Origin of the sequence: Bacillus sp. M6-12 (assembly GCF_002860285.1) — a bacterium.
GTDB lineage: Bacteria > Bacillota > Bacilli > Bacillales > DSM-1321 > Peribacillus.
Genome location: NZ_PGVF01000030.1, coordinates 1 through 42,435, shown reverse-complemented (window position 1 = coordinate 42,435; position 42,435 = coordinate 1). Strand labels below are relative to the sequence as shown.

At 42.0% G+C, this 42,435-nt stretch carries 43 protein-coding genes, 5 pseudogenes and 1 riboswitch; of the genes and pseudogenes, 31 read left to right on the top strand and 17 right to left on the bottom strand.

Annotated elements, in window-relative coordinates:
* Positions 1-461 (top strand): annotated as a pseudogene (locus tag CVD28_RS25195) (divalent metal cation transporter); the annotation flags it as partial.
* A gap of 22 nt (positions 462-483) precedes the next feature.
* On the top strand, positions 484-1,275 hold the full coding sequence (locus CVD28_RS25190) for a putative hydro-lyase (RefSeq protein ID WP_101597424.1): 792 nt from the start codon (positions 484-486) through the stop codon (positions 1,273-1,275).
* 132 nt (positions 1,276-1,407) lie between these two features.
* On the opposite strand, the gene CVD28_RS28975 is transcribed toward CVD28_RS25190, so the two are convergent.
* From CVD28_RS28975 to CVD28_RS25180, 3 genes are all read right to left on the bottom strand, one after another.
* Positions 1,408-1,698, bottom strand: coding sequence for a sensor histidine kinase (locus CVD28_RS28975; RefSeq protein WP_257985976.1), 291 nt, complete (start codon positions 1,696-1,698; stop codon positions 1,408-1,410).
* 62 nt (positions 1,699-1,760) lie between these two features.
* Positions 1,761-2,684, bottom strand: coding sequence for a histidine kinase dimerization/phospho-acceptor domain-containing protein (locus CVD28_RS25185; protein WP_257985975.1), 924 nt, complete (start codon positions 2,682-2,684; stop codon positions 1,761-1,763).
* 263 nt (positions 2,685-2,947) lie between these two features.
* On the bottom strand, positions 2,948-3,436 hold the full coding sequence (locus CVD28_RS25180) for a hypothetical protein (protein ID WP_101597423.1): 489 nt from the start codon (positions 3,434-3,436) through the stop codon (positions 2,948-2,950).
* Between the two features lie 228 nt (positions 3,437-3,664).
* Positions 3,665-3,866, top strand: a riboswitch (cobalamin riboswitch).
* A gap of 647 nt (positions 3,867-4,513) precedes the next feature.
* Here CVD28_RS25180 and CVD28_RS25175 point away from each other — a divergent pair.
* From CVD28_RS25175 to CVD28_RS25115, 13 genes are read left to right on the top strand one after another with little or no spacing between them, the layout of a single operon-like run.
* Positions 4,514-5,497 (top strand): ABC transporter substrate-binding protein, encoded by a 984-nt coding sequence (locus CVD28_RS25175; protein WP_101597422.1) that lies wholly within the window; start codon positions 4,514-4,516, stop codon positions 5,495-5,497.
* Positions 5,460-6,518: a FecCD family ABC transporter permease gene (locus CVD28_RS25170; RefSeq protein WP_101597421.1), complete on the top strand. Its 1,059-nt coding sequence runs from the start codon at positions 5,460-5,462 to the stop codon at positions 6,516-6,518. Before CVD28_RS25175 ends, CVD28_RS25170 begins: the two co-directional genes overlap by 38 nt.
* A 7-nt stretch (positions 6,519-6,525) precedes the next feature.
* Complete coding sequence (locus CVD28_RS25165) at positions 6,526-7,989, top strand: adenosylcobinamide amidohydrolase (RefSeq protein ID WP_101597420.1); 1,464 nt, start codon at positions 6,526-6,528, stop codon at positions 7,987-7,989.
* A complete protein-coding gene (cbiB, locus tag CVD28_RS25160) occupies positions 7,986-8,951 on the top strand; it encodes an adenosylcobinamide-phosphate synthase CbiB (protein WP_101597419.1) in 966 nt (321 codons plus the stop codon). Before CVD28_RS25165 ends, cbiB begins: the two co-directional genes overlap by 4 nt.
* Positions 8,926-9,990, top strand: coding sequence for a threonine-phosphate decarboxylase CobD (gene cobD / locus CVD28_RS25155; RefSeq protein ID WP_101597418.1), 1,065 nt, complete (start codon positions 8,926-8,928; stop codon positions 9,988-9,990). The genes cbiB and cobD overlap by 26 nt, the downstream gene beginning before the upstream one ends.
* Positions 9,972-10,580 (top strand): bifunctional adenosylcobinamide kinase/adenosylcobinamide-phosphate guanylyltransferase, encoded by a 609-nt coding sequence (locus CVD28_RS25150; RefSeq protein WP_101597417.1) that lies wholly within the window; start codon positions 9,972-9,974, stop codon positions 10,578-10,580. The genes cobD and CVD28_RS25150 overlap by 19 nt, the downstream gene beginning before the upstream one ends.
* The gene (locus tag CVD28_RS25145) at positions 10,546-12,045 is read left to right on the top strand and encodes a cobyric acid synthase (protein ID WP_101597416.1); all 1,500 of its coding nucleotides are present in this window, start codon (positions 10,546-10,548) and stop codon (positions 12,043-12,045) included. Before CVD28_RS25150 ends, CVD28_RS25145 begins: the two co-directional genes overlap by 35 nt.
* Entirely contained in the window at positions 12,042-12,833 is a 792-nt protein-coding gene (cobS, locus tag CVD28_RS25140; RefSeq protein ID WP_101597415.1) for an adenosylcobinamide-GDP ribazoletransferase, read from the top strand. The genes CVD28_RS25145 and cobS overlap by 4 nt, the downstream gene beginning before the upstream one ends.
* Entirely contained in the window at positions 12,803-13,417 is a 615-nt protein-coding gene (locus CVD28_RS25135) for a histidine phosphatase family protein (RefSeq protein ID WP_180954309.1), read from the top strand. Before cobS ends, CVD28_RS25135 begins: the two co-directional genes overlap by 31 nt.
* Positions 13,369-13,806: a bifunctional adenosylcobinamide kinase/adenosylcobinamide-phosphate guanylyltransferase gene (locus CVD28_RS25130; protein ID WP_101597413.1), complete on the top strand. Its 438-nt coding sequence runs from the start codon at positions 13,369-13,371 to the stop codon at positions 13,804-13,806. The genes CVD28_RS25135 and CVD28_RS25130 overlap by 49 nt, the downstream gene beginning before the upstream one ends.
* Before the next feature lie 13 nt (positions 13,807-13,819).
* Positions 13,820-14,404, top strand: a complete 585-nt coding sequence (locus tag CVD28_RS25125) for a cob(I)yrinic acid a,c-diamide adenosyltransferase (protein WP_101597412.1) — start codon at positions 13,820-13,822, stop codon at positions 14,402-14,404.
* Entirely contained in the window at positions 14,405-14,890 is a 486-nt protein-coding gene (locus CVD28_RS25120) for an ECF transporter S component (RefSeq protein ID WP_101597411.1), read from the top strand.
* The gene (locus CVD28_RS25115) at positions 14,887-15,615 is read left to right on the top strand and encodes an ATP-binding protein (protein ID WP_101597410.1); all 729 of its coding nucleotides are present in this window, start codon (positions 14,887-14,889) and stop codon (positions 15,613-15,615) included. The genes CVD28_RS25120 and CVD28_RS25115 overlap by 4 nt, the downstream gene beginning before the upstream one ends.
* A 404-nt stretch (positions 15,616-16,019) precedes the next feature.
* Here the strand turns inward: CVD28_RS25115 and CVD28_RS25110 are convergent, their stop codons facing one another.
* The 4 genes from CVD28_RS25110 to CVD28_RS25095 are packed head-to-tail and all read right to left on the bottom strand — an operon-like array spanning position 16,020 to position 19,344.
* A complete protein-coding gene (locus CVD28_RS25110) occupies positions 16,020-16,880 on the bottom strand; it encodes a PhnE/PtxC family ABC transporter permease (protein WP_101597409.1) in 861 nt (286 codons plus the stop codon).
* Positions 16,877-17,677, bottom strand: a complete 801-nt coding sequence (locus tag CVD28_RS25105) for a PhnE/PtxC family ABC transporter permease (protein WP_101597408.1) — start codon at positions 17,675-17,677, stop codon at positions 16,877-16,879. Before CVD28_RS25105 ends, CVD28_RS25110 begins: the two co-directional genes overlap by 4 nt.
* A complete protein-coding gene (locus CVD28_RS25100; protein ID WP_101597407.1) occupies positions 17,670-18,428 on the bottom strand; it encodes a phosphonate ABC transporter ATP-binding protein in 759 nt (252 codons plus the stop codon). The genes CVD28_RS25105 and CVD28_RS25100 overlap by 8 nt, the downstream gene beginning before the upstream one ends.
* A 10-nt stretch (positions 18,429-18,438) precedes the next feature.
* A complete protein-coding gene (locus tag CVD28_RS25095) occupies positions 18,439-19,344 on the bottom strand; it encodes a putative selenate ABC transporter substrate-binding protein (protein ID WP_101597406.1) in 906 nt (301 codons plus the stop codon).
* Positions 19,345-19,635: 291 nt separating this feature from the next.
* Between CVD28_RS25095 and CVD28_RS25090 the strand changes: the two genes are divergently transcribed.
* On the top strand, positions 19,636-20,301 hold the full coding sequence (locus CVD28_RS25090; protein ID WP_101597405.1) for an SOS response-associated peptidase: 666 nt from the start codon (positions 19,636-19,638) through the stop codon (positions 20,299-20,301).
* A gap of 61 nt (positions 20,302-20,362) precedes the next feature.
* Here CVD28_RS25090 and modA read toward each other — a convergent pair whose 3' ends face one another.
* On the bottom strand, positions 20,363-21,139 hold the full coding sequence (gene modA, locus CVD28_RS25085) for a molybdate ABC transporter substrate-binding protein (RefSeq protein WP_101597404.1): 777 nt from the start codon (positions 21,137-21,139) through the stop codon (positions 20,363-20,365).
* Positions 21,140-21,609: 470 nt separating this feature from the next.
* On the bottom strand, positions 21,610-22,224 hold the full coding sequence (locus CVD28_RS25080; RefSeq protein ID WP_101597403.1) for a DNA-3-methyladenine glycosylase: 615 nt from the start codon (positions 22,222-22,224) through the stop codon (positions 21,610-21,612).
* 225 nt (positions 22,225-22,449) lie between these two features.
* Here CVD28_RS25080 and CVD28_RS25075 point away from each other — a divergent pair, with 225 nt between their 5' ends.
* Positions 22,450-22,911, top strand: coding sequence for a DUF1259 domain-containing protein (locus tag CVD28_RS25075; RefSeq protein WP_101597402.1), 462 nt, complete (start codon positions 22,450-22,452; stop codon positions 22,909-22,911).
* Between the two features lie 90 nt (positions 22,912-23,001).
* Complete coding sequence (gene proC / locus CVD28_RS25070; RefSeq protein WP_101597401.1) at positions 23,002-23,814, top strand: pyrroline-5-carboxylate reductase; 813 nt, start codon at positions 23,002-23,004, stop codon at positions 23,812-23,814.
* 299 nt (positions 23,815-24,113) lie between these two features.
* Here proC and ald read toward each other — a convergent pair whose 3' ends face one another.
* The 4 genes from ald to CVD28_RS25045 all read right to left on the bottom strand — a co-directional run bounded on the left by ald (position 24,114) and on the right by CVD28_RS25045 (position 28,505).
* On the bottom strand, positions 24,114-25,244 hold the full coding sequence (gene ald, locus CVD28_RS25065) for an alanine dehydrogenase (protein ID WP_101597400.1): 1,131 nt from the start codon (positions 25,242-25,244) through the stop codon (positions 24,114-24,116).
* A gap of 402 nt (positions 25,245-25,646) precedes the next feature.
* On the bottom strand, positions 25,647-26,465 hold the full coding sequence (locus CVD28_RS25055) for an EcsC family protein (RefSeq protein WP_101597398.1): 819 nt from the start codon (positions 26,463-26,465) through the stop codon (positions 25,647-25,649).
* A 281-nt stretch (positions 26,466-26,746) separates the two neighbouring features.
* Positions 26,747-28,012 carry a helix-turn-helix domain-containing protein gene (locus CVD28_RS25050; RefSeq protein ID WP_101597425.1) on the bottom strand — a complete coding sequence of 422 codons (1,266 nt, stop codon included), beginning with the start codon at positions 28,010-28,012 and terminating at the stop codon, positions 26,747-26,749.
* A gap of 166 nt (positions 28,013-28,178) precedes the next feature.
* Positions 28,179-28,505, bottom strand: a complete 327-nt coding sequence (locus tag CVD28_RS25045) for a winged helix-turn-helix transcriptional regulator (protein WP_101597397.1) — start codon at positions 28,503-28,505, stop codon at positions 28,179-28,181.
* A gap of 287 nt (positions 28,506-28,792) precedes the next feature.
* Here CVD28_RS25045 and CVD28_RS25040 point away from each other — a divergent pair, with 287 nt between their 5' ends.
* Complete coding sequence (locus CVD28_RS25040; protein WP_101597396.1) at positions 28,793-29,998, top strand: MFS transporter; 1,206 nt, start codon at positions 28,793-28,795, stop codon at positions 29,996-29,998.
* 50 nt (positions 29,999-30,048) lie between these two features.
* Complete coding sequence (locus tag CVD28_RS25035; RefSeq protein WP_101597395.1) at positions 30,049-30,891, top strand: aldo/keto reductase; 843 nt, start codon at positions 30,049-30,051, stop codon at positions 30,889-30,891.
* A gap of 207 nt (positions 30,892-31,098) precedes the next feature.
* Here CVD28_RS25035 and CVD28_RS25030 read toward each other — a convergent pair whose 3' ends face one another.
* On the bottom strand, positions 31,099-31,920 hold the full coding sequence (locus CVD28_RS25030) for a LysR family transcriptional regulator (RefSeq protein WP_101597394.1): 822 nt from the start codon (positions 31,918-31,920) through the stop codon (positions 31,099-31,101).
* Positions 31,921-32,026: 106 nt separating this feature from the next.
* On the opposite strand from CVD28_RS25030, the gene CVD28_RS25025 reads away from it, so the two are divergent.
* The 7 genes and pseudogenes from CVD28_RS25025 to CVD28_RS29410 form a co-directional block, all read left to right on the top strand.
* Positions 32,027-32,602, top strand: coding sequence for a DJ-1/PfpI family protein (locus CVD28_RS25025; RefSeq protein ID WP_101597393.1), 576 nt, complete (start codon positions 32,027-32,029; stop codon positions 32,600-32,602).
* A 230-nt stretch (positions 32,603-32,832) separates the two neighbouring features.
* Positions 32,833-33,111, top strand: a complete 279-nt coding sequence (locus CVD28_RS25020; protein ID WP_101597392.1) for a hypothetical protein — start codon at positions 32,833-32,835, stop codon at positions 33,109-33,111.
* Between the two features lie 48 nt (positions 33,112-33,159).
* Positions 33,160-33,882, top strand: a pseudogene (locus tag CVD28_RS25015) (alpha/beta fold hydrolase); the annotation flags it as partial.
* Between the two features lie 33 nt (positions 33,883-33,915).
* Entirely contained in the window at positions 33,916-34,425 is a 510-nt protein-coding gene (locus CVD28_RS25010; protein WP_180954308.1) for a GNAT family N-acetyltransferase, read from the top strand.
* Positions 34,426-34,524: 99 nt separating this feature from the next.
* Positions 34,525-34,671: a hypothetical protein gene (locus CVD28_RS28360; protein WP_180954307.1), complete on the top strand. Its 147-nt coding sequence runs from the start codon at positions 34,525-34,527 to the stop codon at positions 34,669-34,671.
* A gap of 14 nt (positions 34,672-34,685) precedes the next feature.
* Positions 34,686-35,176, top strand: a pseudogene (locus CVD28_RS25005) (GNAT family N-acetyltransferase).
* A 674-nt stretch (positions 35,177-35,850) separates the two neighbouring features.
* Positions 35,851-36,180: pseudogene (locus CVD28_RS29410) on the top strand (methyl-accepting chemotaxis protein); the annotation flags it as partial.
* A gap of 306 nt (positions 36,181-36,486) precedes the next feature.
* On the opposite strand, the gene CVD28_RS24995 reads toward CVD28_RS29410, so the two are convergent.
* Together CVD28_RS24995 and CVD28_RS24990 are read right to left on the bottom strand one after the other, a co-directional pair.
* Positions 36,487-37,485 carry an inorganic phosphate transporter gene (locus CVD28_RS24995; RefSeq protein WP_101597389.1) on the bottom strand — a complete coding sequence of 333 codons (999 nt, stop codon included), beginning with the start codon at positions 37,483-37,485 and terminating at the stop codon, positions 36,487-36,489.
* A 15-nt stretch (positions 37,486-37,500) separates the two neighbouring features.
* On the bottom strand, positions 37,501-38,121 hold the full coding sequence (locus CVD28_RS24990; RefSeq protein WP_101597388.1) for a DUF47 domain-containing protein: 621 nt from the start codon (positions 38,119-38,121) through the stop codon (positions 37,501-37,503).
* Between the two features lie 562 nt (positions 38,122-38,683).
* On the opposite strand from CVD28_RS24990, the gene CVD28_RS24985 reads away from it, so the two are divergent.
* Together CVD28_RS24985 and CVD28_RS24980 are read left to right on the top strand one after the other, a co-directional pair.
* A complete protein-coding gene (locus tag CVD28_RS24985) occupies positions 38,684-39,514 on the top strand; it encodes an aldo/keto reductase (RefSeq protein WP_101597387.1) in 831 nt (276 codons plus the stop codon).
* 578 nt (positions 39,515-40,092) lie between these two features.
* Complete coding sequence (locus tag CVD28_RS24980) at positions 40,093-40,353, top strand: GlsB/YeaQ/YmgE family stress response membrane protein (protein WP_101597386.1); 261 nt, start codon at positions 40,093-40,095, stop codon at positions 40,351-40,353.
* A 101-nt stretch (positions 40,354-40,454) separates the two neighbouring features.
* Here the strand turns inward: CVD28_RS24980 and CVD28_RS24975 are convergent, their stop codons facing one another.
* Entirely contained in the window at positions 40,455-41,375 is a 921-nt protein-coding gene (locus CVD28_RS24975) for an RluA family pseudouridine synthase (protein ID WP_101597385.1), read from the bottom strand.
* 209 nt (positions 41,376-41,584) lie between these two features.
* On the opposite strand from CVD28_RS24975, the gene CVD28_RS24970 reads away from it, so the two are divergent.
* Positions 41,585-42,001 (top strand): DUF5365 family protein, encoded by a 417-nt coding sequence (locus CVD28_RS24970; protein ID WP_101597384.1) that lies wholly within the window; start codon positions 41,585-41,587, stop codon positions 41,999-42,001.
* 249 nt (positions 42,002-42,250) lie between these two features.
* A pseudogene (locus CVD28_RS28970) lies at positions 42,251-42,435 on the top strand (IS3 family transposase); the annotation flags it as partial.

Here is a 42,435-nt window from a genome sequence, read left to right as displayed (position 1 = left end):
TGGTCCAGGGATTGCTAATTAATCCGAAAAATCCCCCTGCATCGGTTTTTCACCTGGCTGCCGGCAATTTTGGTTATAGAATTTTCGGAATCGTGATGTGGGCAGCTGCCGTAACCTCCGTTGTAGGGGCTGCGTACACGTCTGTTTCATTTATCAGAACCATCAGCAAAACTGTTGAGAAATATGAAAAGTGGTTCATTGTTGGGTTTATCGCAGTTTCCACATTAGTATTTGTACTAATCGGACAGCCAGTAAAGATTTTGGTACTGGTTGGTTCCTTAAATGGTCTTATTTTGCCGATTGCCCTGGGCGTTATGCTTGTTGCAGCCTATAAAACAAAGATTGTGGGTGACTACAAGCACCCGCTATGGATGACACTTTTCGGAATAGGCATTGTCATAGCGATGGCCTTTATGGGCGGCTATTCACTGATCAACGGGATACCGCAATTATTTAAATAAACAGATTGAGGGAGAGATGGGGATGTCTTTAATTTCAGAAATGAGTCCGATAGAGGCTCGGGAAATGATTCGAAACAATAAGTGGGTAAAGCCCACCTCAGGGATTTCACACGGTTTTATTCAGGCCAATTTAGCTGTTTTACCAAAAGACCTGGCGTTTGAGTTTCTTTTGTTTTGCCAGCGTAACCCAAAGCCGTGTCCAATCATTGATGTAACTGAACTGGGCTCAGGGATTCCTGCACTGGCAGCACCGCAAGCTGATTTAAAGACGGATATTCCAAAATACCGTGTGTACCGCAATGGTGAACTGGTGGAAGAAAAAACAGATGTAACCGGCCTTTGGGACGATAGCATGGTTGGCTTTTTAATAGGCTGCAGCTTTACATTTGAAGAAGGGCTTCTTAAAAATGGCATCCCAATCAGGCATATTGAAGAAAATTGTAATGTGCCAATGTACAAAACCAATATTCAGTGCATCAAGGCTGGGCGGTTCGAAGGCCCAATGGTCGTCAGCATGCGGCCAATGCCTGAAAAAGACGTGGTCAGAGCGGTCCAGGTAACAAGCCGATTCCCTTCCGTCCACGGTGCCCCAGTGCATATTGGAGATCCGGCCAGCATAGGGATCTCGGATATTAACAATCCTGATTTCGGTGACCGGGTTACGATTAAAGACGGTGAGGTACCAGTTTTTTGGGCGTGCGGTGTGACGCCTCAAGCAGTGGCAATGCATGTGAAGCCTGAACTGATGATCACACATGCACCGGGACATATGTTTATTACAGACCTGCCAAACGAGCGGTTTGCGGTTTTGTAAGATCTTCAAGAGGAGCTTAGGCCATTATGAAGCTCAGAAACCAACTTGAATTGGGCAGTGATTTGCAAATTCGCAGGGAGAATGGAGAAGCGTTTAAAATAGATAATGGGAACTGCATAGCTTCAGTCGAACTTAAAAGTCAGGAATATCTGAATCTACTTCAAGATATTTCGGAAATTGGATTGTAAACTTAGTTCCCTGTCCAACCTTGCTTTCTACCATAATATTTCCTTTCATAGACTGAATTAACTGATAAGAGATGGTCAGGCCGACTCCTGTCCCCTTTTCCTTTGTGGAATAGAAAGGGGTTCCAATCATTCTAAGCTGGCTTTCCGACATACCCTTTCCGTTATCAATAATTTCGACTATAACCATTCCTTTGTTTTCAAATGCATTGACAGTTATCTGTCCACCGGTTTCCATGGATTCAATGCCGTTTTTGGTAATATTGACAAGAACCTGTTTTACTTCATCTTTATTGCCTTTTATAAATAACGAGTCTTGGATTGAAGATCTAATGCGATGTTTTGAATATTGGAGTATGAGGTCATTAGTTCAAGCGTATTCTTTAGTTCGGATGAGATATTAATGGGAGCCAAGCCAGCTGTATTTGACTTGGCTAGTGAGAGATAATCATTTATGATGATTTGTGCGTGATCCAGCTCGTTTATTGCAATCTTTATATAGTTTCTTTGATTGTCATCCAGATTACCATCGTTGTTAATTAGCTGTAAAAAACCGCGAACTGCAGTCATCGGATTTCTGACTTCATGTGCAACAGAAGCAGCAAGCTGGCTGATTACATTCAGTTTGTCCGCTCTTTGCAGTTCCCTGCGGGTTACCTGCTGCTGATTTACATTTTCCATTATATAGACAACGGTTATCAAGCTTGTCCAGGTAATTGCGTAAAAGACAAACATGAATTGCAGCTGATCCAGCTCCGCCGTTTCCAAGAGAATGGTCCACTTTGATAATACCAAGGACAATAAGACAAAGCTTACAGCCAGAACCTTACGTTTTACTTGGAGTGCGCAAAATCTTTTCGTAATAAAAAGAAGGAGGACAGCAGCAATTGTATAGCTGATTAGGGTTAGAATAAATCCTGGTCCGCCAATAACAAAACGGTACAACATCAGAATGGAAACAGTAAGCAAGCCTGGAACAGTCCCTGCGTAAACAAACGCAATTATTACAGGTATGGCTCTAAAGTCATATCGATAACCGCCAGGGTATTCAAGTGGATAGGTCATCGTAAGAAGCAGCATGATGATCAGGATAAAAGTGAGCCTCCATGTAGTCTGGCACGGTTTACCGTTATTATTATTATTATTATTATAAAAGTGATAGAAGAGTATAGGAAATAATACTAGCAGGACATGGAATAATACATACCCAGTTGATTCGACCATTTTGGAAGCAATCCCCCATTGTATTTTTTAATGGTTGCTAGAATGGTAATTCTATAAAACTCTAAAAAACCCTTCTAATTTCCTGATTATAAAGAACTACTATAGGATTTCGGGCAATGATTTTTGATAGAAGAGATATACTCCCAATAACCAAATGATAATTAGAATCAGGCAAAATTCAGAAAGCCTCCGGCGGCATGGGCTGGAGCTTTCTTTCGTGATATGTTGGACTGGTCAGGTCCCTAGCCTAGCTTGTTTATATACTACTTTAAAATTTTTATAGTTGCGCGGATATCCTGGATTTCTTTATCGGTCATTTTTTTGCTGTTAACCCAGAAATCAAATGCACGTTTCTTTTTTGCATCCAGCAAAAAGCTGTGATAGAAACGATAATCCTCACTCTGGGTAAGATAACGGACGCAAGGGAGGGATGTGCCCTTTACTGTGCGCGAGTTAACCACGGTTTCATACTTTGGCAAAAGAGCTGTTGCTGGTTTTTTTGGATCATAAGACAAAAAGTTGATGCCCCCTACAACTTCACCCTTAGTTTTGAAAATCGCCTTCCCTTTTAGTGAACTGACTTCTACATTAACAGGGACTTTGTAGGTCAGTGTAGCTCCTTTAATTGTTTTCGTTTTCGAAACAATTTGAGCGGCAGCTTCCGCTGTAGTAGGCGCCGCGACTGCCGCTCCCAGTGAAAACAGGCAGGCAGCAGACATTAACAGCTTTAATAGGATGTTAGTTTTTTTCATTCGGAATTCCTCCTGGTAAACTTTTTTTATAAATATATCCAATAATTAAACGTTTATTTATGGCAGGATGTTACAAGTTTCTACAAAAATTTTTATTAGACTAATAAATTTGCTGTTTTTTCGAAAATTTAGTGTATAATCAGTGTAGCGAAAAATTTCATACATATTCAAAATCAGGTGAGAAAGATTTATTAGATAAGAAGGTATCAGTTTTCAACATAGATTACTGTCCAGCTCCAGCGCCCAGGCGCTTGCGCTTTTCTTGTAAGTCGGACTCTTAATAGGGAAGTTGGTGAAAATCCAACGCGGTCCCGCCACTGTAAATGGAGAGCAAGCTGCTTATGCTTAATGCCACTGTACAAAGTTGTATGGGAAGGCGCAGCAAGCGATGACCATGAGCCAGGAGACCTGCCTGATTTTGTGCACCAAAAACCTACGAGGATAGGAGGTGTGTGAAGCCAGCTTACGATTATTTTTCAAAAGCCATGCAATCACAACATCTCCTCGTTCTTAGTGGAGATGTTTTTTTATGAAATAAAAAGAATAACTTTTTTAACAAGTACTGATGTCTAGCTCCAGCGCCCAGCCCCGAAGCACAGGACGTGCTAGTGCCGACGTCGCCACAGGACGTGGCGGTTTAAGTCGGCCTCGAGGTCATAAGCCAATCACTTCCCAAGGCAAAAAGCGCCTTCTGTCAGCGCTCGTCTTATGCTTGTCGGGGCTGACCAGGGCGCTTCCGCTTTTCTCTGATGTCTAGCTCCAGCGCCCAGCCCCGGCGCACAGGATGTGCTAGTGCCGACGTCGCCACAGGACGTGGCGGTTTAAGTCGGCCTCGAGGTCATAAGCCAATCACTTCGGAAGGCAAAAAGCGCCTTCTGTCAGCGCTTGTCTTATGCTTGTCGGACTAGCACAGGACAAGGAACGCTACGGCAGCGACCCATCGCACGAAACAAAGCGGCAGCTTTGTGAGGATGTGCTGGCGTCGACGTTTGGCACAGGACGTGACAGACTTTAGTCGACGTTCCTTTTGCCAGGGCGCTTGCGCTTTTCTAATTCTACAAACCAGGAGGAACGAACATGAAGAAGTTATATTCACTATTATTTGCAGTGCTTTTATCAGCAGGTGTGTTGGCCGGCTGTAATACAGGCGATGAAAAAGAAAATGGTTCAAGTAAGCAAAACAATGAGCCTAAAACTGAGCAAAAAGAGGAAGCGTCATTTCCGGTAACGATTCAGGATGCTGCCAATAAAGAGGTTGTTATCGATAAGAAACCGGAGCGGATTGTCACACTGGTTCCAAGCAACACGGAAATAGCCTTTGAACTGGGGCTAAATAAAGAAATAGTCGGCGTTTCTGACCATGATAATTATCCTGAAGAAGCGACTAAAAAAGAAAAGGTGGGCGGAATGGAACTGAATGTTGAAAAAGTTCTTTCGTTAAAACCCGACCTGGTATTAGCACATGGATCGTCTGCTCAAAACTCGGAGCAGGGTCTGCAGCAGTTAAGAGATTCAGGTATTGATGTACTGGTAGTCAACGATGCAAAAACCATTAACGATGTATATGACTCTATCAGCATGATTGGCAAGGCAAGCGGACAAAGGGATGAAGCAGAGCAAACAGTCGAAACGATGAAGGCAAAATTCGAAGAAATTAAAGAAAAGGCTGCCGGCATAGGAGAAAGTGATCGTAAAAAAGTGCTGGTTGAAGTTTCACCGGAGCCAGAAATTTATACGACAGGGAAAAATACGTTCATGGATGAGATGATTACCATGATTAATGCAGAGAATATCTACAGTGACAGTGAAGGGTGGGTGAAAATTGATCCTGAGGCAACGATTCAGCGGAACCCGGATGTTATTATCACCACTTATGGTTTTTATACCGAAAAGCCGGTCGAGAAGGTTTTAGCCCGTAAAGCATGGCAAAACGTTACCGCGATTAAGGAAAAACAGGTAGTAGATGTCGATTCAGACATGGTCACACGCTCTGGCCCAAGGCTAGCTGAAGGAGTAGAAGAACTTGCAAAGGCTATTTACCCGGACATTTTTACAAAATAATAAGACCATTGCCTATTTTATCGCGACAGCTTTTCTTATGCTGGCTATGCTGCTCGGAATTTCAATTGGTACTGTGAATGTACCCATAATAGATATTATCAGGATTATCGGTTCAGAAATTTTTCGCCTATCACTAACAGAACCGATAGATCCGATGCACACTTCCATTGTGGTGGACATTCGATTACCGCGTGTTATTCTTTCAGGGCTTGTAGGGGCGTCTCTTGCAATTGCAGGAGCCGCCTTTCAAGGCCTTTTGCGAAACCCCCTCGCGGACCCATACACCCTTGGAGTATCTTCAGGTGCATCTGTTGGTGCAGTAGTTACACTGTTCTTTGGCATTTCACTTCCGGCAGCAGGATTATTTACGCTGCCGATTTTCAGCATTTCGGCTGCTATTGCCACCATTCTTTTTGTTTTATTCTTTTCCCGGGCAATTGACAGGGCAATGAGAGTGGAAACGATTATCCTGACAGGCATTATATTCAGTTCGTTTCTTGGAGCCTTAATATCATTAATGATTGCCCTTACTGGTGAAGAACTGATCCAGATCATCGGCTGGCTGCTGGGAAGTGTTTCAATGAGGGGATGGGAGTATATCGGCATTATGTTCCCATTTTTTATCGTTGGTTCCCTGTTGTTATTGATGAATGCCCGGGAATTAAATGCGCTGTCTTTCGGGGAGGAAAGAGCACAGCATTTAGGCGTGAATGTTGCGAGGCGGAAGTTGGCCGTTCTAACGGCAGGCTCTGTTCTAACCGGAGCAGCTGTAGCTGTTTCAGGTACAATCGGGTTTGTCGGTCTGGTTATTCCTCATTTGGTCAGGCTGCTATCAGGACCTGATCACAGACATTTGCTGCCGCTATCCATTATGGCGGGCGGAGGATTTTTGATAATGACAGATTTAATTTCACGGACGATTATTTCGCCGACAGAGCTTCCAATCGGAGTAATTACTTCCTTAGTAGGTGCCCCTGTATTTGCAGTAATTTTAGTGAAAAGGCGATTAGGAAGAAGGTGAATTCATCATGCTAACAGTCAATAAAATCTCAGGCGGATATATGGGAGAAAGTGTTGTACGCGACATTAGTTTTAAGGTGGAACAGGGAGAGCTGTTTGGAATTCTGGGGCCGAATGGGAGCGGGAAAACAACGCTTTTAAAAATAATCAGCGGTCTCCTGCCCAATTCCAATGGCCAGTTAACGCTAAAAGGCAAGCCTCTTTCAGACTATACTTCAATGGAGCTTGCACGTGTTATAGCCGTATTGCCGCAGCATACGGAACAATTTTTCTCTTATACGGTCAAGGAAACTGTTTCGCTTGGCCGTTACAGCCACAAAAAAGGCTGGTTTCAGGGATGGAGCGATAATGATGAAGAAACTGTTCACAAGGTAATGAAGCAAACTGGTGTAGAAGAATTTGAGCATCAATTAATACATGAATTATCCGGAGGAGAGCGGCAGAGAGTATTCCTTGCCCAGGCTTTGGCCCAAGAGCCGGAAGTGCTTCTTCTTGATGAACCGACCAACCATCTTGACCTTTCCTATCAAAAGGAACTGCTGGACATGCTGAAAAAGTGGACGAATGATCGAAAGCTTACAGTCATCTCCATTTTCCACGATCTAAATCTGGCAGGCCTATATTGTGACCGGATTCTTCTATTAGAGAATGGCGAAATAGCCAGCATCGATAAACCAAATGAAGTGCTAAAGGAAGAAAGAATTCGAGCTGTATATAATACAGCGATTCAAAAGCAATATCATCCAGAGGTTCCGAAGCCGCAGCTGTTTTTAATCCCCGAAGAGCCAGAGCACCAGAATGTCCAAATCGATGAGAGCTGTTTGCGGATAACCGATGAACATATTTCTCTGTCTTCTGAGGTTTTTCTAAAATGCATGTCTTCAGGTGTAACCGGATCTGGAACGGGATGGTTTCAAACGTTTGTTAACCGGCATGTGCCGAAGACGTATAGCTGCAGCAACCATTTGGAGGAAATGTCAGCATATTTAAGGGACCAGGGATTTGACCCTTCCGAAACGGTTGGTATGATGACTGCTGTCAAACTGGAAGACGTTTCATACGAATTGTTCCGGGAAGAGTCCTTCTCCGTATTTATTGTCGTTACAGCCGGGACTGGAAATGCTGTTGATGCCTCCTGCAGCAAACTGCACGAATACATGCAAACTCCCGGTACAATCAATACATGGGTTTTTGTTAATGGCAGCCTTTCAGAGGAAGCATTCATTCAAAGTGTAATGACTGCGACAGAAGCTAAGGTGAAGGTTATGCTGGAAATGAATATAAGAGATCGTGTTACAGGCACACAGGCAACTGGAACATCAACAGACAGCATTTTGATTGCCTCAACCCAGACTGGAGAGAAGTTTCAATATGCAGGAACAATTACACCTCTTGGCAGGCTTATCGGCCATGGGGTTTACACTTGTACGGCCAAAGCTCTTGTGAAATATATGAGAAGGGGTAAACAATGATCATTGCCCACCTTTCCTCAATAACGATTGCATACGTAATAGATCTGCTGCTGGGAGATCCCCCAAACTGGCCGCATCCGGTCAGATGGATTGGATCTTTAATTTCGCACTTGGAAAAGAAATTAAACCACGGAAAAAATCAAAAACGAAATGGAATTTTGATGCTCTCCGGGGTCCTGATTGTTGCGGGGGTACTTACTTTTATTACCGTCTATATCGCTTATGAAATTCATTTTATAGCAGGCATGGTCTGGGAAGCCATTGTTATATCCACTGCCATCGCACAAAAAAGTCTTAAGGGTGCGGCTCTAGAGGTCTATCGTCCACTAGATGAAAATGATATCACAACTGCTAGACGTAAGCTTTCCTATATCGTTGGCAGGGACACTGAAACCCTGGAAAAAAGTGAGATTGTCAGGGGGGCGGTTGAAACAGTTGCCGAGAATACGAACGACGGAATAACAGCCCCGCTATTCTGGGCTCTAATTGGCGGCGCACCGCTTGCAATGGTTTATCGGGCCATCAATACGTGTGATTCAATGGTAGGCTACAAAAATGAAAGATATCAGCAATTTGGCTGGGCGTCTGCAAAACTAGATGATGCGGCCAATTGGATACCGAGCCGGCTGACATCATTCATGATGATGGTCAGCATGAAGCCAAAGGCCAGCAGCCGGAAACAAGCATGGTCCATTCTTTTTCGAGATGCCAGGAGACATCCAAGCCCAAACAGCGGCTGGGGTGAAGCGGCTGTCGCATCCTTGCTGGGCATTCAATTAGGCGGCCTGAATTATTACAGGGGCATGGTTTCTGACAGGGCAAAAATGGGAGACCCCTTAATAAAACTTGATACTGTACATATAAAAATGGCCAACACACTGATGCATCGGGCTGTTTTTGGGTTTATTGTTCTTTTATGGATAGGAGGGATGCTAGTTGAAGCTGCCTTCTCATGGTTCTAATCCTCATTACTTATACAAATCGCTTGGGCTTGAAATGCCTGAAAACTATACAGATTTTAGTGCGAATATCAATCCGCTCGGTCCCCCGCCCGCCATGCAGGAGGAATGGAAGCATTCCTTCCGTTATATACAGGATTATCCTGATCCTCAGGCTTCCGTTTTAACAAAAAAAATAGCCGCAATGGAGGGGGTACCGGAGAAATCGGTATTGCTTGGCAATGGCGGTGCGGAAATCATTTCACTTGTAGCCCGCTGGCTTGCCGGGAAAAGAGTAATGATCATCCACCCAGCTTTCTCGGAATACGAAACTGCCTGTCTCGCCAATGGGTGCGAGATAACCAGGCATGTGCTTCAGGAAGGTGTTTGGGAGCTTGATTTTCCGCCATTAGATGGAATCAATGCGGTTTTTCTATGTACCCCGAACAATCCAACCGGTACAGAGTATTCACGGCAGGCAGTTCTCCATCTTTTGCAGGAATGTAAAGAACGGGGAGTATTTGTAATCATTGATGAAGCATTTTATGACTTTTTGGAAGAAGCTGCTACCTATGCTGCCCATTTGCATCATTACCCACATCTCATTATTCTTCGATCGCTGACGAAAATGTACAGCATTCCTGGTCTGCGCCTGGGTTATTTATTGGCTGCCCCTGAGATAGCGGGCAGGATCGCGGCATATCGGCCCCATTGGAGTGTAAATGCTCTGGCGCTGATGGCAGGTGAAATTTGTATCAATGCCGAAGAGCATGTAAAGAGAACAAGAGAGCTGATTAAGGCAGAACGATTGAAATTGAAAGACTACTATGATTCTTCCGGATTTATAATGTCTAAATCTAGCGTGAATTTCTATCTTCTTAAGGATTCTAATGACACAGATGCTTCAGGTCTGCTTCGCTTCCTGCTTGAAAATGGGATCGTACCAAGGCACACCTTAAATTTTCCTGGATTAACGGGAAGGTGGCTTAGATTTGCTGTAAAAACCGCCAGAGACAACTGCAGCTTAATGGAGGTGCTGCAAAGATGGCGGAAGAAAGAATGATTTTTATCAGCGGGGGAGTCAGAAGCGGCAAAAGCACTTATGCGGAAAAGATTGCAGTAAAGCTGGCAAATCAAACAGAAGGAAGCTTGCATTACATAGCATGTGGCCGTGCGTCAGATGAAGAGATGGCTTTGCGGATTAGCCATCATCGAGCAGGGAGGGAAAATAGCATACCGGCATGGACCACATGGGAGCAGAGCACGTCCATTCATCATTTAGCTTCCCGGTTTGACCAGCAGAGTTTTGTGCTGTTGGATTGCTTAACTACGCTATTGAATAACGAGCTTTTTTCCAGCAAAGAAGAAAAATGGAACGAAAAGAGCTTTCAGGATGAAGTGGTGAAAACAATTACCATAGGACTTGAAGAAATTGCTGCACACTGCAACTGCTTGCTTATCGTTTCCAATGAGGTGCTGAATGCTCCTTTATTAGATGGAGTTTCATTTGTATATGGAAGGATTCTTGGGAAACTGCACCAATGGGCAGTGGATAAGTCTGATTTTGCCATTTTAGTGGAGACGGGCCAGGCAATCATTAAGAAGGGAGAAATAGCAGATGAATGGAATTATGGTTCTCGGGACAGCTTCTGATACAGGTAAAAGCTTTATCGTAACTGCCATTTGCCGTCTGCTTGCCAATGAGGGTTATAAAGCTGCTCCTTTTAAATCTCAAAATATGTCCAATAATTCTTATGTAACGCTGGATGGCAAGGAAATCGGACGCGCCCAGGGAATTCAGGCGGAAGCTGCCAAAACAGAGGCAACCCAATGGATGAATCCAATATTGCTAAAGCCTCGGTCCGATATGCACTCAGAGGTTGTCTTATTCGGGAAAGCGATAAAAACATACTCCGGAAGGGATTATCGGGATTCCTTTTACGATCAGGGAATTGATGCTATTCTGTTTTCCCTGAAAAAGCTGGATGAATTATATGATGTAATTGTTATGGAAGGTGCAGGAAGCCCTGTTGAAATGAATTTAAAGCAACGGGAACTGGTAAATATGAAGGTAGCAGAGCTTGCCGATGTCCCAGCCCTTTTGGTTGCTGACATCGATCGTGGAGGCGTGTTTGCGAGCATTGTAGGGACAATTGACCTTCTGCCGGAGAGTGAAAAGAAAAGAGTCAAGGGCCTGATTATTAATAAATTTCGCGGCGACATTGGACTTTTTGAAGATGGAAAAGCGTGGCTGGAACAAAGAACGGGTATCCCTGTGCTTGGTGTGCTGCCATATATTGATGGCCATAGAATTGAAGGAGAAGATTCCCTCTCGCTTTCTGACCGATTCTCTGCGTCTGTTAAGGATGGCCTTGACATTGCAGTTGTCAAGCTTCCTTTCCTGTCGAACTACACTGATATAGAGCCATTTTTATATGAAGAAGATGTTTCGGTCCGATGGATTTCTGAACCTGGCCGATTAGGAGAGCCTGATGCTGTTATCATTCCTGGTACGAAAAGCACTATTCATGATTTGCTTTTTTTGCGGAAGAGCGGACTTGATAAAGCAATAAATGCCTATGAAAGAAGAGGCGGAAGAATTGTTGGCATTTGCGGAGGCTACCAGATAATGGGTGAAACGCTGATTGACCCGGATGGAACCGATACCGGAAAGTCCGGGAGCGAGGAAAAAGGATTGGCCATCATCCCAGGACATACAACCTTTCTAGAACGAAAGCTAACAGTCAGAACAAAGGGAAGGCTCTTCACTGACGAATCAGTTTTTTTGGAAGGGTATGAAATCCATCTAGGGATGACCTCTATCTCGGCCCCGCATTATACACCTTTTTTGCGGCTAGAAGATGGCAGGGTGGACGGCTTCTCCTGCGAAAACGGAAGAATCATTGGCACCTATTTGCACCATGTATTCCATAATGATTTCTGGAGAAATGAATGGCTAAATAAAATCCGCAAAGACAAGCAGCTGCCTTTATTGGCTGCAGTGGACGTAGGTAATGTGAAAAATAAAAGCTATGACGAATTGGCGGACAGTATTAAGCCACACTTGGATTGGGTTCAGCTAAAAGAAATCATTTTTCAATGGAGGAGCCCTGCATGAAGTTCATAGTGGGGTTCTTAATTAACCTTCAGTTTTTTACTGCTATTCCGGTACGGACTGCTCTTCCGCTTGATGCCGCTTACATAAAAAAAGCCGTACAAACCTTTCCGCTGCTCGGATTATTGCAGGGGTCAGTCTATGCAGGCGTCCTGTATTTAATGCTAAATGGGACCCCTTTTTCACAGCTTGCAATTGCTTTCCTGCTCTGGCTGCTTACGATCCTGCTAACCGGAGGGCTGCATCTGGACGGCTGGATGGATGCAAGTGATGCCTTTTTTTCATACAGGGACATTGAAAGACGGCTGGAGATCATGAAAGATCCGCGGACGGGCGCTTTCGGCGTATTATCCGTAATTGTTCTGCTGAGCAGCAGATTGGTTTTTATTTTTGAGATTACAGGAAATGCATCCTTTGCAAGTTATTTAATGATTGCTGCCATCCCATTTTTGAGCAGGCAGGTAATGGGGTACTTATTAATAAGGGCAGGTTTGGCAAAACAGGAGGGACTTGCCTCTTTTTTTCAAAAAAAAGCAGGCAGCACAAGTTTAATTGGATACTTGGTGTACACGATGTTCTTTTGTGCAGCTGTTTATTTTTTGGCCGATGATGTATTGCCTTCAATTGTGATTATGCTGGCAGCTGCCTTATTTATGGCTGTATCCCTTAAAAAGAAGATTGTCGACTGGTTCGGCGGGATAACAGGGGATGTGATTGGTGCTTCTGTAGAAGGGACTGAGCTGGTACTTTGGATGATGGTGTGGTTATTGCATTATTTCGTCATGGCCTGACAGAGGCCAATATAAGGAAAGAGTACTTAGGCTGGAGCGAGTCTCAGCTTACCGGAGAAGGAGTGCAACAAATAATTAAATTGAAGAACAGGATTGGCAAGTATGAATGGATTGTCTCCAGTGATTTAGGGAGATGCACAGAAACGGCAAACATTCTTTTTCCCGGGCAGCCAATTCAAAAACGAAGCGGTTTTCGGGAAATGAATTTTGGCAGCTGGGAAAATTTGACGCATCAGGATTTGGAAGAGGACCCGGAATATAAACAATGGCTGCTGAATCCCTTTACAGAAAAAATTCCGCAAGGCGAGTTCTTTCCTGAATTTGAGAAGCGAATTTTACAGGAATGGAGCTGGCTGGCTGAAACAGGGATCACTGGAAATGTATCAAGGGCAGCGGTCGTAACGCATGGCGGTGTTATCCGTACTCTGCTAACAAAATTAGCCCCGGAGCAAAGGGACTTTTGGGACTGGAATATCGGGCATGGAAAAGGTTTTGAATTGGTTTGGACGAAGGAAGCGTTTAGGAGGGGGAGCCGATGCATTTCATTACGGGAGGTGCCTTTAACGGCAAATCTCAATGGGTAAGAAATTATTATCAGCTTAATGATTCGGATTGCCGTTGGATTTCGGCCTACTCTGGGGATGTATTCGATTATCGCATTAATGAGTCAGGCACCGACTTAATTGTCATGGAAGGGCTCGAACTTTGGATAAAAAGAGACTGCCATACAATTGAATTTAGCGAATGGAGGAAGTCCTGGCAGCAATCATTGCTGAAATGGAAATCATGGGAGCAAGAGGAAAGCGGCCGCCAAATCATATTTATTGGTACAGACATTTCAAAGGGCATAGTCCCTGTTGATCCTAACGAAAGAAAATGGAGGGACCTTACCGGCTGGGCCTATCAGGACCTCACCGCTGCCAGTGACCGGGTTGATCTGATATGGTATGGGGTAGGCAGCCAACTAAAATAGAGGGGGATATCAAATGAGAATTTATACACGGACAGGTGATCAAGGGAAAACAAGCTTAATTGGCGGCAGAGTGGATAAAGATGATATCAGGGTCGAAGCATACGGCACGGTAGATGAGGTAAATTGCTTTGTAGGCCAGGCTCTCGCGGAGCTTGATTCCAGGAGATTCGATGATATTATTAGTGATCTTGAAAAAATACAGCATGAATTATTTGATTGCGGGGGCGACCTGGCAAATGTGTCCGACAAACGTCCGATGAAACTGAGTGATGAAGCGGTGGATTACCTGGAAGCCAGAATTGATGAATTGATCAAGGAAGCTCCAGAGCTTGAAAGATTTATCCTTCCAGGGGGCAGCAAGCCGTCAGCCTCTGTCCATATTGCCAGGACAGTCACTAGGCGTGCTGAACGTTTGGTTGTTGCTTTGATGAAAACAGACGGGAGCCTTCCCCAGGTAACATTGAAATTTTTAAACCGTTTGTCTGATTATTTTTTTGCATTAGCAAGGGTTATTAACTTTCGGCTTGATGTCAAGGATGTGGAGTATATCCGGAGTGCGAAGGTATTCCGCGACGGAAAGCGAAAGGAAGATCAATAAATGGCAGCAAAAAAGGCGAGTATTATTGCTCTATTTATCGCTCTATCGGCTGTTGGGGCCTCCATCAAAATCCCGGCTATAGTCGGCAGCGTTGCTCTTGATACATTTCCTGCCCTGCTGGCTTCAGCTCTTCTAGGGGTCCCTGCCGGAGCCATCATTGCCGCGTTGGGCCATATTGCCTCCGCCATTATCGGCGGAATGCCGCTAGGGCAGCTGCATATATTAATAGCTGTGGAAATGGCTATTATTGTTGGCCTTTTCGGTTTTCTTTATCAAAAAGACAAACAAATGACAGCGGGCGCCGTATTTTTCATCGGAAATGCTATTTTAGCCCCACTGCCTTTATTGATATTCCTCGGGATGGCCTTTTATATTGCTGTTGTGCCATCACTGCTTGCGGGAGCTCTCATAAATGTATTGGCTGCCATTTTCGCCATTCCTAAAATAGCGCCAATTATAAAGAAGAGAGCAGCCACAGAGCGATGAGAGACACCATAATAACGCCTTTGGATGAAGATTCCTCCCTGGTAATTGCTGCTGATAATAGCGGGGGAATCGGATTGAAGCTTCTAGATATGATAGCTGTCCCATATGAGGTTCTGGGATATTACAGTACAAGAGTAGCGCTGATGGAGTGTATGGCGGTTGGCGGGAAGCCGATGGCTGTGGCGATACAAAATTTCTGTGGCCAGGAAGAGTGGGATGCAGTTATAACAGGTGCAAATCAAGCACTTGGCGAGCTGGGGATACAGGGAGTATCCATTACCGGAAGTACAGAAAGTAATATGGAGCTTTTGCAATCAGCTCTGGGAGTTGTAGTGATTGGAAGGAAAGCGAAACATGTAAATCTTAAGGCAGAACTGGATTTTCACGCAGACCTAGCCTTGGCAGTTATAGGTTTGCCGCTAGTGGGCGACGAAGTGATTGATTTTGAACGCCAGGCGGCTCCATTATCACTCTTTAAAGTTTTTTGTGAACATGTACAAGTGGAAGCAGTCATCCCTGTGGGTTCAAGAGGGATCCTTTTTGAATTGAATCAGTTATTTCCCAACGTTCTTCTTAGGAGGGAACAGATAAACACGAAAGTCGACATTGAAAAATCCTCCGGGCCGTCCACCTGCTTTATTACTGTTTTTAACAAGGATGCTATCGATGAAATTAAGTCCCGAGCAGGGGATTATTTTCATTCTATTCGAATTAAACCTGACTGAAAGTAAAGAACGTCTTGCTAGGCTGTTGTGAAGATAGTTGGCGAGTAAAATGGAAGTTTTGGCAAGTAATCTTCTGTTTTTGGATAGAAAATCTCAGAAACGGCAAGTAAACTGCTGATTCTGGACAGTAAGGTTGAAAAGGAAGCTTTAAAGTTGGTATTTTTCACTTCAGAAGATAGTAAATTTTAAGTTTTAAGGAATTTCAGTGAAATAATTTCATTTCAGCGAAAAAAGGAGCCTTGACCGGGCTCCTTTTTTCTACTTATCATGATTCAATGTGCAGGAATTTTGTAAAACAATTCTAATAAATGTTCTGACCTGGCTATTTATCAGACAATAAAACAAGGATGCTCTGAAGGCATCCTTGTGAGTTGTCTTATTTAAACACTATTTATAAATCATGGCTACCTGGATGCCCGTCTGAATGCTTCAGAAATTGCATCAGACAGGGCGACCAGCAAGAGATAGCAGATAAGTAAAAGAGTGATATCAGTATAATTGAAGAAACTCATGCTCAATTTAAATTGCTGTCCCAGACCGCCTGCACCGACAAAACCAACAATAATAGAAGTCCGCATGATCACTTCCCAGCGGTATAAGATATATGTCAGGAACTTTGGCATAACTGCCGGGATGACACCGTAAAACAGAATTTGGGCATTTGATGCTCCGCTTGATGCAAGGTTCCGTACTGGCTTCATATCGATATCTTCGATTATTTCAGCGAATAGCTTTCCGAGGATTCCGAAATTGTGAAGAGCAAGGGCGAGGGCTCCCGGAAGGATACCTGGCTTTAGGATGAAGACAATTACCATTGCCCAGACAAGCTCAGGAACGGCTCTTGAAAAAATATATAAACCCCTGACAATCCCAAATAATATCCAGCGGTACCAGCGCTTTGAAAGTGTTAAAGTTCCGTCAGCTACATTGCGCGCAGCAGGGATAACAGTTAGCAGGGCGGTCACCGTTGCAAAACCGGCTGCCATTACGCTCATTTGCAGCGTCTCATATGTCAGCTTTAAAGCGTTGATCCAGCTTTCTTTACTGGTGAAGGCAGGGTTTTCTTCGCCAATCCCAGCAAGTCCGCTAAGGAATTTCTTGGCGTACAAGTAATTTTTTTCGGTAAAGAGTCCAAAGAAACTGGCATTTTCAGCGAAGAAAATATATCCCCAGGAGGCAGCTAACAAGGCCAATACAGCAATAATCGAAAAGGTGACGAACGTAAAGGACCGTTTCTTTTCTGGATAAGACAGGGTCTTTTTCATAAAACCATCCGCTTTCTCAATAAATTACTCCAGGCATCAATCAGGACTACAAGTGCTATCAGGAAAAATAAAAATGTCCAAACTTCGTCATACTGCAAATCAGACAGTGACAGCTGGATTTGATAACCAAGCCCGCCGAGTCCGACAAAGCTCATAATAGCTGAAGAGCGGATAGAGCATTCGAACCGGTACATAACATAGCTGATGATATTGGCACGGACAAGAGGCAAATAGCCGTACAGCAGTGTTTGAAGCTTTGAGGCTCCAGCCGTTTCCAGCGCCTTTATTGGTTCTTCAGGGATATCATTCAGCATATCGGCAAAAATTTTACCCAGTATGCCTCCATACGGAATGCCAAGCGCAAAAACAGCTGCGTAGGGGGAGAGGCCAATCGCCGCAACAAACAGCCAGGCCCAGACCAGCTCATGAATCGCCCTTGTAAATGCGAGAACGCCACGAAAAAATCCTGATACTGCAAATTGGCTAAAGTGAGATCCAGCAAGAATTCCAGAGGCCATAATTCCGAAGAAAAAGGCTAAGATTATGGCGACTGACATCCCAGCCACTGCGTATACCAAGGTAATCCAGGAGGATTCAAGGGCCAGTATCAAAATGTCAGGAGAAATGTCGGGCGCAAGAAGCGCTTCAAATATCTGCCTTGTTGTTACGCCTCCGCCGGGGTGAAGCAGGTCAGCGTTCCACTTAACTGAGAAAAGGCTCCAAACGAAAATAAGCATTAAAAGCAGGGTCAACAGCGATTTTTTATAGTAACTAAGGAAAAATAATAGCTTATTCATCCTCTGCCTCTCCTTTTAATGTGTAAAGGCTGGCTAAATGTGTATCTGTAACCTGCTCTGTGGGAAGGTCAAAGAAAATTTCCCCGTCCCTTAAGGCAATTATCCGAGAAAAGTACTTTTTTGCATATTCGACTGAATGCAGGCTGACAATTAATGTTTGATCTTTGTTTTTCACTAGCTCTGTCATTAAGGATAAAATATCCTCTGCACGGGCCGGGTCGAGGGATGCAACAGGTTCATCGGCCAAAATCACTTCGGGATTTTGGACAAGTAAACGGGCTAAAGCTACTCGCTGCTGTTCGCCCCCAGATAGCCGGGACGTCCGCTCGTACATTTTATCCAGAAGCCCAACTTGATCAAGGGCGTTTGCTGCAGTTTCTTTTTCCATTGGAAACAGAAGGGAAACCAGCGATTTGAAAAATCCCCATTCTCCAAGCTTGCCAGCAAGCACGTTCTGAATGACAGGAAGAGCTGAAATCAAATCAAACTGCTGGCGGATAACACCTATTTTCCTTGAACGTATATTTCTTTTCTGGTAAGACGTGATAGGTTTTCTATCCAGCACATATTCTCCGCTATCAGCCGCAGTTATGCCAGCCAGGATGTTGAGAAGTGTAGACTTACCTGCTCCGCTAGGTCCGATCAATGCTATATGCTCACCTTTTTTGATAATAAAAGAAAGGGAAGATAAGGCTATCTTCCGCTCAAAATGCTTTGCTATTTTGTTCAATTCAATAATGGATTGAGACATTACAATTCACCTACTTGATAATCTTCAGTTCTTTTGCAACTTCCTCTATCGCTTTGTAATTACCATTATTTGTTTCGATGAAAGAATCGGAACCGAATAACGACATAATTTCCTCTTGCTCCCCGCTGATAGAAAGAAGCGATTCTTTTACTTTATCCTTTGCGTCTTTTCCAAATTCGCCAGTAACATCGTTAATTGTCCAATTGTAATCAAAATAAGCAGGTGTCGTATTGATTACTTTCACTTTATTTGTATCTACCAGCTTCTCGGCAATCGCACTTTTCCACACTTGCTCATTTAAAACACCTGATTGGAATGCCCCAGATTCAACTAGTTTATATGTTTTGTCATGTGATCCTGAATAGTTGGGCGCCCCATTTAAATCTTTATCCGGATTAATTCCTGCTTCCTCCATATAGTAACGAGGCATTAAATGACCGGATGTAGAGCTTTCACTTCCAAATGTAAAACTTTTTCCTTTAACATCTTCTAACTTCTTAATACCTGTTTCGCTGTTTGCAATAAATACAGAATGGAATTCTTTGTCCATTGGTCTTTGCGCAATAGCTTCTGCTTCTGGCACCAAGCTGCGTGCCTGGACGCCTGTCAGACCCCCAAACCAGGCAAGATGAATTTCTCCCCGTTCAAAGGCAGTAACCAAAGCGGCATAATCTACAGAAGGAACATATTCAACCTTAAATCCGGTTTCCTTGCTTAAATAGTCCGCAAGTTCGCCCATACTTCTGTTTAAATCTGCAGCGTTTTGGTCAGGAATTGCCCCTATTTTAAAAACGGCATCTGTTTGTTCGTTACCTTTATCACTCTTGGCATCCTGATCTTCTTCTTTTGTTCCACATCCTGCTGCAACGGCACTAAGCAAAACCAGGCCAAAGAGGATCGATAATAATTTTTTCATAGCATAAACCTTCCTTTTCAATTAAATGCTTATACGATTTTACACCTGTCCAAATATTTTTCAACATAAACGAAATGTAAAAAAATACTGCAAAATGTTACAAATTGAACTACCTTATTCTACTAGAAAACCATAAAAAAAGCGAAAGGGAGCGTTTGTTTTGATAAAGTTTTAGGGGAAAGAGGTTAATTAATAGATGCGAATGGTGAGAATGATCTATGATTAAGTAATAGAGCTTATATTTAATACATATCAAAATTCTTCAATAAGCTGGAAAGAGGGGAGAGTATTATGTGCGGACGCTATAATCTTTTTTCAGATTTAACACAACTTTATGAACGATTTGAGCTGGCTGAGCTTGTGGATGCCGAATTTACTGCCCGTTATAATATCGCTCCAAGCCAGGAAGTGATCGCTATTGTACGGGGTTCCAAAGGAAATAAAGGAGGATATTTAAAATGGGGGCTTGTCCCTTCCTGGGCAAACGATCCGAAAATCGGCTATAAAATGATTAACGCGAGGGCCGAAACCCTGGATGAGAAGGTGAGCTTTAAACGTCTTCTCTCCAAAAGGCGCTGCCTGATCCCGGCCGATGGATTTTATGAATGGAAGAAGGCTGAAAAGAATAAGCAGCCATTCCATATTAGGCTTAAAAGCGGGGAGCCGTTTGCCTTTGCGGGGCTGTGGGACAGCTGGCAAAGGGACGGGCAAACCCTCCACACCTGCACAATTATTACTACTGAGGCAAATGAATTAATGCAGGAAATTCATCACCGGATGCCTGTCATCCTGACAAAAGAAGCGGAAAAAGAATGGCTGAACCCGGAAAATACTGACGGTCGCTTATTAAAGCCGATTCTTTTGCCATTTGATTCGAACGCAATGGTGGCATATCCAGTTTCCACCCTTGTAAATAGCCCTAAAAATGAAGGGAAAGAAATTTTGAATTCACTTTAGTTCAGACTTCCTCTCATGACAGAAGGAGTATTAAGCACGGGGAAGGGAATTCCCTTTTTAGTCATTGTATTTTATAAAAACCGTACTTTTCCAGAGCCGCCAAGGATTTATCACTTAGCAGAAAGTTATAAAATAATTCAGCTTCTTTAGGATGGGAACTGTTTTTAATGATTCCCGCTGGATAAATAATAGGCGAGTGGCTATTTTTCTTAGCCGTTGCAGCAATCTCAACTTTATTTGATATTAAAGCATCTGTTTTGTATACAATTCCTGCATCAACATTTCCTGTTTCTGCATATGTAAGCACTTGGCGGACGTCTTTGGCATAAACGATTTTTCCTTCGAGATCTTGCCAGATTTGTAAGTTTTCCAATGTTTCCTTAGCGTAGGTTCCAGCTGGTACAGATTCTGGTGTACCTACCGAGATTTTTTCAGCTTTGGTAAGCTCCTCAAAGCTAGTAATTCCTTTATTCGAACCCTTTTGAGTAACCGCCACAAGCTCATTTCCAACAAGATCTGCTGCTTTTTTCTTTTCGATCAGACCGTCCTGCACCAGTTTATCAAACTTGTCTTCTGCAGCAGAGAAAAAAATATCGACTGGAGCTCCTTGGGAAATTTGCTGCTGCAGTGTCCCTGAAGCTCCAAAGTTAAAGTTTAGTTTGATAGCAGGATGTTCTTTCTCGAAATCTTTTTTTATATCTTGTAAGGCATTCTGCAGACTGGCGGCTGCTGAAATTGTCAATTCTGTATTCGTATTACTATCTTCCTTCGCCGAACAGCCGGACAGGACTAGCAAAAAAAGAATTAATGCCAGGATAAAACGTGATCCGACACTCATCATTTATCCTCCTTCTTGCTAAATATACAGTTTTACATAATTGTAATAACTAATAGCGAAAATGAATAGACGCTTTTAATTATGAGATAAGTATAACTGTTTAACAAGTACAGTTGTCTAGCTCCAGCGCCCAGCCCCGACGTACAGGACAAGGAACGCTACGGCAGCGATACATCGCACGAAACAAAGCGTCAGCTTTGTGAGGACGTGCTAGTGCCGACGTCGCCACAGGACGTGGCGGTTTAAGTCGGCCTCGAGGACATAAGCCAATCACTTCGGAAGGCAAAGAGCGCCTTCTGTCAGCGCTTGTCTCATTCTTGTCGGACTTGCACAGGACAAGGAACGCTCGGCAGCGACCCATCGCACGAAACAAAGCGGCAGCTTTGTGAGGATGTGCTGGCGTCGACGTTTGGCACAGGACGTGCCAGACTTTAGTCGACGTTCCTTGGGTCAGGGCGCTTCTGCTTTTCTTATTTCTCCTCTTTGCGATGCCTGGATACAAATTGGTTTCCTGTAATCCAGAAACGCCAGAGGTAGTCCCTGGCTTCTCCGGAATTGTCTATCCCGATCCGCTTTCCTTTCGTTATGCTGTCGGGAGCAGTACCCTCAGCAATAAAGAGAGGGGGCTGCCAAAGCGGATGCCCATAATCGTCCATCGAGATTCCGAGCGCCTTTGTCAGCTTGCCCGGACCATTGGCGATATTTTTTCCTAATGACCCGCATCTTCTTTCGCTCATTAATTCTGTGCCGTAAAACGGTTCAATTGCCCTGATTAGCACGGCCTCGGGATTTTCGGCCCCGCCGCTTACTACATTTACGAGGCAATGGGTATGCATGAGATATGTATAGACATAGCCAGAATCGGCGAACATAATTTCCGTTCTTTTCGTTCTTCTGTTCTCAAAGCTGTGTGCTGCCCTATCTCCGGGTCCAATATAGGCTTCCGTTTCTACGATATAACCTGCGGCAATCCCGTCCTCTGTTTCCTTTACAAGCAGGCAGCCAAGCAATTTCTTTGCCATCTCTAGAGTCGGCCTGTTAAAAAATTCTCTGGAAACTGGTGAAAAAGCGTGTGGTTTCTGCATCCTATATGCTCCTTTTTTTATGCTGTCTCCATTGTATACCCGTATGAGAGGATATCAAAATTGAGCTTGAATGCGGTATGCGAAAAAAACTCCTTTTGGAAAAAAAGGTATCCCGGTAACGTGAATATGCGGTTTAGTGAAACTGGTAACTTAGCATTTCACCATTCCATTAAATCCGGATAAATAATACTTCGTATTCAAATAATAAGGTTAAGGAGGTGACGTATGAAACATATCCTGTTTTTGTCTTTATTATGCTTTTCCCTGATTATTCCCGCAAAAGTATCCGCCCAGACCAATTGTATGATGCTCGAGGAGATATTTGAAACAAAGGTCGAAGAAGAGAAAGGCATTTGCAAAGTTGAAATTGTTAGAAAGAATCTTAATGTATCTCATATGGGGATAAAATTATCTCCTGAAACGATGGGTTTGCTTTTTCATTTAGGATTTGAAAATATAGATGGAAAAACAGCAGTAATGGGTGAAATGCCTTTAATGGAAGACGAAGTGAACGCTGTTGTGGACGAGTTAAGAAAAGGGAAGATAGAGGTTTCTGCGATACATAATCATATGATCAATGAGGAACCGCGTGTCCTTTATCTGCACTTTCAGGGAATGGGAGATTTGCGCCAGCAAGCAGGCATCATTAAGCGGGCTATAGCAGCGACCGGCCACAAATTTAATTAATGCACATAAAACGGCAGTTCATCCTACTGTCGTTTTGTATTTTTGCCGTATAATGGATACCATACTGAACATGGAAACGGATGGGATACTATGGATAAAAAAATTGGCTTTATCGGCTTCGGAAAGATGGGGCAGGCGATTCTAGCCGGAATCCTTAAATCTGGAATAGCAGCCCCGCAGCAAGTCAAATTGAGTGCTGCAACGGACGAAACCCTTGCAAAAGCAAAAGATACATTTGGGATAATAGGAACGAAAAATAATAGAGAGATTGCTGAATTTGCCGATGTGCTTTTTTTAGCAGTGAAACCCGGCCTTTATAAAAAAGTGATCACAGAGATAAAAGAAGCTGTTCATTCAGAAGCTATTATTGTAATGATTGCCGCTGGAATAACCCTAGCTGATATAGAAGACGGATTCGGCAGGAAAGTAAAGGCAGTCCGGACTATGCCAAATACGCCTTCCCTCGTTGGAGAAGGAATGACCGCACTATGTGCAAATGAATCGGTAACAATGGATGATTTAGAGGCAGTCGTAGAAATTTTGGGCAGCATAGGGAAAACAGAGATAGTGGCGGAGGAGCTAATGGATGCAATTCCTGCAATCAGCGGATCCTCTCCAGCCTATGCGTTTATGTTTATTGAAGCATTGGCAGATGGCGGTGTCCGGCAGGGGATTCCGCGAGACCAGGCATACAGGCTTGCGGCACAGGCTGTTTTGGGAGCGGCAAAAATGGTATTGGAAACCGGAAGGCATCCCGGTTCCCTGAAAGATGATGTTTGTACGCCCGGAGGAGCAACCATTGAAGCTGTTGCTGATCTTGAAAGCAGCGGATTCAGAGGAGCCATCCTTTCGGCGATGGAAAGCTGTACAAAAAAAATCAAACAGTTAGCCGGGGGAAAATAGATTGGCTGGCGATGTTTTTAGCCAATTTCAGCCGTAAGGCAAATCCAATTCAAACAAATAGCCAGAGGCACTCGGCCCCTGGCTTTAATAATAAATATGATAGTATAACTTTTTTAACAAGTACTTATGTCTAGCTGCAGCGCCCAGCCCCGACGTACAGGACAAGGAACACTACGGCAGCGATACATCGCACGAAATAAAGCGGCCAGCTTTGTGAGGATGTGCTGGAGTCGACGTTTGGCACAGGACGTGCAAGACTTTAGTTGACGTTCCTTGGGTCAGGGCGTTTCCGCTTTTCTTTATGCATTTACACTATCGTTTTCCAAAGCTTCTTCGACCGGTACATAAGTGAATCCGAGATCGTGCGCTACTGCTTTAAACGTAATCTCGCCGTTTGCCACGTTAACACCTTTTGCAAGAGCTGCATTTTCGCGGATAGCTGTAACTGCACCTTTATTAGCAATTTCCAGCGCATACGGAACTGTCACATTAGTAAGTGCGATTGTGGAAGTCTGCGGAACAGCTCCAGGCATATTCGCAACTGCGTAATGTACTACGCCATGTTTTACATATGTTGGGTTGTCATGTGTTGTTATGTGGTCAACCGTTTCAAAAATACCGCCTTGGTCAATTGCAACGTCAACAATAACTGACCCCGGAGACATAGATTTAACCATTTCCTCCGTAACAAGCTTCGGAGCTTTTGCACCTGGAATCAGAACTGCACCGATAACAAGATCAGATTCAGCAACTGCCTGAGCTACATTGAATGGATTAGAAATCAATGTAGTAATCTGGTTGCCAAAAATATCATCCAGCTGGCGAAGGCGATCAGGATTCAAGTCAATTAGAGTAACATCTGCGCCAAGGCCAACAGCCAATTTTGCAGCATTTGTTCCTACTACTCCACCGCCGATAATTGTCACTTTTCCGCGCTTTACCCCTGGAACGCCGCTTAGCAGAATACCTTTTCCGCCTTTAGGCTTTTCAAGGAATTGTGCGCCGATTTGAGCTGCCATACGGCCGGCTACTTCACTCATTGGTGTTAATAGCGGGAGGGTATTGTTAACTGAAACCGTTTCATAAGCGATAGCTAAGACAGAGCTGTCTTTTAAGGCTTGAGCAAGTTCAGGCTCTGCAGCAAGGTGAAGATAAGTAAACAGTATTAGACCTTTACGGAAATAACCATATTCGCTTGGCAGCGGCTCTTTTACCTTCATGATCATTTCAGCCGTTTCCCAAACATCCTTTGCTGTTTCAACGATGACAGCACCTGCAGCCATATAAGCATCATTTGTGAAGCCGCTTCCCATGCCTGCATCTTTTTCAATATAAACTTCATGCTTTGAAGCTAAGGCAACCACACCAGCAGGAGTGATCGCGACACGATTTTCATTGTTCTTAATCTCTTTAGGAATACCAATACGCATATACATATACCTCCAAAAATTAAAAATCCCCTTGTACGAAAAGTATACGGTGAAATGCTAAAGGTTTGTTTGTGCAATGTTGAGAATATAAAAGGGAGGCTTTGTGGAATTCCACAAAGCCTCCTGAAATAGCCTATATACCGGAAAGGTAACGCAAGCTTTTCCTTTTCTTTTGGCATAATCAATCTCTTTTTTTGTACTTTCGCCAATGTAGCCATGAGCATCGATAAACGAATATTTCATCTTACATATCAATTTATCGATAGATGCATTTCTCCAAACATTTCTTCTTGTTCCTTTGTAATCTCTATACCTTTTTAAAAGAATCTAACGCTTATTATAATATAGCCTTGTAATGTTAGACCGGCTTCGGTTTGCCTGAACCGCACAAAGTTATGACTTTCATGATTTTTCCTCAAGTTCTTTTAAACGATCAAGGATTCGCCGCTTTCTGTATAGCATTGTGCCTGTTTCTGCAATATCATGGACCATTGACCGATTGGTGAGTGCTCCGAACACCATTCCAGCTACCGGGACCATCTGAAGCAGCTTTTTCCAGCCGAATTGATCACGATAAGTGTAGACCACTTCCCGCCATCCCTGAAGCTGGGACATCATTTCCTTTGGCCTGCTGCCATTTGTATTATAGAAGGACAATTCATTTAAAATTGCTTCCTTGCCGACAATATCAGCAGAAGTAAATTGGAGGCATTTGACTATAAACATTCGCTCTGCCCGATCATTTGGATCATAACCGTGGATAATGGCAATTTCCTGCAAGGTTTTTAAAGATAAACCAAGCAGCACCGGGATGTCCAAAGCCAAGGTGAATAGCCCGCCTAAACCTGTTGCCGCACCTTGTACAGTAGCAGCCTTGCCGCGGTTTTTTCTGATACCCTCGCTGACGGCAGCCATGACCGCCAGCGGAACTTGTTGAACGTCAGATATTTGCATAATCTGCCTCTCCGGCGATTGCTGCTGAATTTTTTCCAGCACATTTTTTTCGTTGGTTAAATACTGGCCGCCATTTTGGATAAAGCTTCCCAATTCATCAAGCATAGCCCCTATTTTATTTTGGATAAAGGCAGGGGTCAGCTTATCAAGTATTTTAAAAGGGAGGCGGCCGAGCCGCTCCCAGAACCATAACCCTTTCTGATCGCCTTCCCACTTTTCAATAAAAGATAGTTCCTGCTGAAGCAGCTCTTTCGGCTCTAATGACATGAATAGTAGATCTCCTTTTTTTAAAAGTGCCGTAAAATGATCTCGCGTAACGGTATTTTCAGTGAAATTAATGCTACTCTCTAAGGCAGTACAGCCTATAAAGAGTTATTCCCGTGAAAATCGAGGGAAATTCCTTAATAACTGCAGCTAATTCCGTGAAATTATTTCATTGAAAAGGCAGGATAATTCCGGAGAACAGTCATTCTGCTGAAAAAAAATATTTCGGAATACTGTAAATTGACCGGATTCTCCACTGTTTCCGCCATATCCGTTTATCAGCATTAATACGGTTCAAGGCTTTTTTTCGCTTCAGCAGCTTGGTATGCCAGCAGTTTTAGATGAAGAAAAAGGGCCATTTTTTGCAATGGATCTTTGAGGTTAATGCTGCCTATTTCGGTAATCCGTTTTAGACGGTAGTTTAATGTGTTAACGTGAACATGCAGACTCTTAGCTGCTTCGTTTGGATTGCTGTCTTTATGTAAAAAAACTGTCAGTGTTTTCATTAAGTCGGTTTGATGTTTTGCATCATATGCTTTTAGTTTGTTAATAGCTGCGGTTTCTGCTTGCATTGGTTTTGGGGTGTTTGCAAGCAAGTTAAGATATTGATATACCCCAAGCTCTTCAAATAGATAGATCCCATCTGTTTCCCTCTTGAAAATATCCCTGATTTTTAAGACATATTGCGCTTCCTGGTAGCTTTGAACTCCATTAAGGAGCCTGTTGTATATTTGTCCGGAAGCTCCCTGGATATCTTCTACTCCGAACCGCTGCTTCATTTGCATCGCAAAATGAGGAATAAACTCTTTAACAACGGAGCGGAACAGCTCTTCATCCTTTTCCCCGGCAAGTAAAATAAGCCTGTTTTGATCAATCGTGAAAAAGGGGACCTTTACCTTTTGGGTAATCGTCAGCATATAAGAAATATTTTGTTCAACCTCACTGGTTATTTCATGAGGAAATCTAAACACTAATATGGAAAAAAAGTCAGGAAGCTGGAAGGGAAAACGGGCGAGCCGCTCCTCAAGGTCGCTTTCTGTTTGGTAGTGGCCTGTAAGAAGCTGCCATAAGAATTCCTGATAGCTTTCTTCTTTTTTCTTTTTTCTTATCTGATGCTGTAATAGCTGGTTCTTTGCTTCCTTTGCGGCAAGATGCAGAAACTCCATGTCTTCGTCCGAAAAGGGCTTATCAACCTCAAGTGCCCATATAAATCCGAGTACTTGATTGTTTTTTCTGATCGAAACGGCTGCCCGGTTTCCAAGGCCAACTTCAGAAATTGATTCAACTCTGATAGGAGCATCTTCACGGAGCAGGGCAGGCAGAATTCCTTCCTTCCAAAGGCTATTAATTACCTTCTCCGGAACTCGTCTTCCAATGATGGTGGAAATTCTGGCTTTATCAGTTGCATCTCCATGCATGCTATAGGCAAGCAGCCTGTGGCTGCCATCTTCAATAGTGATCGGACACCCAAGGACATTGCTGATAAGATCAGCAAATTCCTCCAGATCGCCAAATACTCCCTTAAACAAATCTTTTCTCTTTTCAGGCATATGCATCGTAGATGACCCCTTATAATCTTGTAAACCCTTACCTAGATATTAATATAATTTTTAAAAAATAGCATGGAAATATTCAGTTCGAAAGAATAAATAGGAGGTCCGCAATTGAGTTTTGGGATAAATATGGAGGAAATGATTACGATATGGAAAGAAAAATTTAATTGGCCATTTCCTTGGATTTCAATTGAATGTGACCTTCTCCCCAATTGCACATGGCATCCAAAATGGGGCGCAGAGACCAGCCGTACTCGGTTAGAGAGTAAATAACTTTAGGCGGAACTTGGTCGAAAACTGTCCGGTTTACTACGCCATCGGCTTCCAGTTCCCGAAGCTGCTGGGTCAGCATTTTTTGGGTGATTCCAGGCATTAATTTTTTTAATTCACTTGTTCTTTTCTCACCTTTGATCAAGTGGCACATAATAACAACTTTCCACTTTCCGCCGATTACATCCAGCGTTGCTTCTACCGGGATATTATAGCCCACGTAGGTTCCTCCTCTATTTTATAGGCACTTAAAGGTACCTGCATTACTTAAAAGTGCGTGCTTCTCAATTAACTGTGCAGGAATCATAATAACATACACAAGCAGAATAATATAGGCCGAAAATGACCATAGGTACTTAAAAGTGCCTACAGTACTTTAAAGTGCGTACTATTAATTTTGTTTGTGATATCACATAATTGCTTAAGGTCAGGGTGATATAAATTTGAAAGGCGCCTGTTCACTCTGCTTTATGGTTGCACACTTAATAAAACAAGGAGGATTCTTTTATGAATTCAACTGCTATAAATATTGACGAAAGAAAGGGTGGTAATGCTGCGTTAATTGCTCTGGCAATTAGTGCATTTGGAATTGGTACAACTGAATTTGTTCCTGTTGGCCTGCTAACATCATTAGCAAATGATTTAAATATATCGATCACACTAGCCGGATTATTAATATCAGGTTATGCCATGGGAGTTGCCATTGGGGCTCCCATTCTTACCGCGCTGACAAATAAAATGAGCAGAAAAACGTTATTAATGGTATTGATGCTGGTGTTTATTGCCGGTAATTCGATCGCAGCATTATCTTCAAGTTTTGCATTATTACTCACGGCGAGATTCATCACGGCGTTCTCCCATGGAGTATTCTTCTCAATAGGCTCAACCATTGCCGCTGATTTAGTTCCTGAACATAAACGGGCCAGCGCGATTGCATTTATGTTCACCGGGTTAACTGTTGCTACTGTAACAGGTGTTCCGCTCGGGACTTTTATTGGACAGGCTTTTGGCTGGAGAGCAACGTTTGCTGCTGTTGCATTATTGGGTTTAATAGCTATCATTTCCAGTGCCCTTCTGGTCCCTAAAAATCTTAAACAAGAATCGGCATCAAAGCTAGTTGATAACTTTAAAATTTTAACTAACGGTCCAATCCTTTTAGCATTGGCGATTACAGCATTGGGATATGGAGGTACTTTTGTAGCTTTTACTTTTCTTTCGCCGATTTTAGAAGATATTACAGGTTTCAAACCTGGTGCTATAAGCATTATTCTGCTTGTGTATGGAGTTGCTGTAGCCATTGGAAACACAATCGGAGGGAAAGCAGCGAATCGAAATCCCCTAAAAGCTTTGCTTTGGATGTTTATGATACAGGCAGCAGTGCTTGTAATTCTGACGTTTACAGCACCATATAAAACACCCGGAATTATTACGATCTTTTTCTTAGGCTTATTTGCTTTCATGAACGTACCAGGTTTACAAATTTATATCGTTCAGTTAGCAGAAAAATATGTACCTTCAGCAGTCAATGTTGCTTCAGCACTAAATATAGCTGCTTTTAATGTCGGAATCGCCATTGGGGCTTTTCTCGGAGGCCTTATCGTTGATTCAATTGGTTTAATACACACACCCTGGATCGGCGGTGTGATGGTTTTCGGGGCTGTCCTGCTTACATTTTGGAGTTCTGCAATAGAAAAGGGTAAAATGGTAGAGTAATTTTTCACATGGAAACAATTATAATAGAACATTAAAGGAGGCAAATGAAGATGGGAAAAAATTTGCAGGATACTGTAACTTTGCATAATGGAGTAAAAATGCCTTGGTTTGGTTTAGGAGTTTTTAAAGTAGAAGAGGGACCTGAGCTGGTGAATGCAGTTAAAACAGCTATTAAAAACGGTTACCGCAGTATAGATACAGCCGCTATTTATCAAAATGAAGAAGGTGTTGGCCAGGGAATCCGCGAAGGAATCAAAGAGGCTGGCATTTCAAGAGAAGACCTGTTTGTAACCTCAAAGGTTTGGAATGCTGATTTGGGATACGAGTCTGCACTTGCGGCCTATGATGCGAGTTTGCAAAGACTGGGTTTGGACTATTTGGATTTATACCTAATTCATTGGCCAGTAAAAGGCAAGTATAAGGAAGCATGGAAAGCACTGGAGACAATTTATAAAGAAGGTCGCGTTAAAGCAATTGGCGTTAGTAATTTTCAGATCCATCATCTTAAAGATTTAATGCAGGATGCTGAAATAAAACCCGTAATTAATCAAGTTGAATACCATCCTCGGCTAACTCAAAAAGAGCTTCATGCATATTGCCGCGAGCAAGGGATTCAATTAGAGGCCTGGTCACCATTGATGCAGGGCCAACTGTTAGAAGATGAGACCTTAACAGCACTTGCAGATAAATATAACAAATCTGTCGCTCAGGTTATTTTACGCTGGGACTTGCAAAATGGAGTTGTGACGATTCCGAAATCAACTAAAGAGCATCGTATTGTTGAAAATGCTTCTGTATTTGATTTCGCATTATCCGATGAAGACATGAAAGAGATTGATGCTCTAAACCAAAACCTTCGTGTAGGTCCGGATCCGGATAATTTTGATTTTTAAGAGTAATTGCTGAAGCAGCTTAATTAAGTGAAATTCTGGGTCTATTATGCGGGAAAAATACTGAATTAAGCGGAATTTTTTGGATCAAAGAAAGTGAAGACTGCTGCCGTAAGCTAATAGTCTGCATAATTCACAAACTACGGCTCATTTTTTTCGGCTCATATCAAACCCAAACAGCTTCATAATAAGCTGTTTGGGTTTTTTATATTATTTGTTTGAAAGTACATGATTAATAAAAACTCTAACGCTGTTTTGGATTCTTTCCGCAGGCCGGGTAAGGATTGATACGGTATCAACTCTTATTTCTTGTATAATTTTAATTAAATTAAATTTTAATTCAGCCTCAATGGTACACCTTAGAGCAATTCCATCTCCTAAACCGGCGATCACTGCCTGCTTTGCCAGCTCTGGGCTGTCAACTAAATGAATGTTTTGATACCTTTTAATTAACTCAGGCTCGTCAGTCATTATTGCTTTATCGGTAATATATAAATTACTATCCATATCGGTTGTATGCCCTGTAAATAACAATAAAGGGTTACTAGTAAACATAGTTATTCTTGATTCTAAATGATTTATTTCTTTGTTAAGGGAAAGTCCAATGTCAATTATTCCTCTTTTTACATAAGTCTCTATTTCATGATCCCGTACAGTTCTTTCTTCTATTTGTATACCTGGAAAACTCATAAAAAAATGGGCTATTATCGGCGGAAGAAGGTAGGTCCGCAATTCAATAGGTGCACCGATAATGATATGGCCTTTATTGCCTTCGCGATATTCCTCCATTGACCTCCACATTTGCTCTTCGATGTCTTTAAATTTCTCGCAGAATTGAAGCAATACCTTTCCTGCATCTGTGGGTTTAATACCCTTTGGATAAGAGGTAATCAGAGGCACGCTAAACTTCTTTTCCATTCTTTTTATGTGCATGGAGATAGCGGGCTGAGTCATATGCAAGAGTTTGGCTGCTTCAGTCATATTGCCGACTTCCACAACCTGTTTAAAAAGCAGCAGATTATGCAGGTTCATAAATCCTCCATCATAACATTTTTGTTATATGTAATTAACGATAAACCTATTTGTATTATAGTAGTTTTAATGAAAAAATTACCATATAAATTGTAAGGAGGATTTTATGAAAATAGTAATAGTTACTTTTGATGAGTTCACTGATATAGATGTATTTTTTCCGTGGGATATACTGAACCGGGTTAGGCTGATTGGCGGCATAACGGATTGGGAAGTTAAAATTGCAGGCACTAAGAAGTTTCATACCTCTATGGCTGGGTTGACTATTCCAATTCATAGTGAGATAAATGAAATAAAAGATGCCGATGCTGTATTATTTTCAAGCGGGAAAGGTGTTCAAAGTCTCATTAATGATAAAGAATTTTTGTCCAGCCTACATTTAAATCCACACCGTCAGCTTATCGGGTCAATGTGTTCAGGTTCCTTGCTGCTAGGGGCATTAGGCCTTTTAAAGGGAAAGAAAGCCACTACATATCCAACAGTCGTTCACCAGCTTAAATCATATGGAGTGAATGTGGTGGAGGAGTCCTTTGTAAATGAAGGCAATATTTCAACTGCAGCAGGATGCCTTGCTGGCCAGGACTTAGCCTCTTGGGTTATTAAAACCCTCGCTGGAGAAGAAATGGTGGATAAAGTAATCGAGTCGGTCCTGCCAGTTGGAAAAGGATTGAATTTTAAGTAACACTTGAAAGAGGAAGAGCAGCCTACATAAATATCTGTGCGAGAGCTAGCTTCCAATTAAATCGAATAGTGAAACTAATATTAGCATTCTGCCGATGTGTGATGAGGATTTACCCTAAATAATTCAAATAGACAAAGAGGCATTTGGTGAAGAGAGAGAAACCTTTTTGGCTCACAGGATAAACCAGGCTAAGGAAGCTCTAGTAGCCAGAGACCATAGAGGAGACATTATTGGGCTATGGTTTATCCATTTCCGGGCCTATGAATCTGGTTCTTGGACCAATTGTTGCTTCTTCTCCTCAAATAGCATTATTATTGACTGAGAAATTGGCGATTCATCATAGCAGCAGATTAAGAATTGATGTGCCCGCAGGAAATGATTATTTTATATCGTATTTAGAAAAAAGCGGATTTCTAAAGGTCAGCCAGCCCCCGATGATCAAAAATTCAGAGGAGCTGCCTCCGCGCGACAAATCGTTATTCACATTAGCTGCACGGGCTTTTGGGTAAGGAGATCCAATGGATAATAGTATATTGCCAGTCTTAGAGGCTAAATAATTATTTGTACAGGTAAAAGGTTTTAAACTCTTTACAAAACTATATGGCAAGAAAGAGAATAATCCAACAGTTATATTGGACTCAGGCTATGGAGATTATTCCAAGGCATGGGAGTCAATCATCCCGGCAGTAGCCAGACACACTCAGGTGCTTGTATATGATAGAGCTGGATTAGGAAAAAGTGAGATAAGTCAGAATCCCAGAACGAGCAAAGAAATGACAGACGAGTTAAAGGAACTTCTGGTGCAGCTGGAGATAAAACCTCCTTACATACTGGTCGGCCATTCTTTTGGCGGAGTGAACATGCGGTTATTTGCCACTAAGCACTCTGCTGATGTTACTGGCTTACTGCTTATTGATTCGACACCTGAGGACTATCGGGAAAGATTTCTCCCAACCATGCCGATAGAATTTCAAAAAGAATACAATCTGCAATTTACTCTTGAAGGTACATATGAAGAATTTATGGAAAGTTTAAAGCTAGTAAAAGAATCGAGAAGGCTATTAAATATGCCCCTAATCGTTTTATCAGCTGGAAAAAAAGATCATTACTCCAGGACTTCTCAGGAATTATGGATTGAAATGCAAAAAGAACTTTTGGATATATCAGTAAATAACGAATTTATACTTGCTGAAAACAGCGCCCATTATATTCAGAAAGACGATCCAGAGGCAGTTATTAATGCAATAAAACGGTTGATTCTTCATGCTATAAAGCTTTAGTTTTTTATCTAAAAAATAAAAATGGGGGACAAAATGTATAAAATTGAAACGATAAGACTGGGATTTGTCCCTATCACAATAGAAGCCCTAGAAGCAGCAGCCGAATTGGGCGAACAGGGATTAGAGCAGTTTCTGGGCCTGAAAATTATTAAGGGGTTTATTGAACCTATACATAAAGAGAGAATTTTTCCGATCCGTATGGAAAAGCTGAGAAAAGATCCAGAGATTTCAAAATGGTATGGGTTTGTCGTGGAAAAGGAGACACATAAAGTTGTTGGGATGATGGGCTATAAATCACCCCCTGATGAAAAAGGATTTGTGGAGATAGGCTATGGAATTCATCGGAGATTTCAAGGGTTAGGCTATGCAAGTGAAATGGCCCAGGCATTAAGGGATTGGGCTTTCCTGCAGCCAGATGTAAAAGCGATAACAGCAACAAACATCCTGAATGATAATCATTCCTCCATTAAAATTGTGGAAAAAATAGGTATGGAGCTTATACAGCGAAATGAAAATACGATGGATTATATTGTTTATAAATAATTGTCTTCTTTGGAATGAGTAAGCCAAACCGTAATTCTCATGTTTTATTAAAAGTGAATACTCTTACCAAATAAAATGGTCAGGGAAAGGTTGGTTGCTATGTCAAATAAAACAGAGGAACATGAAAAGAGTAAAATCGAAACAAATGATGATTATAATAGAACGCTTTATGGAAGTCCAACAATTGGCGGTTTCATCGTGGCAGGTGTGATTGCTGTAGTGATAATGTATAGCATTTTTAAATGAATAAATTGGAGTAGATGGAATTGATGAAAGGCGAAACAAGTTTTATTAGACCGTTGAAAAAGGAAGATGTTGCAGAAAGTTTACAATTAGAAAATGATAATCGTGATTTTTTTGAAAAGTTTTCAATGACGCGGAGCAATGATTTTTATACTATTGAAGGCCAATTGGAGAAGATAGCAAACCACGATGAAAATATGAAAAGTGATCAAGAATATCATTTTGGGATTTTTAAAAATGATGACCATATATTAGTTGGAACAATTAGTCTTTTTCAAGTTATTAGAGGTTCTCTTCAGAGTGCGTTCATTGGATATTTTTGGACAAGAAGCATAATGGGAAGGGGTATACTACTGAAGCGGCTAAGTTAATTGTGGAATATGCTTTCCAGATATTAAAGCTGCATCGGATCGAAGCGGGTGTAATGCCACATAATATTGCTTCCATACGAGTGCTGGAGAAAGCCGGTTTTCATAAAGAAGGAATTGCACATAAGAATGTAAAATAAATGGGAAATGGGAAGATCATCAGGTGCTGGGAATCATAAATCCTAATGACTAAAGTGGTTATCGGCAAAAGCTTTTTAGAAGATTTTGAGATAATCTGTTCTTGCATTTTAGGTACATTTGAAGCATATTAGATTATCATATACTATCTAAATGCATCAAACGAAGAAGAGAGGTAACCTCAATGTTTAACAGAGTAGATTCTATAGATAGCCTTATAGCAACAACCCCTATTATTATGTCGGCCATTCCCGCTGATTTATCTATTGCGATCTGTGACTTAGAAAAATTTGTTGCATATTTCCCTGGTGAGACAATAAATTTAAAGATTCAGGCGGGTCAGCCTTTAAACCCAGAAGAACCGCTTTCTTTAGCTTTACGTGAAAATAAATTATTAAAGGCTAACGTACCTTCAGATTTTTATGGTTTTGAATTCATAGGAACAGCTACACCAGTTCTTGATAAAAACGGAAAAGTGATAGGCGGGATTGCTGTTCAATTGCGCAGGCAAACGGAATTAAGAGAGATCGTGGACCAGATATCAGATTCGTTATCACAAGCAAATGAGCAGATCAGTAACGTAGCAAATGGGTCAGTTTCACTGGCGAATTTTTCACAGGATCTCCTCACTCAATCACATAAAGCCGAGGAAAATGCAGAGCGGTCCACCGACGTGCTTTCCATTATAAAACGGGTAGCCGACCAGACGAATTTGCTGGGGTTAAATGCTGCAATAGAGGCTGCTCGCGCAGGTGAAAAAGGGAAGGGGTTTGAAGTTGTAGCCAATGAGATTCGAAAGTTTTCAAAGGAAACGGTCACTTCTACTCAGACCATTAATGAAACCATGACTGAAATTAAAGAAGCGATGAATGTAATGGGGCAATCGATAGAAAAAATAGCAGCAATTGGTCAACAACATGCCGAATCTATGTCACAGACCTCTGCCTTTATTGAAGAAATAAACGAACTGGCAAACCAGCTACACCAGTTTGCTAATAAATTATAACTCATTTTCACCTTTAACAAGTGGATGAAAAGAAATCCATTAAAAAGAATATCCTTATATGTAACGGGCTAGATGCCCTTCAGGCAATTCGATACATAAAGGGTTTATTGGATTGATCTTCTTAATTCTTTCCGGCTAGAAAAAAATCCCCTGCAGCAATTCTGCTGAACGGGGGATTTTGCTTTTGTTAGAAAAGAAAGTATACCTTTTTAACAAGTACAGATGTCTAGCTCCAGCCCCGACGCACAGGACAAGGAACGCTACGGCAGCGATACATGCACGAAACAAAGCTAGCGCTCTTCTTATTTAAAAAAAGATATTTAAAATAAAGTAAGAAAGTGCTGCCAGGCTGCCGGCAATTGGAAGTGTGATAAACCAAGTAATAATCATCCGCTGTGCAGTACCCCATTTAACCCCTTTAAGTCTGTGGGCTGAGCCTACACCTAAAATAGAAGATGAGATAACGTGGGTAGTACTGACTGGCAAGTGGATAAAAGTTGCACCAAAGATAATAGCCGCACCCGTCAAGTCAGCGGCAACCCCATTAACCGGACGGATTTTCATAATTTTGCCGCCGACTGTTTTGATGATTTTCCATCCGCCGACAGATGTACCAAGCCCCATAGCAATAGCACAAGAGATTTGGACCCATGTCTGGATTTCTGTGGTTGATTGATAGTTGTTTGCAATCAGGGCCATTGTAATAATACCCATAGCTTTTTGGGCATCATTTGTGCCATGGGTATACGACTGAAGTGCAGCCGTGGCGATTTGGATATAACGGAATCGCTTATTTGTTTTCGGAAGGTTATTATTTTTAAATACCACCTTAAAAATGCTATACACCAGAAAACCTAATCCGAAAGCAAGCAGCGGTGATATAATTAGTGCCTTGATGATATTTAGGAAACCTTCCCACTTTAAGGCCCCGAATCCTGCAGCCGCGATTCCTGCTCCTGCAATAGAACCGATAATAGCGTGAGACGAACTGCTCGGAATTCCGTAGTACCATGTGATAAGATTCCAGGCGATGGCAGCTATAAGAGCAGCCAATATAACAATTGAACCGTTTTCCAATTGGAAGGGATCGACGATATCCTTCGAGATCGTTTTTGCTACGCCTGTAAAAGAAATGGCACCTATGAAGTTCATAATGGCGGCAAGCAAAATGGCATGTCTCGGTTTTAACGCTTTTGTAGATACTGATGTCGCTATTGAGTTAGCGGTATCATGGAAGCCATTTATAAAGTCAAACGCAAGGGCACCAATGACAATAAGTATGGTCAGTATAAATATAGTATCCATATATCAATAGACTCCTTATGCGTTTTTCATGATGATTGTTTCAAGTGTGTTGGCAACAGTCTGACAGCTGTCAGCGATCTCTTCCAGTTCTTCATATACCTCTTTATATTGCATGATGCGGATAGGATCCTTTTCAACCGTAAATAAATTCTTAATGGACTGGCGCCGTATGCCATCGCAGAGAGATTCAAGGTCCTTTATTTTGATTGCGTGTTCACGGATTTGCGGAAGCTTTTTCGTTGATAACAGATCCACAGCCTTTTCAATTTCATAGGCGCATTCTCTGATTGCTTCGACGAATTTTAGCATGTAATCATCGGCATTAATGATTGAGTACATTTCCAGCATGGCAGAAGAGTGTTCAAGTCCATCAAGAACGTCATCCATGCTCATGGCCAGGGCAAGGATATCCTCACGCTCAAGCGGAGTAATAAATGCATTATTCAGTTCCTTTATTACTTCATGTACATAAGAGTCGCCTTTTGTTTCAAGCTCTTTCATCTTATCCGCGAATACCTTTAAATCGCTGACATTATTCAGTTTGTAATCCGCAAAGTAATCAGCACTTTCTTTTAAGTTTTGAGAAATGCTAATAAGCAAACTTGCGAATTTGTCCTTTTTTGACTTGAAAACCATTTGAAAACCCCCATTGTCATTAATTCATCCAAGTACTGTATAAAAAAATTTACCCAAATCATTGTAACCAATAAACACTGAGTATTGGAAGCAACTTCGACAAAATTTACACAAACTTTACAAAAGCCATGTGTTTCTATTCATAGTATGGTTCTATAATGAAATTTTGAGTATGAAAGGAAGAAAAAAAGAGCTTATTTTGTAAGGAATTAATAATAGCAGCGGTATTGAACCCTCTCAAATTACGAAAAAGATAAAGGGAAGTTTTGTACTGCTATAATACGTAAAGTAGAGGACACTGCTCCATCATATGCACAGGCAGCCTCAAAATACTGATGAAAAGGGCAGTGGATAAGCCATAAGTAACCATGTTAATTTGCCAATCCGTTCAGAAAGGGCCTCTCCTGCATCTCCTTAATGAACTTATCAGGTATGTGCCAAAGTAGAAGCACGTTAACTTTTTAAAAATATTTTAGTCGGGCTGGTCACGTTTGGCAGGCTAATTTTTCGAATTGGGAAATGCTGCATGCTATAATAGAAGAAACTAAAAGGAGGTCGTATAATGGTACATAATATTGAAACTACTGTTACTCTCCATAATGGAGTAGAAATGCCCCAGCTTGGCTTTGGCGTATATAAAGTTGAAAAAGGCTCGGAAACGGTTGATTCTGTGAAAAAAGCACTTAAGACAGGCTATCGTTCCATTGATACGGCGGCCCTCTATAACAATGAAGAAGGCGTTGGCCAGGCTATTAAGGAAAGCGGCATTCCGCGCGAGGACATTTTTATTACCACTAAGGTTTGGAACAGCGATCAGGGCTTTGAGAGCACCCTAAAAGCCTTTGAAACAAGCATATCCAAGCTAGGTCTTGATTATGTGGACCTGTATCTTATACATTGGCCGGTAAAAGGAAAATATGTTGAAACCTGGAAGGCGCTTGAAAAGCTTTATAAAGACGGGCGAGTAAGGGCAATAGGTGTCAGCAACTTCCAGATTCACCATCTGGAAGATTTATTTGCGAACAGCATAGAGAAGCCAATGATCAACCAAGTTGAGCTTCATCCCCGCCTTTCACAAGTGGAATTAAGGAAATTCTGTGCAGGGCATACAATAGCTGTTGAAGCCTGGTCTCCGCTCGGCAGGGGACAGCTTCTCGAAGAACCAACCATTAATCATATAGCTAAAAAGCATGGGAAAACACCTGCTCAAGTGCTGCTGAGATGGCATCTTCAAAATGGTATAGTCGTGATTCCTAAATCGATAACACCTTCCCGCATTGAGGAGAACGCTCATTTATTTGATTTTGAACTCAGCCTTGATGAAATGCAGCAGATTGATGCTCTGAATATGAATGAACGTTTTTTTGCAGACCCGGATAATTTTGATTTTTAATTTTGACTGGATAAGGAGGAAGCCCAAAAAGGGGTTTTCTCTTTTTTTTGGCTAAAAAAGATTACAAAAAAATGTATAGTGACGAATAAATATTCAATTAGATATACTTAAATTACTAAAATACCCCATCTGAAAGGTTTTAATCCTTACGTGGCATACATTTTTTTATGCGTTTTTTGGTTTTATTCATTCCAAAACGGGAAAGTAATAAATACAAGCGGCAGTATAAAACAGCTAAGAATCGACATGATAAATGAGGAGGTGAAGTTCCAGCAGTGATCGATACTCTCCGGAATTTTACTGGCGGGCATATTTCCAGGTAGCGGAACACGAGAGCGGAAAGATGTCCCTTCCAGGGATCCAGAAAAACCAAAAGAAAACATAAGGAATTATATTAATTCATTTAAGCATGGTTTTGATGGATTGCAGTAAAGAAAAGAGTCCGCAGTTGATTTCTTAGCATATGTGCCGTCCGAGCTGAAGCTGATATAAACTCATTAATAGTTAAAAACTTCTTCATTGCTCGAACTATAAATCATTTATCAGGTAAAAAACAACATCTAAAGGAGGAAACAAACATGTTAGAATTTTTATGGTCATTAATTGTTGGTGGTATTATTGGTTGGTTAGCAGGTATGATTATTGGACGTGACGTTCCATTTGGTGTAATTGGAAACATCATTGCAGGTTTTATTGGTGCATGGTTAGGTACAGCTATTTTAGGTGATTGGGGACCTGTCGTTGGTGACTTTGCGATTATCCCAGCGTTAATTGGTGCGATTGTATTTGTTTTCGTACTAAGTCTGATCTTCAGAAGCATGCGTAAAGCTGACCGCTAAGAAAAAATCTTTCCGCTACAGCAATAAACTTAGAAAGAGCCCCTTGCCCTTGTGGCAAGGGGTTTTTTGCATATATTTTATAAGATTGTTCTGAGACACAACTAAAGGAATTTCATATCATCCAAGTGGAAAATCGGGGGTTTGTCGAGCGGAGCTGCCAGACATTCGATTATTTGTCCTGTGATTGGATGGTGGAACTGTATTTTAGCTGCATGCAATGCCTGCCGTGGAAAAGCAGGTTTGCCAAAATAAAGCTCATCGCCAGCAAGCGGGTGGCCAATATGGCTTAAATGAACTCTGATTTGATGGGTGCGCCCTGTTTCCAATGTGCATTTTATTAGGGTCAGGTTTTTATCTTTCATCCGTTTTAGTACCGCATAATGAGTGATGGCCGGCTGGCCTGAAGGAGAAACTCTTCTTCGGGAAGCGTGATGCCTGTCCCGGCCAATCTTTTCATGAATGGTTCCAATATCCCTTTTAAGCAATCCATGAACTATCGCTAGGTATGTTCTATTTATTTTCCTTTCTTCAAGCATACGATCCAGCAGGGAACCGGCAAAAGGGTGTTTAGCAAACAGAACAGCTCCTGTTGTATCCTTATCAAGACGGTGAATGTGCTTTAGTCCATAATGAGCTCCATTGGCAGTAATATAGCCAGCTACAGCATTTAATAAAGTGTTTTTTTCGGATGGATTTGCAGGATGTGTATCCATTCCAGATGGCTTATTTACTATAAGTAAATGATCATCCTCAAATAAAACCTCAATATATGAGTTGAACACAGCAATTTCAAGTGGCTCTTCCTTAAATACCGGGATAGAAATTGTGCTTCTTTCCCCAAAAGGCAATGTCCATGATGCAGCATTGCCATTTACAAGCACTGCCTTTTCCATTCTCCAATGGTGTACAAGCTTTTTTGGAGCCTTCCAGTATTCCTTGAATAATGCTTCTAGCGTTAAATAATCCCACCTATCTATGGGAGTTATATCTAAAAATTTTCCATTTCTAACAGCGTGAACCATAGTACACCCTACTTTCGGCACAATTAATGGCAATTTGTAATTTATTTGGCAGCTAAATATCCAACTTAAGGGAGGGAAAAAGGCCATTTTTCCTAAGCTGATCGGCTGAGTGGGTATAATTACCACCCTGTTTTTACTTCGCATGTGGTATTCTGAAAAAAGATAAACATATTATTAGACATATATAATTATTAAAGGGTGGGTTATTTGTGAAGGTTGTCTTTTCTTCAACAATCGAACAGGAACAGGAAATCTGCGACCTGGTTACAGAATTTTATGATTCCGTTTTTCCGCGATACTTTTCTGACAAGGAAATAAGGCATTTAGCGGAATTAGGGGTTCTGCAAACTCCCAGCAAAAACTTCAGTTATTTTGGGACTTTAAAAGAAGCCTATCAGGTTATGACGTCAATTCAGGTTATCATGTCCATATTGGAAACAAAAGATTTGCAGAGTTACAGAATAAACCCAAAAAACGAGGAATTATTTCTCCATAATGCCCGTTTGTTAAATGATTATGGTTTGTTTTTTCCGCTGAACCTGGAGCATTTCACTGTCCTGCAGGAAGAGCGGGCTGATAAATCTTTCTATTTATATACTGAGGCGGCCAATCAGCTCTTAATATAAACAGGCCTACATAATCTTACTATTAAAACCCAAAAAAATTAAAGTAAAACGCTTTTTACTTGCAGGATGAAAATGCCGGGCTGTTCGGTATGTTAATAAAGCGCTTTAAACCTTGTTTCAGGTTTAAAGAACTGTATTATTTAAACCTATTTTATAACTTAGAAAAATCCCTGCCGTCTGAACTGCACCCCAATTGTTAGACACCATCTAACAGTGAGGGGTGTAGTTTTTTTATGGGGAAGGAAGGTTGTAGAAGAACAAGGTATAGGCGCCCTTCATTCCAAGAAACGGGGGCGTCCATTGATGAAAAAGGACCAAAACAAACAACAACCTGCAGAGGGCTCGCAAGAAGCACTATTAGCGGAAATAGAACGGCTGCGAACGGAGAATGCATATTTAAAAAAATTGAATGCCTTAGTTCAAAACAAGGAAAA

Coding starts and splice junctions, on each gene's coding strand:
- CVD28_RS25190 (WP_101597424.1), top strand. CDS start 484: ATGTCTTTAATTTCAGAAATGAGTCCGATAGAGGCTCGGGAAATGATT.
- CVD28_RS28975 (WP_257985976.1), bottom strand. CDS start 1,698: ATGGAAACCGGTGGACAGATAACTGTCAATGCATTTGAAAACAAAGGA.
- CVD28_RS25185 (WP_257985975.1), bottom strand. CDS start 2,684: ATGGTCGAATCAACTGGGTATGTATTATTCCATGTCCTGCTAGTATTA.
- CVD28_RS25180 (WP_101597423.1), bottom strand. CDS start 3,436: ATGAAAAAAACTAACATCCTATTAAAGCTGTTAATGTCTGCTGCCTGC.
- CVD28_RS25175 (WP_101597422.1), top strand. CDS start 4,514: ATGAAGAAGTTATATTCACTATTATTTGCAGTGCTTTTATCAGCAGGT.
- CVD28_RS25165 (WP_101597420.1), top strand. CDS start 6,526: ATGCTAACAGTCAATAAAATCTCAGGCGGATATATGGGAGAAAGTGTT.
- cbiB (WP_101597419.1), top strand. CDS start 7,986: ATGATCATTGCCCACCTTTCCTCAATAACGATTGCATACGTAATAGAT.
- CVD28_RS25150 (WP_101597417.1), top strand. CDS start 9,972: ATGGCGGAAGAAAGAATGATTTTTATCAGCGGGGGAGTCAGAAGCGGC.
- CVD28_RS25145 (WP_101597416.1), top strand. CDS start 10,546: ATGAATGGAATTATGGTTCTCGGGACAGCTTCTGATACAGGTAAAAGC.
- cobS (WP_101597415.1), top strand. CDS start 12,042: ATGAAGTTCATAGTGGGGTTCTTAATTAACCTTCAGTTTTTTACTGCT.
- CVD28_RS25130 (WP_101597413.1), top strand. CDS start 13,369: ATGCATTTCATTACGGGAGGTGCCTTTAACGGCAAATCTCAATGGGTA.
- CVD28_RS25125 (WP_101597412.1), top strand. CDS start 13,820: ATGAGAATTTATACACGGACAGGTGATCAAGGGAAAACAAGCTTAATT.
- CVD28_RS25120 (WP_101597411.1), top strand. CDS start 14,405: ATGGCAGCAAAAAAGGCGAGTATTATTGCTCTATTTATCGCTCTATCG.
- CVD28_RS25115 (WP_101597410.1), top strand. CDS start 14,887: ATGAGAGACACCATAATAACGCCTTTGGATGAAGATTCCTCCCTGGTA.
- CVD28_RS25110 (WP_101597409.1), bottom strand. CDS start 16,880: ATGAAAAAGACCCTGTCTTATCCAGAAAAGAAACGGTCCTTTACGTTC.
- CVD28_RS25105 (WP_101597408.1), bottom strand. CDS start 17,677: ATGAATAAGCTATTATTTTTCCTTAGTTACTATAAAAAATCGCTGTTG.
- CVD28_RS25100 (WP_101597407.1), bottom strand. CDS start 18,428: ATGTCTCAATCCATTATTGAATTGAACAAAATAGCAAAGCATTTTGAG.
- CVD28_RS25095 (WP_101597406.1), bottom strand. CDS start 19,344: ATGAAAAAATTATTATCGATCCTCTTTGGCCTGGTTTTGCTTAGTGCC.
- CVD28_RS25090 (WP_101597405.1), top strand. CDS start 19,636: ATGTGCGGACGCTATAATCTTTTTTCAGATTTAACACAACTTTATGAA.
- modA (WP_101597404.1), bottom strand. CDS start 21,139: ATGAGTGTCGGATCACGTTTTATCCTGGCATTAATTCTTTTTTTGCTA.
- CVD28_RS25080 (WP_101597403.1), bottom strand. CDS start 22,224: ATGCAGAAACCACACGCTTTTTCACCAGTTTCCAGAGAATTTTTTAAC.
- CVD28_RS25075 (WP_101597402.1), top strand. CDS start 22,450: ATGAAACATATCCTGTTTTTGTCTTTATTATGCTTTTCCCTGATTATT.
- proC (WP_101597401.1), top strand. CDS start 23,002: ATGGATAAAAAAATTGGCTTTATCGGCTTCGGAAAGATGGGGCAGGCG.
- ald (WP_101597400.1), bottom strand. CDS start 25,244: ATGCGTATTGGTATTCCTAAAGAGATTAAGAACAATGAAAATCGTGTC.
- CVD28_RS25055 (WP_101597398.1), bottom strand. CDS start 26,465: ATGTCATTAGAGCCGAAAGAGCTGCTTCAGCAGGAACTATCTTTTATT.
- CVD28_RS25050 (WP_101597425.1), bottom strand. CDS start 28,012: ATGCCTGAAAAGAGAAAAGATTTGTTTAAGGGAGTATTTGGCGATCTG.
- CVD28_RS25040 (WP_101597396.1), top strand. CDS start 28,793: ATGAATTCAACTGCTATAAATATTGACGAAAGAAAGGGTGGTAATGCT.
- CVD28_RS25035 (WP_101597395.1), top strand. CDS start 30,049: ATGGGAAAAAATTTGCAGGATACTGTAACTTTGCATAATGGAGTAAAA.
- CVD28_RS25030 (WP_101597394.1), bottom strand. CDS start 31,920: ATGAACCTGCATAATCTGCTGCTTTTTAAACAGGTTGTGGAAGTCGGC.
- CVD28_RS25025 (WP_101597393.1), top strand. CDS start 32,027: ATGAAAATAGTAATAGTTACTTTTGATGAGTTCACTGATATAGATGTA.
- CVD28_RS25010 (WP_180954308.1), top strand. CDS start 33,916: ATGTATAAAATTGAAACGATAAGACTGGGATTTGTCCCTATCACAATA.
- CVD28_RS28360 (WP_180954307.1), top strand. CDS start 34,525: ATGTCAAATAAAACAGAGGAACATGAAAAGAGTAAAATCGAAACAAAT.
- CVD28_RS24995 (WP_101597389.1), bottom strand. CDS start 37,485: ATGGATACTATATTTATACTGACCATACTTATTGTCATTGGTGCCCTT.
- CVD28_RS24990 (WP_101597388.1), bottom strand. CDS start 38,121: ATGGTTTTCAAGTCAAAAAAGGACAAATTCGCAAGTTTGCTTATTAGC.
- CVD28_RS24985 (WP_101597387.1), top strand. CDS start 38,684: ATGGTACATAATATTGAAACTACTGTTACTCTCCATAATGGAGTAGAA.
- CVD28_RS24980 (WP_101597386.1), top strand. CDS start 40,093: ATGTTAGAATTTTTATGGTCATTAATTGTTGGTGGTATTATTGGTTGG.
- CVD28_RS24975 (WP_101597385.1), bottom strand. CDS start 41,375: ATGGTTCACGCTGTTAGAAATGGAAAATTTTTAGATATAACTCCCATA.